This window comes from Amycolatopsis ruanii (genome assembly GCF_003385175.1).
GTDB classification, from domain to species: domain Bacteria; phylum Actinomycetota; class Actinomycetes; order Mycobacteriales; family Pseudonocardiaceae; genus Amycolatopsis_E; species Amycolatopsis_E thermalba.
Map to the genome: position 1 here is coordinate 1 of NZ_PQHY01000036.1, position 55,720 is coordinate 55,720.

At 70.2% G+C, this 55,720-nt stretch carries 55 protein-coding genes (1 of these 55 cut by a window edge); 38 read left to right on the top strand and 17 right to left on the bottom strand.

The features are described from left to right. Positions 1-98: 98 nt before the first annotated feature. The 5 genes from D0D28_RS19840 to D0D28_RS19860 all read left to right on the top strand — a co-directional run bounded on the left by D0D28_RS19840 (position 99) and on the right by D0D28_RS19860 (position 5,277). A complete protein-coding gene (locus D0D28_RS19840) occupies positions 99-1,691 on the top strand; it encodes an ABC transporter substrate-binding protein (RefSeq protein ID WP_094009225.1) in 1,593 nt (530 codons plus the stop codon). Between the two features lie 28 nt (positions 1,692-1,719). Beyond that, complete coding sequence (locus tag D0D28_RS19845) at positions 1,720-2,646, top strand: ABC transporter permease (protein ID WP_162831125.1); 927 nt, start codon at positions 1,720-1,722, stop codon at positions 2,644-2,646. Beyond that, positions 2,643-3,500, top strand: coding sequence for an ABC transporter permease (locus D0D28_RS19850; RefSeq protein WP_094009223.1), 858 nt, complete (start codon positions 2,643-2,645; stop codon positions 3,498-3,500). The genes D0D28_RS19845 and D0D28_RS19850 overlap by 4 nt, the downstream gene beginning before the upstream one ends. Further along, complete coding sequence (locus D0D28_RS19855) at positions 3,497-4,477, top strand: ABC transporter ATP-binding protein (protein WP_116111575.1); 981 nt, start codon at positions 3,497-3,499, stop codon at positions 4,475-4,477. Before D0D28_RS19850 ends, D0D28_RS19855 begins: the two co-directional genes overlap by 4 nt. A gap of 95 nt (positions 4,478-4,572) precedes the next feature. After that, positions 4,573-5,277, top strand: a complete 705-nt coding sequence (locus D0D28_RS19860) for an ABC transporter ATP-binding protein (RefSeq protein ID WP_158224488.1) — start codon at positions 4,573-4,575, stop codon at positions 5,275-5,277. A gap of 47 nt (positions 5,278-5,324) precedes the next feature. Here D0D28_RS19860 and D0D28_RS19865 read toward each other — a convergent pair whose 3' ends face one another. Beyond that, a complete protein-coding gene (locus tag D0D28_RS19865; RefSeq protein ID WP_162831126.1) occupies positions 5,325-6,389 on the bottom strand; it encodes an NAD-dependent epimerase/dehydratase family protein in 1,065 nt (354 codons plus the stop codon). Positions 6,390-6,642: 253 nt separating this feature from the next. On the opposite strand from D0D28_RS19865, the gene D0D28_RS19870 reads away from it, so the two are divergent. From D0D28_RS19870 to D0D28_RS19880, 3 genes are all read left to right on the top strand, one after another. Then, positions 6,643-7,482, top strand: a complete 840-nt coding sequence (locus D0D28_RS19870) for an SDR family NAD(P)-dependent oxidoreductase (protein WP_158224391.1) — start codon at positions 6,643-6,645, stop codon at positions 7,480-7,482. 189 nt (positions 7,483-7,671) lie between these two features. After that, a complete protein-coding gene (locus tag D0D28_RS19875; RefSeq protein ID WP_233157077.1) occupies positions 7,672-9,705 on the top strand; it encodes a glycoside hydrolase family 20 zincin-like fold domain-containing protein in 2,034 nt (677 codons plus the stop codon). A gap of 10 nt (positions 9,706-9,715) precedes the next feature. Next, a complete protein-coding gene (locus D0D28_RS19880; protein ID WP_162831127.1) occupies positions 9,716-11,305 on the top strand; it encodes an N-acyl-D-amino-acid deacylase family protein in 1,590 nt (529 codons plus the stop codon). A gap of 18 nt (positions 11,306-11,323) precedes the next feature. On the opposite strand, the gene D0D28_RS19885 is transcribed toward D0D28_RS19880, so the two are convergent. Further along, entirely contained in the window at positions 11,324-12,151 is an 828-nt protein-coding gene (locus D0D28_RS19885; protein ID WP_233157071.1) for an IclR family transcriptional regulator, read from the bottom strand. A 233-nt stretch (positions 12,152-12,384) separates the two neighbouring features. Between D0D28_RS19885 and D0D28_RS19890 the strand changes: the two genes are divergently transcribed. The 9 genes from D0D28_RS19890 to D0D28_RS19930 all read left to right on the top strand — a co-directional run bounded on the left by D0D28_RS19890 (position 12,385) and on the right by D0D28_RS19930 (position 22,172). Further along, positions 12,385-13,665, top strand: a complete 1,281-nt coding sequence (locus D0D28_RS19890; RefSeq protein WP_094003640.1) for an aspartate aminotransferase family protein — start codon at positions 12,385-12,387, stop codon at positions 13,663-13,665. Further along, positions 13,662-14,033 carry a RidA family protein gene (locus tag D0D28_RS19895; protein ID WP_094003641.1) on the top strand — a complete coding sequence of 124 codons (372 nt, stop codon included), beginning with the start codon at positions 13,662-13,664 and terminating at the stop codon, positions 14,031-14,033. Before D0D28_RS19890 ends, D0D28_RS19895 begins: the two co-directional genes overlap by 4 nt. Continuing rightward, positions 14,030-15,514: a M81 family metallopeptidase gene (locus tag D0D28_RS19900; protein ID WP_116111578.1), complete on the top strand. Its 1,485-nt coding sequence runs from the start codon at positions 14,030-14,032 to the stop codon at positions 15,512-15,514. The genes D0D28_RS19895 and D0D28_RS19900 overlap by 4 nt, the downstream gene beginning before the upstream one ends. 4 nt (positions 15,515-15,518) lie before the next feature. Continuing rightward, entirely contained in the window at positions 15,519-16,367 is an 849-nt protein-coding gene (locus D0D28_RS19905; protein WP_116111579.1) for a fumarylacetoacetate hydrolase family protein, read from the top strand. Further along, positions 16,367-17,749, top strand: coding sequence for an FAD-binding oxidoreductase (locus D0D28_RS19910; protein ID WP_116111580.1), 1,383 nt, complete (start codon positions 16,367-16,369; stop codon positions 17,747-17,749). Before D0D28_RS19905 ends, D0D28_RS19910 begins: the two co-directional genes overlap by 1 nt. Beyond that, positions 17,746-18,795: a (Fe-S)-binding protein gene (locus D0D28_RS19915; RefSeq protein ID WP_094003645.1), complete on the top strand. Its 1,050-nt coding sequence runs from the start codon at positions 17,746-17,748 to the stop codon at positions 18,793-18,795. Before D0D28_RS19910 ends, D0D28_RS19915 begins: the two co-directional genes overlap by 4 nt. Before the next feature lie 148 nt (positions 18,796-18,943). Next, the gene (locus tag D0D28_RS19920) at positions 18,944-19,918 is read left to right on the top strand and encodes an AraC family transcriptional regulator (RefSeq protein ID WP_094003646.1); all 975 of its coding nucleotides are present in this window, start codon (positions 18,944-18,946) and stop codon (positions 19,916-19,918) included. 37 nt (positions 19,919-19,955) lie between these two features. Beyond that, positions 19,956-20,906, top strand: a complete 951-nt coding sequence (locus D0D28_RS19925) for an AraC family transcriptional regulator (RefSeq protein WP_158224393.1) — start codon at positions 19,956-19,958, stop codon at positions 20,904-20,906. Between the two features lie 81 nt (positions 20,907-20,987). Next, positions 20,988-22,172: an alanine racemase gene (locus D0D28_RS19930; RefSeq protein ID WP_116111581.1), complete on the top strand. Its 1,185-nt coding sequence runs from the start codon at positions 20,988-20,990 to the stop codon at positions 22,170-22,172. Positions 22,173-22,177: 5 nt separating this feature from the next. On the opposite strand, the gene D0D28_RS19935 is transcribed toward D0D28_RS19930, so the two are convergent. From D0D28_RS19935 to D0D28_RS19945, 3 genes are all read right to left on the bottom strand, one after another. After that, positions 22,178-22,828: a hypothetical protein gene (locus tag D0D28_RS19935; RefSeq protein WP_094003649.1), complete on the bottom strand. Its 651-nt coding sequence runs from the start codon at positions 22,826-22,828 to the stop codon at positions 22,178-22,180. A 150-nt stretch (positions 22,829-22,978) separates the two neighbouring features. Continuing rightward, positions 22,979-23,251 carry a winged helix-turn-helix domain-containing protein gene (locus D0D28_RS19940; RefSeq protein WP_233157072.1) on the bottom strand — a complete coding sequence of 91 codons (273 nt, stop codon included), beginning with the start codon at positions 23,249-23,251 and terminating at the stop codon, positions 22,979-22,981. A gap of 199 nt (positions 23,252-23,450) precedes the next feature. Then, positions 23,451-25,145, bottom strand: a complete 1,695-nt coding sequence (locus tag D0D28_RS19945) for a GGDEF domain-containing protein (protein WP_116111582.1) — start codon at positions 25,143-25,145, stop codon at positions 23,451-23,453. 155 nt (positions 25,146-25,300) lie between these two features. Here D0D28_RS19945 and D0D28_RS19950 point away from each other — a divergent pair, with 155 nt between their 5' ends. From D0D28_RS19950 to tsrT, 4 genes are all read left to right on the top strand, one after another. Further along, positions 25,301-26,671, top strand: coding sequence for a tryptophanase (locus tag D0D28_RS19950; protein ID WP_116111603.1), 1,371 nt, complete (start codon positions 25,301-25,303; stop codon positions 26,669-26,671). A gap of 164 nt (positions 26,672-26,835) precedes the next feature. After that, positions 26,836-27,834, top strand: coding sequence for an AraC family transcriptional regulator (locus tag D0D28_RS19955; protein ID WP_233157074.1), 999 nt, complete (start codon positions 26,836-26,838; stop codon positions 27,832-27,834). 79 nt (positions 27,835-27,913) lie between these two features. Beyond that, entirely contained in the window at positions 27,914-28,198 is a 285-nt protein-coding gene (locus tag D0D28_RS19960) for a helix-turn-helix domain-containing protein (RefSeq protein ID WP_094003652.1), read from the top strand. Positions 28,199-28,282: 84 nt separating this feature from the next. Beyond that, on the top strand, positions 28,283-29,941 hold the full coding sequence (tsrT, locus tag D0D28_RS19965; RefSeq protein ID WP_158224394.1) for a tryptophan 2-C-methyltransferase: 1,659 nt from the start codon (positions 28,283-28,285) through the stop codon (positions 29,939-29,941). Between the two features lie 142 nt (positions 29,942-30,083). Here tsrT and D0D28_RS19970 read toward each other — a convergent pair whose 3' ends face one another. After that, complete coding sequence (locus D0D28_RS19970) at positions 30,084-31,247, bottom strand: glycoside hydrolase family 3 N-terminal domain-containing protein (RefSeq protein ID WP_116111583.1); 1,164 nt, start codon at positions 31,245-31,247, stop codon at positions 30,084-30,086. 138 nt (positions 31,248-31,385) lie between these two features. Between D0D28_RS19970 and D0D28_RS19975 the strand changes: the two genes are divergently transcribed. The 3 genes from D0D28_RS19975 to D0D28_RS19985 are packed head-to-tail and all read left to right on the top strand — an operon-like array spanning position 31,386 to position 32,960. Next, positions 31,386-31,673 (top strand): DUF6343 family protein, encoded by a 288-nt coding sequence (locus D0D28_RS19975; protein ID WP_094003654.1) that lies wholly within the window; start codon positions 31,386-31,388, stop codon positions 31,671-31,673. Between the two features lie 28 nt (positions 31,674-31,701). Then, complete coding sequence (locus D0D28_RS19980) at positions 31,702-32,343, top strand: phosphoribosyltransferase (RefSeq protein WP_116111584.1); 642 nt, start codon at positions 31,702-31,704, stop codon at positions 32,341-32,343. Continuing rightward, positions 32,340-32,960 carry a dienelactone hydrolase family protein gene (locus tag D0D28_RS19985; protein ID WP_116111585.1) on the top strand — a complete coding sequence of 207 codons (621 nt, stop codon included), beginning with the start codon at positions 32,340-32,342 and terminating at the stop codon, positions 32,958-32,960. Before D0D28_RS19980 ends, D0D28_RS19985 begins: the two co-directional genes overlap by 4 nt. Positions 32,961-33,054: 94 nt before the next feature. Here the strand turns inward: D0D28_RS19985 and D0D28_RS19990 are convergent, their stop codons facing one another. Beyond that, a complete protein-coding gene (locus D0D28_RS19990; RefSeq protein ID WP_094003657.1) occupies positions 33,055-33,897 on the bottom strand; it encodes an SAM-dependent methyltransferase in 843 nt (280 codons plus the stop codon). 30 nt (positions 33,898-33,927) lie between these two features. Continuing rightward, the gene (locus tag D0D28_RS19995) at positions 33,928-34,608 is read right to left on the bottom strand and encodes a TetR/AcrR family transcriptional regulator (RefSeq protein WP_116111586.1); all 681 of its coding nucleotides are present in this window, start codon (positions 34,606-34,608) and stop codon (positions 33,928-33,930) included. Between the two features lie 126 nt (positions 34,609-34,734). Here D0D28_RS19995 and D0D28_RS20000 point away from each other — a divergent pair, with 126 nt between their 5' ends. Beyond that, the gene (locus tag D0D28_RS20000) at positions 34,735-35,178 is read left to right on the top strand and encodes a nitroreductase family deazaflavin-dependent oxidoreductase (RefSeq protein WP_116111587.1); all 444 of its coding nucleotides are present in this window, start codon (positions 34,735-34,737) and stop codon (positions 35,176-35,178) included. Here D0D28_RS20000 and D0D28_RS20005 read toward each other — a convergent pair. Next, positions 35,162-35,998 (bottom strand): alpha/beta fold hydrolase, encoded by an 837-nt coding sequence (locus D0D28_RS20005; RefSeq protein ID WP_094003660.1) that lies wholly within the window; start codon positions 35,996-35,998, stop codon positions 35,162-35,164. The genes D0D28_RS20000 and D0D28_RS20005 overlap by 17 nt on opposite strands. A gap of 44 nt (positions 35,999-36,042) precedes the next feature. On the opposite strand from D0D28_RS20005, the gene D0D28_RS20010 reads away from it, so the two are divergent. Beyond that, positions 36,043-36,588, top strand: a complete 546-nt coding sequence (locus D0D28_RS20010; RefSeq protein ID WP_116111588.1) for a CGNR zinc finger domain-containing protein — start codon at positions 36,043-36,045, stop codon at positions 36,586-36,588. Between the two features lie 58 nt (positions 36,589-36,646). Next, complete coding sequence (locus tag D0D28_RS20015) at positions 36,647-37,399, top strand: SDR family NAD(P)-dependent oxidoreductase (protein WP_094003662.1); 753 nt, start codon at positions 36,647-36,649, stop codon at positions 37,397-37,399. Positions 37,400-37,450: 51 nt separating this feature from the next. Here the strand turns inward: D0D28_RS20015 and D0D28_RS20020 are convergent, their stop codons facing one another. The 3 genes from D0D28_RS20020 to D0D28_RS20030 all read right to left on the bottom strand — a co-directional run bounded on the left by D0D28_RS20020 (position 37,451) and on the right by D0D28_RS20030 (position 40,840). After that, the gene (locus D0D28_RS20020; RefSeq protein ID WP_116111589.1) at positions 37,451-39,310 is read right to left on the bottom strand and encodes a multicopper oxidase family protein; all 1,860 of its coding nucleotides are present in this window, start codon (positions 39,308-39,310) and stop codon (positions 37,451-37,453) included. A gap of 76 nt (positions 39,311-39,386) precedes the next feature. Then, complete coding sequence (locus D0D28_RS20025) at positions 39,387-39,968, bottom strand: DUF998 domain-containing protein (RefSeq protein WP_240323274.1); 582 nt, start codon at positions 39,966-39,968, stop codon at positions 39,387-39,389. Positions 39,969-40,087: 119 nt separating this feature from the next. After that, entirely contained in the window at positions 40,088-40,840 is a 753-nt protein-coding gene (locus tag D0D28_RS20030) for a PP2C family serine/threonine-protein phosphatase (protein WP_116111591.1), read from the bottom strand. A gap of 62 nt (positions 40,841-40,902) precedes the next feature. Between D0D28_RS20030 and D0D28_RS20035 the strand changes: the two genes are divergently transcribed. Continuing rightward, a complete protein-coding gene (locus D0D28_RS20035) occupies positions 40,903-41,112 on the top strand; it encodes a helix-turn-helix domain-containing protein (protein WP_094003666.1) in 210 nt (69 codons plus the stop codon). After that, positions 41,112-41,639, top strand: a complete 528-nt coding sequence (locus D0D28_RS20040) for a Clp protease N-terminal domain-containing protein (protein WP_116111592.1) — start codon at positions 41,112-41,114, stop codon at positions 41,637-41,639. Before D0D28_RS20035 ends, D0D28_RS20040 begins: the two co-directional genes overlap by 1 nt. Here D0D28_RS20040 and D0D28_RS20045 read toward each other — a convergent pair. Continuing rightward, the gene (locus D0D28_RS20045) at positions 41,631-42,254 is read right to left on the bottom strand and encodes a YczE/YyaS/YitT family protein (protein WP_162830578.1); all 624 of its coding nucleotides are present in this window, start codon (positions 42,252-42,254) and stop codon (positions 41,631-41,633) included. The two genes, D0D28_RS20040 and D0D28_RS20045, sit on opposite strands and share 9 nt — an antisense overlap. Before the next feature lie 62 nt (positions 42,255-42,316). Between D0D28_RS20045 and D0D28_RS20050 the strand changes: the two genes are divergently transcribed. Next, a complete protein-coding gene (locus D0D28_RS20050; protein WP_094003669.1) occupies positions 42,317-43,744 on the top strand; it encodes a PLP-dependent aminotransferase family protein in 1,428 nt (475 codons plus the stop codon). Positions 43,745-44,132: 388 nt separating this feature from the next. On the opposite strand, the gene D0D28_RS20055 is transcribed toward D0D28_RS20050, so the two are convergent. Continuing rightward, the gene (locus D0D28_RS20055; RefSeq protein ID WP_240323275.1) at positions 44,133-44,930 is read right to left on the bottom strand and encodes a hypothetical protein; all 798 of its coding nucleotides are present in this window, start codon (positions 44,928-44,930) and stop codon (positions 44,133-44,135) included. 288 nt (positions 44,931-45,218) lie between these two features. Between D0D28_RS20055 and D0D28_RS20060 the strand changes: the two genes are divergently transcribed. Further along, the gene (locus D0D28_RS20060) at positions 45,219-45,764 is read left to right on the top strand and encodes an RNA polymerase sigma factor (protein WP_094003671.1); all 546 of its coding nucleotides are present in this window, start codon (positions 45,219-45,221) and stop codon (positions 45,762-45,764) included. 484 nt (positions 45,765-46,248) lie between these two features. Here the strand turns inward: D0D28_RS20060 and D0D28_RS20065 are convergent, their stop codons facing one another. Then, positions 46,249-47,415, bottom strand: a complete 1,167-nt coding sequence (locus D0D28_RS20065) for a pyridoxal phosphate-dependent aminotransferase (RefSeq protein ID WP_116111594.1) — start codon at positions 47,413-47,415, stop codon at positions 46,249-46,251. A 29-nt stretch (positions 47,416-47,444) separates the two neighbouring features. Here D0D28_RS20065 and D0D28_RS20070 point away from each other — a divergent pair, with 29 nt between their 5' ends. Next, positions 47,445-48,731, top strand: a complete 1,287-nt coding sequence (locus D0D28_RS20070; protein WP_116111595.1) for a DUF445 domain-containing protein — start codon at positions 47,445-47,447, stop codon at positions 48,729-48,731. Between the two features lie 987 nt (positions 48,732-49,718). Here the strand turns inward: D0D28_RS20070 and D0D28_RS20075 are convergent. Continuing rightward, positions 49,719-50,174, bottom strand: a complete 456-nt coding sequence (locus tag D0D28_RS20075; protein ID WP_116111596.1) for a CGNR zinc finger domain-containing protein — start codon at positions 50,172-50,174, stop codon at positions 49,719-49,721. Positions 50,175-50,267: 93 nt separating this feature from the next. Here D0D28_RS20075 and D0D28_RS20080 point away from each other — a divergent pair, with 93 nt between their 5' ends. The 6 genes from D0D28_RS20080 (at position 50,268) to D0D28_RS20105 (ending at position 55,297) form a co-directional block, all read left to right on the top strand. Further along, positions 50,268-50,630 (top strand): VOC family protein, encoded by a 363-nt coding sequence (locus D0D28_RS20080; RefSeq protein ID WP_116111597.1) that lies wholly within the window; start codon positions 50,268-50,270, stop codon positions 50,628-50,630. Positions 50,631-50,779: 149 nt separating this feature from the next. Further along, positions 50,780-51,304, top strand: a complete 525-nt coding sequence (locus D0D28_RS20085; protein WP_094003676.1) for a PadR family transcriptional regulator — start codon at positions 50,780-50,782, stop codon at positions 51,302-51,304. Continuing rightward, positions 51,301-51,975, top strand: coding sequence for an ABC transporter ATP-binding protein (locus tag D0D28_RS20090; RefSeq protein ID WP_094003677.1), 675 nt, complete (start codon positions 51,301-51,303; stop codon positions 51,973-51,975). Before D0D28_RS20085 ends, D0D28_RS20090 begins: the two co-directional genes overlap by 4 nt. Further along, a complete protein-coding gene (locus D0D28_RS20095) occupies positions 51,972-54,206 on the top strand; it encodes an FtsX-like permease family protein (RefSeq protein WP_116111598.1) in 2,235 nt (744 codons plus the stop codon). Before D0D28_RS20090 ends, D0D28_RS20095 begins: the two co-directional genes overlap by 4 nt. Positions 54,207-54,255: 49 nt before the next feature. Continuing rightward, positions 54,256-54,657: a zf-TFIIB domain-containing protein gene (locus tag D0D28_RS20100; protein ID WP_094003679.1), complete on the top strand. Its 402-nt coding sequence runs from the start codon at positions 54,256-54,258 to the stop codon at positions 54,655-54,657. Between the two features lie 16 nt (positions 54,658-54,673). Beyond that, complete coding sequence (locus D0D28_RS20105) at positions 54,674-55,297, top strand: AAA family ATPase (RefSeq protein WP_205413310.1); 624 nt, start codon at positions 54,674-54,676, stop codon at positions 55,295-55,297. Between the two features lie 290 nt (positions 55,298-55,587). On the opposite strand, the gene tgmC is transcribed toward D0D28_RS20105, so the two are convergent. Further along, on the bottom strand, positions 55,588-55,720 hold the 3' portion of the coding sequence (tgmC, locus tag D0D28_RS20110) for an ATP-grasp peptide maturase system methyltransferase (RefSeq protein WP_116111600.1). 1,001 nt of this gene lie beyond the right edge of the window; only the last 133 of its 1,134 coding nucleotides appear in the window; the start codon falls outside the window, past its right edge; the stop codon is at positions 55,588-55,590.

Consider the following 55,720-nt stretch of genomic DNA (forward strand, 5'->3'; position numbering starts at 1 on the left):
CCCCCAACCCCGACTACACCCCCGTCACCCAAGGCTGGATCCCCACAAGCGACGCAACCCCCGCGGACGCCTGATCCCCTCGACGAACAGGTCTCACCATGTCCAAGGAACGCACGACCACGACCCGTTACTTGACCCGGCGCGAAACACTCCGGTACGCCGCCGCGACCGCTCTCGGACTGTCCGCCGGCGTCCCACTACTGGGCGGGTGTTCCGTCGGATCGCAAGGGCCCGCCGCGAACGGTGGCCAGCCTCCGACGCAGCCGACCGGAACCCTCCGTGTCGCCCACCTCGGGGATCCGACGAGTCTCGACCCGTCCCTCGCGGGAAACGCGGTCTCACTCCCGATCATCTCGCACAACATCTACGAGAGCTTGCTCGGCTTCAACGGCGACACATCGGAACTGGTCGGCGTGCTGGCCGACCGCTGGGAGTCCTCTCCCGACGGTCGGCAGTGGACGTTCTACCTCAAGGACGGCATCACGTTCCACGACGGGGCGCCCCTCACGTCGTCGGCGGTGAAGAAGACGTTCCAGTACTACTCGAGGTCCGGCGCACAATGGGCGGTCCTGCTCCCGCCCAACGCCACGTACGACGACACTGATCCACGCGTGATCCGCATCAGCAGCCCGGCGAGCTTCCCGGACATGGGCCGAAACGCGACGCTGATCCGCATGATCTCGCCGAACCTCGTCGACCGCGGGCCCGAAGCGGTGAACAAGACCCCGACCGGGACCGGACCGTTCCGGTTCGAGAGTTACACGACGGCGAAGAGCATCGTGCTGACCGCCAACCGCCAGTACCGCGGTCCCGGACCGTATCTGGAAGGTCTGCAATTCCAGATCATCCCCGACGCATCCGCCCGTGTCGCGGCACTCCGATCCGGGAGCGTGGATCTGGTGTACAACGTTCCACCGAGCGACGCCGGCGCCCTGCGTACGGCCTCCAACCTCACCGTCACCGAAAAGCCGTTGTGGCGGGTGGGGCAGCTGATCATCTTCACCAAGCACCAACCCGTGGACAACGTGGCGCTGCGCCGCGCGATAGCGCACGCCATCGACAAGGAAGCGATCGTGAAGTCGATCCTCCGCGGAGTCGGAAAACGGCAGGACAACATCCTGCCGGAAGGCGTTTACGGTTACCGGCAGCCGACCACCCAGTACCCCTACGACCTGGACAAGGCCCGGCAGCTCCTCGCTCAGAGCGGTCTGCCGGCTCCGGTCGAGCTCGAGGCGGTGTGGTCCCCCGAACTGGGCGAGAACATCGGCCGGGTCGAGCAGGCGATCAGTGGCATGCTGTCCCAGATCGGCGTGAACATGAAGGCAACGCAGATTCCTTTCGCCGAGGTCACCAAGGTCATCGTTGACCCGAAGCAGAAGCCCTACCACGCTGTGGCCGGCGAACTCGGGTGGTTGACGGGCGGCCCCCTCTTCTTCGCGACGAAGTACTTCCAGCGAACCTCCGAGTTCGACGCGATGAACGACCTCAACACGAGGATGCTGACCACGCCGGACGGGCCCGAACGTCTTCAGCTCCTCGCCGACATGCAGGAACTGTTCGCGCAACAGCTGCCCGCCATCCCGCTCTACAACTCGATCCAGGTCGATGCGTACTCCAGCGCGGTTCAGGGCTACAGCGCGCCGAAGGACGGCTTCCAGCCCAGGTTCGGCCAGGTCTTCCTCAGCCAGTAACCGTCGACAGCGAAGGGAAGCGGGCCCTGTGATCACCCGATTCATCATCAACCGGTTGCTGCAGAGCATCGTCGTCGTATTTGGTGCGGTTGTCATCAGCTTCCTACTGACCAACACCATCGGCCGGCCGGCGGATGTCATCGGTGGGCCGCAGATGACCGCTGAGGCACGTGCCGCGCTCAACGCCGAGCTCGGCTACGACAAACCTCTACTCACGCGATTCCTGCATTACCTGGGCGGAATTTTTCAAGGCGACTTCGGAACATCGTACCGAACCAGTTCCGACGCGATGGGCGAGGTGGTCACGGCCTTCCCGAACACCTTGATACTGGTGGTCCTGGCCATCCTGCTCGCCGCCATCCTGGCGCTCATGTTGACCATTTTCAGCGCGCGTCATCGCGAGTCGTGGGCAGACCGCTTCATCCGGCGCACGATCGGGGCTCTGCAGGGCATGCCCGAATTCTGGCTCGGGCTGATGCTCATCCTCGTGTTCTCGGCGAATCTTCAGCTGCTGCCGAGTTTTGGTTTCTACAATGTCTCATCGATCGTCCTGCCGGTGGTGACCCTCGCATTGCCCACAGTTCCGACGCTGTACCGCGTGTTCCGCGGGCAGATGCTCGACGTCCTCGGAAACGACTTCGTGGAGGCCATGCGGGCGCGCGGTTTGGGTGAACGCGTGATCGTCTACCGCCACGCGCTCCGGAACATGCTCGGCCCCAGCGTGAACTTCACCGCGCTCCAGCTGGGTTACCTGATCTCGGCGTGCGTCATCGTCGAGACGATCTTCTCCTGGCCGGGAATCGGCAACCTGATGATTTCGGCCGTCCTCACTCGCGACTTCGCGGTGGTCCAGGCGACCATCATCATGGTCGCGGCCTTCTACGTGCTGCTCAACCTGATCTCGGACATCTTCATCCTCATCAGTGATCCTCGCGTCCGGATGGTGAAAGCATGAACCTGCTCACGGGCAAACCGGCCACCCGGCGCCGTGCACGTCCCGGTGGTGCTTCGTTGCGGGCCGGTGCGACGCTCCTCGGCGCGCTCGCCTTCGGCGCTGTCGTCGCACGTGTCCTGCCGATCGACCCCAATGCGCAGAACCTCGCGGAGTCCTACCTTCCGCCGATGTCGGGAGGTCACGTTCTGGGCACGGACGTCCTCGGACGCGATTTGCTGGCTTGGTGCGCGTACGGCGTGGCGACCTCGCTGACCGTCGCGCTCATGGTGGTCCTGATCAGTGCGTTCGTCGGCGTCTTGATCGGTGCCTACGCCGCGTACATGGGCGGGTGGGTGGACGCCGTCCTGATGCGACTGGTCGACCTGCAACTCGCCGTCCCTCCGCTACTGATATTCCTGGCCGCATCGATGTTCATCCAGCCGAGCTACGCCACGATGGTCGTCCTGCTTTCGTCGGTCGGGTGGGTGCCCTACGCACGACTGGTCAGGGCGAATGTGCTCGTCGACCGGGAGCGGGGGTACGTCGCCGCCGCTCGCTTGGCCGGGACCCGGCGGATCGGCATTCTCTTCGGACACCTGATCCCCGCCGCAGCGACCCCCATCATCGTCTACGCGTCCCTGCACATCGGGTTCGTCGTACTGTCGGAAAGCGCACTGTCCTTCCTCGGACTCGGCTTCCAACCCCCCACCGCCAGCCTCGGTTACATGATCTCGCAGGGCAGGGACCAACTGGTCGGTTCCTGGTGGATCGCCACCGTGCCCGGTCTCGTGATCATTCTGCTCGTCGTCTCGGCCAACCTGATCGGTGACGGACTACGGGACCGGTTCCACCTCGACTCCGGAGGCCTCGAATGACCGCACCCGCACTTCAGGTCCAAGACCTCGAGATACTCGCTCCGAGCGGAACGAAACTGGTCTCGGGCGTGAGTTTCCAGGTGTTCCCCGGGCACCTGCTCGGTCTTCTCGGGGAGACCGGAGCAGGCAAGACCCTCACAGCACGAGCGGTTCTGGGGCTGCTGCCGAAGACGCTCCGGGCCAGCGGCAAGGTCAGTTTCGACGGGCACACCTGGTACTCGCTGGGAGAGCCCGACCAGATCGCGCAACATCTCGGCACCTCGACCGGCCTCATGTTGCAGAACCCCGCCGCGGCCTTCGACCCGATGCAACGCATCGGACGGCAACTCGTCGAATCGGTGGTGCACAAGCGGCTGATGACTCGCCAGGAGGGCACGCACCGTGCGCGTGAACTCTGCGAGTACCTGGGCCTGTCGGACACCGACGAGCTGTTCCAGCTCTACCCGCACGAACTGTCGGGAGGTATGGCGCAGCGGCTCGCGCTGGCGCTGACGCTCATGCCGAGACCGCGCCTCCTGGTGGTGGACGAGCCTACCTCGGCGCTGGACGCGAACCTGCGGATCGAGGCACTGAAACTGCTTCGGTCGATCTCCGAGGAGGCCGGGATGGCGGCGCTCCTCGTCTCCCACGACCTCGGTCTGGTGAGCAGCTTCTGCGACAGCGTGGCGATCATCTACGCTGGCAGGTTCGTCGAGTACGGCCCGATGACCACGGTCATCGACCGTCCCGCGCACCCGTACACGGCGACATTGCTGAGCTGCGAACTCACGCTCGACCGGCCTTCCAGGAGCCGCCTGCCCGTGATCCTGGGCGAGCCGCCGTCGCCGGGAAACTGGCCCCGCGGGTGTTCCTTCCACCCCCGGTGCCCGGACGCCCAGGAGCGCTGCGCGATCGAACGTCCCCTGTTCACCAACGAACCCGACGGTGGCTACGCGTGCCACTATCCGCGACGGGAGGGCCGGACGTGCAACATCTGACCGCCAGGAACACCAAGGCCGCCGCGATACACGTGAGCACGTTGTCCAAGGACTTCCGGAACCGCAAGGGCGTGGTCCGCCACGCCCTCGACTCGGTGGAGTTCACCGTCGACCCTGGCAGGACCACCGCGGTGATCGGGGAAAGCGGTGCCGGCAAATCGACCCTCATCCGGTGCGTCGCCGGTCTGGAGAAACCGACCAAGGGAGCGGTCCTGGTCGGCGGCGTCGAGGTCACGGCACCCAAGCACGGCACCACCAGTCCGGTGCAGATGGTCTTCCAGAACCCGACCGACGCGTTGAATCCGGTGCGCAGCGTCGGGTGGAGCGTCGCGGAACCGCTCCGGAACCTCGGCAAGCGCGACCGCCGTGCCCGCGTGGCCGAACTGATGACCTCGGTGGGAATCGATCCGGCGCGGTACAAGGAAAGGCCCAAGGCGTTCTCGGGCGGTCAGCTCCAGCGGATCGTCATCGCTCGCGCCTTGGCGTCGTCGCCCGACGTGCTGCTGTGCGACGAACCCACTTCCGCGCTGGACGTCTCGGTACAGGCGCAGATCATCAACCTCCTACTCGACCTGCAGGAGAAGTACCAGTTCGCGTGCATCGTCGTCACCCACGACCTCGCCGTGGCGAGGGCACTCGCGGACGATGTGGTCGTGCTGAGGCACGGGTCCATGCTGTTCTCCGGGTCCCTCAGCGAGATGATCGGTGACGCTGCGGATCTCGATCCCTACGTTCGACAGCTGGTTCGTTCGTCGCACGAGATGGAGATCAAGAAGGTGGAACACGAACAGGTCACATGATCTGCACCCGGTGGAAGCGGCTCGCAGCCGGAACGCCCGTGGGCAGTTCACTGGCGTTCCGGCTTTCGCTCGCTTGTGGGGATCCAGCCTTGGGTGACGGGGGTGTAGTCGGGGTTGGGGGTGGGGTTGAGTGCGGTGGTGATGGTGGAGTCGAAGTCGTGTTGGGGGTGGTAGTCGAGGAGTTGGGTGGCTTTGTGGGTGGAGAGTTCGAAGGCGAGGGTGGCGGGCATGTGGGCGGTGAGCAGGTCGAGGTTGTAGTGCTTGGCGATGACGGTGGCGCCTTCGGTGAAGGTGGTGGTGTGGGGTCCGACGATGTTGAAGTCCTGGTTGAGGGCGTTGGGGTGGTTGATGGCGGTCAGGGTTCCGGCGACGGTGTCGCGCACGTCGGAGGTGTGGATGGCCCAGGGGCGGCCGTCGGGGCCGGTGAGGGCGAGTGCGGGGTTGTCGTCGCGGTGGCCGATCTGGTCGTCCAGGGCGCCGAGGAAGTCGTGCCCGCCGGCCAGTAGTTGCCACAGGTTGCTGCGGCGGCCGGCCGCGGTGTGGGTGGCCAGGAACCCGCGGACCCAGTCCAGGCGGAACAGCGCGACGGCTTCGTTGGGTGCCAGCACGGATCCGTAGCGCAGGATGGTGTAGTCGAGCCCGTGCAGCTTGTGGTAGTTGCGCACGAGCTGCTCGCACAGCACCTTGGAGGTTCCGTAGTAGTCACCCGGGTACTGCGGGTGGTCCTCGGTGATCGGTTCCCGTGGTGCGTGCGCCGGGTCGTAGGTGTTGTCGGTGCTGGCGTAGACGAACTGGCGCACCGGAACCGGCTGCGCCACCGCGGCCTCCAGCAACCGCAACGTGCCCAACACGTTGATGTCGTAGTACCGCTCCACCGACGTCTCACCCAGCACCATCTGCGCCGCCAGATGCACCACCACATCCACACCCGACACCGCCCGCGCCAACGCCGCCGCATCGGTCAACGACGCCTCCACCACCTCCACACCCGACACCGAAAAACACTCGTCGGGCATGACCATCCCCCGGACGCTGAACCCCCGCGTGAGGGCCGCCTTCGCGAGCGTCGAACCGACCCGGCCGGATGCGCCGGTGATGAGAATCTTTGTCACGAGCCACCTCGTCAAAAAGTTGTCTGATGGTTACCTGGCCGAGACAGTGGCCACGAACCCGCGGAATCCGCGGCTCCCGGACCCGGTAGGAGCGGATATGAAATGCCAGTGCCGTCTGATGGAACACAGGGTGAATCGTGTGGAAGGTGCTGTCAAGTGCCGCGGGCGGCGCGGGGAACCCCGCCGCTGGGCAACCCTGCGAGGGTGGTCTGTGCATCGATGGTTCCACGGTTCGCCTTGTGAAGAAGCTAGTTTGTCTGTTGAAATGACCGTGAGTGGCGAGACCGGAGTGGCGGAGGTGTTCCGGATGGACGGTCCGAGGCCGGGGTGGGCGACACCCGCGCGGGAGCCGGTCGCTCTCGTGACGGGAGCCTCGCGGGGGATCGGGGCAGCCACCGCGCGCAGGCTGGCCGCCGATGGGATGGCGGTGGTCGTGAACAGTTTCCCCAGTGAGCCGATGATCAGGCTGGCGAAACAGGTCGCCGAAGAAATCCATGAAGCCGGTGGACGGGCCCTGGTCCTGCCGGCCGACGTCGCCGACCCCGCACAGGTCGAAGCCATGTTCGACGAATGCGAGGGCGAGTTCGGCGCTGTCACGACGCTGGTCCTGAACGCTGCGACCACCGTCCGGCACGCGTGGACGGAGATCAGTGTCGGGGAGTGGAACGAGATCCTCGCGGTCAACCTGACCGCGGGCTTCCTGTGCTGCCGGCGGGCCTTCCGCGAGCGCGGTGCGCCCGGTAGCAGTGTGGTCGTCGTGAGTAGTGTCCTCGCGCAGACTGGCGCGCCCAACGCGCTGCACTACGGCACCACGAAGGCAGGCCTGCTCGGATTCACCCGATCGCTCGCGCGGGAACTGGGCCCCTCGGGTGTTCGGGTCAACTGCGTACTGCCCGGCGCCATCAAGACCGAGGAGGAGCAGGAGTCGTTCGACGAGCAGGATCTCGATCGCACAGTGCTCGCGCACCAGATTTTGCAGCGGCGCGGATCGCCGGAAGATGTCGCGAACGTCGTGGGTTTCCTGGCCGGTGCGGACAGTGCTTTCCTCACGGGGCAAGCGATCCGCGTTGACGGCGGCTGGACGATGGTGTGAATTCCGCTTTGCGTGCCCGGGGTGAAAACCGCTGCCTTCGACACGTCGTCGCGATCACTTGTAATGTCACGCTCCGACACCCATAATTCAGCACGCCTGGCGGGAACGAGTGGCAGTGGGAAGTGCTCGGGTGTCCTGGTTGCTGTGCACCGACCCGTCGACGTGTTTTCGCGACGAGGATTCCAATTTATGCCAGGTCAAATTGATGTCGCTGCCGGACCCGTTCCCGAACTCATTCCGCGACCGCGGAAACTGACCGCCGCGAATGGGCGGCCCACCTTCCCCTGTTCTGCCTTCGGCGGATTGGAGATCCCGGTCGCGCTTGCTCCGTGGGCGGAGCACGTGCAGGGCGTCCTCGGAACAACGGAAGTGGCGGATGGCTTCCCGCCGCGCATTTCCTTCGAGCCGGCGGCGTTGCCCGCCGAGAATTACCGTCTTGCGATCCGAGCAGATTCGGTTCGGGTGGAGTTCGCGGATCCGCGAGGTGCGCTGCACGCCGTGCGAACCCTGCTCGACCTGTGGGACGGATATCAGCGTACCGCCTTGCCGGTCCTCGACATCGAGGACGGGCCGGACCTTCCTACGCGGGGCGTCTTCATCGAGTCGTTCACGGGTACCGACCGCATGGATCTGCCCGACTGGCGGGACCTCATCGACCGTTTGGCCCAGCTCAAGCTGAACACGATCGGGCTGTCGATCTACGGCTGCTGGGACATCCGGCACGGGCAACGGCCCGCCGAGTACATGTTCACCCCCTTGACCGGCTTTCCGGAGTTGGCGTCGAGTACTCGGATCACCACCTGGGACGCCGAGAAGGGCGCTGAGGTTGAACTGGAATACGTCCCGGTGATCTTCGAGAAGGACCTGTTCTCGGAAATCTGCGCCTATGCTGCGGAACGCGGCGTCGAGTTGATCCCGCACCTCGGCGGCCCCGGCCATTCCACGTTGATCCCTCGGGTCGTGCGCGTGCTGTCGGCCGTGGACTCGGATGGTACGCCGACCGGCTACGGGTACTGCGTCTCCCGGCCGGAGGCACGCAACGCGCTGGCGCGCCTGGTCCGCAATTTGGTCGACCAACACCTGCGCCCCAACGGACTTCGCCGACTCCATGTCGCCGGGGACGAGTACTATCCGATCCGCAACGTCGACCCGCGCGATCGGCAGCGGTTGGTCAGTCCGTACTGCGCATGCGAGGGTTGCCGCGACCTTTCTCCCGGACACCTCTTGATCGAGTACCTGATGCTCGTCGGAACTGTCCTCGCGGACGACGGTATCGAAATGGTCCACTGGCAGGACACGCTCGTCAGGGAAGGGGTGCTGGACGAGTACCTCGATCGAGTCGCCGAACGCGGTCTGCCCGAACCGGTGATCGTTTGGTGGAAGTACAACGATCCGGTGCCGGAGCCGCGCGCGGAGCGCACCGAGACGTGGGTGGCACCGACCACCGGGCTCTTTCCGCACCTGTTCGGACAGGATTTCACGGAGAACATCTCCACCGCGATTCGGAAAGGCGCACTCGCCGGTGCGACAGGCGTTCTCGCGTACTGGATCCCAGACCCGGCTGACCACCAGAACGTGGCTTGCCTGGCCGATCTGGCGTGGAACTCGTCGGGCTCGGCCGGCGCAGCCGGGTTCCGCCCTAGGTGGGCCAGGTATGTGTCGCCGTGCTCGTCCGCCGAAGCGGAGCAGGCTTTCTCCTTGGCGGGCACCATTACGGCTTCGTATCCATCCATGATGTACGTGGTCGACCAAGTACTTCCCTATTTCGCGGATTCCGGAGTACCGGGATCCCGGTACCCGGATGACCAGCTTCGCGCGTTTTCAGTGACGCAGCCGCCGCTCGCCGAGGCGTTGCGCCAGATCGCGGCCACGCTGCGCGAGGCGATCACCCTCATGCCGTCGGGAAGAGAGGTCAGGTTCTGGCCGAACCCGGTCCAACAGTGGCGTGACGAGACACACCGGACTGCGGCATCCCTCGAACTCTTCCTCGATGTGCTGGCTCTCACGTATCACCACGGGGACGACCGGGAAGAAACGGCGGAGGTGACCCGGAAAGCGCATGCGCTGTTGAGACACGTGAGCCGTTCGAAGCCCGCCTACCTGGCTCCGGCGGCGTTGCGCGAGCACTGGCTCTTCGTGAAGGAGATAGGGCCGTCCGTGCGGCGGCTCCGAGAGGCCCCTGGTGTCGGACCGCGTGGATCCTGGCACCCCTGGATCGTGTGAGGGTGAGGCTGTGCCGAGTGAAGGCGTCGTCTGGCTACGGGGTGGCCTGGTAGTCGACGGTACTGGTGGACCGCCGGTCGAAGGGGATGTTGGCATTCGAGCCGACCGCATCCTCGAGGTGGTTCCCGGTGGTGTTCCTCCCGGCACCGCAGGGGACGAAGTCGACTGCCGGGGCATGGTGATCACTCCTGGCTTCATCGACATCCACACCCACTCGGACGCCAGCTTCCTCCTGCACCACCAGGCGCCCAGCAAGGTCATGCAGGGTGTGACCACGGAGGTGGTCGGCAACTGCGGGTTCTCGGCATTCCCGGTTCATCCCGGCCGACGGAGCTTGCTGGAGGAGTTCCTCAAGGGCCTGGGCATACCTCGGCTGGAGACGGCGTGGGTCGATTTCGCGGGGTACGCCCGCGCTCTGGAGGACGCAGGTCCCGTCATGAACATCGCCGCGTTGGTCGGGCACGGGGCTCTGCGAATAGCCGCGATGGGGATGGGAAACACCCCTTCGACCGCGGAGGCGCGCGACACCATGTCCGTCTTGTTACGCACCGCGCTGGACCAGGGGGCATTCGGTCTGTCGACCGGGCTCACCTACGTTCCCTCCGCGTTCGCCGCGCCCGACGAACTCCACACACTCGGACGGGTGATCGCCGAGGCAGGTGCCCTCTACGCCACACATGCCCGGGTGACTGACGGGTTCGGTGCATTCGAGGAGGCGTTCGAGTTCGGCCGGCGGACAGGGGCGCGCGTGCAGTTCTCCCACATTTCCCTCAACGACCCCCGGAGCTGGGGCCGCGCTGACGACGTTCTCACGCGGTTCGAGGAGGTTGCGGGCGAAGGTGTCGACATCATGTTCGACATCTACCCCTACGACGCTTCGGCATCATCGTTGACCCAGTACTTGCCCGCCTGGCTACAAGCGGACGGGGAAGAGGCGATAGCTGTCCACTTGCGCGATGCGGCACGCCGCGAGCGTGCGCGCGCAGAACTTTCGACAGGATTGTTCGGAAGCATTCCCTGGGAATGGAGCCGGGTCCTGCTGTCGCTCACGGGGCCGGGGGATGAGGACCTGGAGGGGCTGACGGTCGAGGAGGCGGCGGACAGGGAGTCCGTGACCCCGGAGGATCTGTGCCTGCGGTTGTGCGGGCGGCACGGCAACCGCGTACAGGTGGTCCTGTTCTACCGGAGCGAAGACGACGTTCGGGCGTTCCTGCGCCACCGGATGGCTCTCATCGGGAGTGACGGTAGTGCCCTTCCGGAGTCCGCGCCTGGGCGGCCGCATCCCCGCAACTTCGGCGCTCATGCGAGATTGCTGCAGAAGTACGTGGTCGACAACCGGATGTTGAGCCTGCCGGAGGCGGTTCACAAGAGCACGCTGGCCGTTGCCGAGCGGCTCGGCCTGTCCGGCAGGGGGCGCCTGGCGTCTGGGGCGATGGCCGACATCACGGTGCTCGATCTGCCGAAGACGCGGGAAATCGCAACCTGGACGGATCCGTGTCGGGTGGCGCGCGGTGTGCGGGACGTTTGGATCAACGGAAGCAAGGTCGTCTCGGACGGTGTGCTCACCGGCGCCTGCCCGGGCCGAGTGCTGAGGCGATGAGGCGGCGGCCCCGCGGAATCAGTCCGCCGCCTCCTGGGGTTGCGGGTTGGTCGCGATGCCGGCGGCCACCTCGATCAGCGTCTTGGCCACCCGCTTCACGTCCTGCATCGTGAAGCGGGATGCCGGGCCGCTTACGCTGATCGCCGCGGGGAGGTGCGTCGCCAGCAGCGGGGCGGCCACGCAGCGGCCGTCCTCCTCGTTCTCGCCGTTGTCCACCGCGTAGCCGAGCCTGCGGACCTTCGCGAGCTCGTCCAGGTAGTCGTCGAGCGAGGTGATCGTGTTCGCCGTGCGCGGGGGCAGCCCGGTGGACTCGAGGAGGTTCCGGACGCGGTCCGCGGGGAGGTGAGCCGCGATCGCCTTGCCCAGCGCCGTCGAGTGCAGCGGGTCGCGGTCGCCGCGGGACGCCGCGAGCCGGACGCCGCGCCGGCTCTCCACGATCTCGATGTAGATGATGTGGTCGCCGTCCAGCAGACCGAGGTTCGCGGTCTCGCCGAACTCGTCGCGCAGCGACTCGAGCGACGGCCTGGCGCGTTCGCGCAGGATCTCCAGGTGCCGGGACTGCATGCCGACGAACCCGAGCCCCAGCCGGAACAGGCCGCGCTCGTCGTCGCGCTCGACGTACCGGTGGTTCTCCAGTGTCCAGAGGTAGCGGAACGCCGACGACTTGGGCAGTCCGGTGGTCTGGGCGACCTCGTTCAGGGTGATGCCATCGACCGATTCCTGCAGCAGGTTGAGGATCAGGCAGACCCGTTCGACCGCGCGCACCGAATAGTCGCGCTCCTCCTCCGCCGAGCCGTTGTCCGACGGGTTGATGTCTTCCGGGTCCTGCTTACGGCGCCGTGCCACGGCTCCTCCTCGTTTCGGTCGGCAAGTTCGGTGTTTCAGATCCTAGTCCCGCGCGGAGAAGGGTGTCAGGGGGCCAAGACGCAGGTCGTGGGCCGAACGCGACCCCTTGACGGTGCGGTCACCACGGTCGTACCGTGAGTCGCATCTTAGACTCGTAGTTTCACTAGATGAAACTAATCGAAAGGCTCGGCAACGTCGGCCCTGGCCGCTGCCGGGCTGTGGGAGGGATCTGCATGCCCAACGATTCGACCCGGCTCGGCCCGCGGTCGGCGGAGCTCAGGCGGCGGGCTGCCGCCCGGACCCCGGGCGGGGTCCACTCGAACGTCCGCCTCACCGGCGCACAGGAGTTCATCGAGCGCGCCAAGGGAGCCTGGCTGTACAGCGTCGACGGGCGGGACTACGTCGACTACCTGCTGGGGCAGGGGCCGAACTTCCTCGGGCACGCACCCGACCACGTCGTCGACGCGGTCTCCGATGCCTGCCGGCGTGGCGTCATCTTCGGCGGCCAGCACGAGCTCGAGGTCCAGGCGTCGGAACTGGTGTGCCGCGCGGTCGGCTGGGCGGACATGATCCGGTTCGGCGTGTCCGGCACCGAGGTCGTGCAGGGCGCGCTACGGCTGGCGCGGGCCGCGACCGGCCGCACCAAGGTGATCCGGTTCGAAGGGCATTACCACGGCTGGCTCGACAACGTGCTGACCGCGGCGCGGGACGGCCACTGGGGCGTGGCCACGAAGGGGCAGGTCGCCCGCCATCTCGACGATTTCATCGTGCTGCCCTGGAACGACGCCGAGCAGGTCGCCGACGCGCTCGACCGGCACGGTGAGCAGGTCGCCGCGGTGATCATGGAACCGGTGATGATCAACGCCGGGGTCATCGAACCACTGCCCGGGTACCTCGAGGCCGTCCGGCGGTTGTGCGATCGGCACGGGGTCGTGCTGATCTTCGACGAAGTGATCTCGGGCTTCCGGCTCGGCCTCGGCGGTGGCGCGGAACGCTACGGGGTCCCCCCGGACCTCGCGACGTACGGGAAGGCCATCGCCGGCGGGTTCCCGGTGGCCGCGCTCGTCGGCCGCGCCGAGCTGATGTCCCGGTTCGGCACCGGGGAGGTCAACCACTCCGGGACCTTCAACGGCTCGGTGATGGCGACCGCCGCGGTGGCCGCGACGGTGACGAGCCTGCTGGAGGATCCGCCCTACGAGCGGGTCGCCAAGCACGGCAGGACGCTGATGGTGGGACTGCGGGATCTCGGTATCGAGCACGGCCTGCCCCTGCGGGTCGAAGGTCTCCCGGCGGCGTTCCACGTCTCGTTCGGCGACGCCGAGGTCCGGGACTACCGGACGTTGCAACGACTCGACCTGGCGCGGTACGAACGTCTGTCACGGGTGCTCGTCGAGCACGGCCTGTGGGTGACCGGCCGTGGTGTCTGGTACGTCTCCGCCTGCCACGGCGAGGAGGAGCTCGACGCCGCGCTCACGCGGTTCGAGAAGGCGCTGCGCGACGGGGCGGGACGATGACCGGCACGGTGAGCCGGGACGGCAACACGTCGAAGTTCTCGTCGTTCGTGCGGGCGGGCGATCTGGTCTTCGTCTCCGGCCAGGCGTCGGTGGACGAGAACGGGTCCATCGTCCCGGGAACCTTCGCCGAGGAGATGCGCCGGTCGTTCGCCAACATCATCCGGGTGCTGGCGGACGCCGGACTCGAACTGTCCGATGTGGTCAAGGTCGGCGCCTACCTCCGGGACGCGGGGGATCTCCCCGAGTTCAACCGGCTGTACACCGAGTACTTCACGGATCCGTTGCCCGCGCGGACCACGATCACCGGCTGCCTGCCGGAGAGCATCCGGTTCGAGGTCGACGTCGTCGCCCACGCGGGAGACAGATGATGCGCTTCGCGACGCTCGGGCTCTACCACGAGGCGAACACGTTCTCACCGCTGAAGGCCGACCGGCGACTGTTCGGCAACGGCGGCGTGGTGCGTGACGGGGAGATCGTCCGCGACTACGCGGAATCGGCGACGACCCTCGGCGGATACTTCTCCGCGGCGCGGCGGATGGGCATCGAGATCGAACCGATCCTCTTCGCGTTCGTGACACCGATCGGTGCGATCACCGAGGACGCGTTCGAGTGGCTGGTGGGCGAGATGCTCGCCGAACTACAGGCTCGCGGGCCCTGGGACGGCGTGCTCCTGAACCTGCACGGGGCGGCCGTGGCCGAGCACCTGCACGACGCCGATGGTGAGATCGCCACGCGCGTGCGGCGGGTGGTCGGTCCGGACGTACCCGTCGGAGCGGTGCTGGACCTGCACGCGAACGTGTCCAAGCGGCTGGTCGACGCGCTCACGGTGACGCTCGTATACCAGACCAACCCGCACGTGGACGCGAAGGAACGCGGCATCGACTGCACGAGGCTGGTCGCGGCCGCGGCACGCGGTGAGATCCGGCCCGTGCAGGCGCTCGTCCCGCTGCCGCTCGTGGTGAACATCGCGCGGCAGGACACCGCCGAGGAACCGATGGCGGGCCTGGTGGCCAAGGCGCGGGAGGTGGCAGGCTGGCCGGGTATGCTCTCCGCGAGCGTCGTCGAAGGATTCCCGTACGCCGACGTCCCGCAGATGGGGATGTCGTGCATCGCCATCCACGACGGCGACGAGTTCGAGGCGACCGTGGCGGCGCAGGAACTGGCCAACCAGGTCTGGAAACGGCGCTCCGGTCTGCAGGCGCAGGGGCTCGCGGTGAGCGAAGCGCTCGACATCGCGGTGCGTGAACCGGACGGACCCGTGGTCCTGCTGGATGCCGGGGACAACATCGGCGGTGGGGCGCCCGGTGATTCGACCGTGATCCTGCAGGCGGCTCTCGACCGCGGGGTGCCGCCGCTGGTGCAGACGCTCTGGGATCCGCACTCGGCGCGGCAGTGCATCGAGGCTGGGGAGGGTAGCGAGGTGCACCTTCGCGTGGGGGCGAAGCACGTGCACTCCGCCGGGCGGCCGGTTCCGGTGCACGGGACGGTTCGCGCGGTGTCCGACGGCCGGTTCGAGGAGCCGGCCGCCACGCACGGCGGGTTCCGCTTCTTCGACCAGGGTCCGACGGCCGTCCTGGACACCGCCGAGGGACACACGCTGGTCATCGGCTCCAAGGCCGTCATGAACTCGAGCCTGCAACAGCTGCTCAGCGTCGGCGTCGACCCGGCGCGCTACCACATCGTGGTGGCCAAGGGCGTCAACTCGCCCCGCGCGGCGTACGGCGCCATCGCGCGGCGGATGGTCGTCGTCGACACCGAGGGCATCACCGCGATGAACCTCGGCCGCTTCACCTACCGGCACCGGCGCAAGCCGTTGTACCCCTTCGAAGCAGCGGAATTCCCGGAGTAGACGGATGAAACTGATGCAGGTGGGCGCGCCCGGCCGGGAGCGCCCCGTGGTGCTGGAGGACGGCCGCCACTACGACCTGTCCCCGTTGACGCCCGCCGTCGACGGCGCCTTCCTGGAGCGGGGCGGCCTGCGCCCGGCGGCGGAGGCGCTCGACGACGGCGTGCTGGCCGAGATCGACATCGTCGGGCTGCGGATCGGGGCTCCCATCGCGCGGCCGGGTGCGGTGCTGTGCATCGGGCAGAACTACGCGGCCCATGCGGCCGAGACCGGCGATCCGCCACCCGCCGAGCCGATCCTGTTCCACAAGTCGCCGAACACCGTGGTCGGGCCGTACGACGAGGTGCTGATCCCGCGCGGTTCGGAGCGCACCGACTGGGAGGTGGAACTCGGCGTGGTCATCGGGAAGCGCGCGCGGTACCTCGAATCGCTCGGCGACGCGCGGGACTGCATCGCCGGGTACGTCACCTCCAACGACGTGTCGGAACGCGCCTTCCAGCTCGGCAGGCCGGGCGGGCAGTGGTCCAAGGGCAAGTCGTGCGAGACGTTCAACCCGCTCGGGCCGTGGCTCGTCCCCGCCGACGAGGTGCCGGATCCCCAGGTGCTCGAACTCCGCTCCTGGGTCAACGGCGAACCGCGCCAGGACTCGAAGACCTCGGACATGATCTTCACCGTCGACGAGATCATCTGGCACCTCTCGCAGTTCCTGGTGCTCGAACCCGGCGACCTGGTGAACACCGGCACGCCCGAGGGGGTCGCCCTGTCCGGGCGGTTCGGCTACCTGCGGGCGGGCGACGTCGTCGAAACCGAGGTGGCCGGACTCGGCCGTCAACGCAACGTGTGCGGGCAGGCCTGATGACCCTCGACCGCGATTTCGCCGCCGCCCTGGCCGACGTGGTCGGGGCCGATCACGTCCGTCAGGCGCCCGGCGATCTCGCGGTCTACGCGCACGACGCCACGCCGCTGTTCCACCACCCGCCGGACGCGGTGGTCTTCCCGGCCACCACCGAGCAGGTCGCCCGCGTCCTGAGGCTGGCCACCGAACACCGCGTGCCGGTGGTGCCGCGCGGCTCCGGCTCGAACCTCTGCGCGGCGACCGTCCCGCTGCGCGGCGGGATCATCCTCGCGCTGACGCGGATGACGCAGATCCTGGAGATCAGCTCCGAGGAGCTGCTGGCGCGGGTGCAGCCGGGGGTGACCACGGCCCGGCTCGCGGACGCCGCCGCGGCGCGGAACCTGTTGTACGCGCCCGATCCGGGCAGCCGGACGACCGCCACGATCGGCGGCAACATCGCCACCTGCGCCGGCGGCCTGCGTGGCCTGAAGTACGGCGTGACGCGCAACTACGTGCTCGGGCTGGAGGCGGTGCTGCCGACGGGCGAAATCGTCCGGACCGGTGGCCGGTTGTGGAAGGACGTCGCGGGCTACGACCTGACGCGGCTGCTCACCGGGTCCGAGGGCACGCTCGCGGTGATCACCGAGGCCACGGTGGCGCTGTTGCCCGCACCGGCCGAGAGCAACACGGGCGTGGCCTACTTCGAATCGCTCGCGGACGCCTCGCGGGCGGTCGGCGCGATCCTCACGTCCGGAATCGTACCGGCCACTTTGGAGTTCCTGGACCGCAAATGCGTCGCCGTCGTGGAGGAGTACGCCGGGCTCGGATTGCGGCTGGACGCCGGTGCGCTGCTGCTGTTCGGTGAGGACGGTCCGATCGAGGTCGTCGCCGGGAACATGGTGCGGATGCGCAAGATCTGCGCCGAGGCCGGGGCGCTCGAGGTCACGGTGGCGGAGGACGTCGCGCGTGCCGAGGCGCTGCTGACCGCGCGCCGGTGCTCGCTGCCGGCGCTGTCGCGGCTCGGCTCGCTGACGATCCTGGAGGACGTCACGGTCCCGCGGCCGCGGATGCCGGAGATGGTCGAGCGGATCGACGAGATCGCCGAGCGGTTCGACCTGCAGATCGCGACGTTCGGGCACGCCGGGGACGGCAACCTGCACCCGACGTGCGTGCTGGACCCGGACGACGAGGATGCGGTGGGACGGGCGCACAAGGCGTTCGCCGAGATCTTCCGCACGGCGATCCGGCTGGACGGCACGATCACCGGCGAACACGGTGTGGGCGCGGCGAAACTGCCGTTCCTCGCCGACCGGCTCGGGACCGTCCAGCTCGGGTTGCTGCGCCGGATCAAGACCGCGTTCGACCCGGCCGGCGTGCTCAACCCCGGGAAGCTGGGTTCATGATCTTCGCGAAACCGCTGCTGGACCGGTGCATCTCCTGCGGCTACTGCCTGCCGGCCTGCCCGACGTACGCGATGACGGGGGAGGAGGCGTCGTCGCCACGGGGGCGGATCTCGCTGATGCGCGCGCTGGAAACGGGGCAGCTGCCGGAGGACGACGGCACGCTGGCCGAGCAGGCGTCGTTCTGCCTCGGGTGCCGGGCGTGCGAACCGGTGTGCCCGGCGGGGGTGGAATACGGGAACCTGCTGGAGCAGTGGCGGGACCACCAGTGGCGTGGCAGGCGGGGGCCGCTGCGCGCCCGGCTGCTGATGGCCGCCGTCGCGCGCCCGTGGCTGCTCCGGGTGCCGGGCCTGGTGCGCCGGCACGCGCGGACGGCCGCGCGCGCGAGTGGGCCGTCGCTGATGCTCGGGTGCGCCGAACGTGCCTTGTTCCCACGGGTTTCGCGCGCGGCGCGGAAGCTGGCGCCCGAGTTGGCGGCGCCGCCGCGGCAGGGGTGCTGCGGGGCGTTGCACGCGCACAACGGGGATTCCGCGGCGGGTGCGCGAATGGCGAAGGAACTCGGCGAGGTCCTCCCCGGCACGATCGTGACGACCTCCGGGGGCTGCGCGACGCACCTGGCCGCCCACCTCGGCCGGCCACGAGTCCGCGAACTGAGCGAATTCGTCGTGGAGACCGACGTTCTGCCCGCCGTGCCGTTGCTCGTCGACGGCCGTCCGGCGCGGGTCGCGCTGCAGGACTCCTGCCACCTGCGCAACGGGCTCGGGGTGTGGCGCCAGCCGCGGGAGCTGATCCGGGCGGTGGCGGAGTACGTCGAGCTGCCGTCGGCGGCCACCTGCTGCGGCGCGGCGGGCACCTATTCGATCTTGCGGCCGCGGGACAGCGCGAAAATACTGGCGGTGAAAATCGCCGAGATCGAGGCAGCCGGGGTCGACTTCGTGGTCGCGGTGAACCCGGGGTGCCTCCGGCAACTGCGTTCTGGCCTGCGGAAACGGGGTTCGTCGGTGCGGGCGGTCCACCTGGCGGAACTGCTCGAGATCGCCTCGAAATAGGCGGGACCAGATCTCCAGACAGACTTGTCTGGAAGCTGCTTCTGAGTACTATAGGCGTCCTGAAACGTGAGTTTCAGTTTACGACACTCGGATGACCCGACTGGTCCGGGGTGTCGAACATCTTGCCAACGGCGACGAAACGTAGACCATGTTGACGCGACCCCTGGAGCAGTACGAACTATTTCATTCCTACGACATCGACCAAACCCGCGACCTGATGTCCCGGGTGCTGTGCGAGCACTACCTCGATGTGCTCGACCCGGCCGCACAACTCGACGCGCGAATGAATTCTACATGTCTGAGCGAGGTTCTCCTCAATTATGTGGAATACGGCGCGCCGGTGTTCGTGGATCCGGGCCGCACGCGTCAGTTCTTCGTGGTACAGGCGCACCTGCGGGGAAGCGGCGTCGTGCGCTCCGGCCGCGAGCAGGTCGCCGCGAGCCGGAAGCGCATCGTGGTGACTTCCCCGGAGGAGGCGCTGCGGATGTCGCTGACCGGCGACACCGAACTCGTCCTCGTCAAGATCGGGACGAACCTGGTCGAACGGGTCCTGTGCGACCTGCTGGGTGCCGAACCCGGCCTCCCGATCAAGTTCGAGCTGGGGATGGACGTGGCAGGGGGACGACCGCAACGGTGGTACCAGACGCTGGTCCGGGAGATCGTTTCCCTGGGCCGCCCGGGCCAGTGGACCGCGAGCCGGTGGTCCGCGAGGTTCGAGGAGTGGCTGGTCACCCACCTGCTGGTGCTGCAGCACAACAACTACTCGGAGCGGCTCGCCCGGATCGCCGCGTACCCCGCACCCGCTCGCCTGGTGACCCGGGCGACCGAGCTGGTGCGCGCCGATCCGCAGGCGGAGTGGACGCTGTGCTCCCTGGGGGGTGCACTGGGCGTGGAGCCGGGCCGGCTGGATTCCGGCTTCCGCCGGCACCGGGGCCTGGCGGTGCCGGAGTTCCTCGGCCGCGAGCGCCTGCGTGCCGTCTACCACCTGCTGCGGAACGGCAATCCCGACGAGATCCGGCTGAGCGAAGTGGCCCGGTGCTGGGGCTTCCATGACCACTACCGCTTCGCCAGCAGGTACACCGCGACGTTCGGAGAGACCCCCGACCGGACTCTCCGCCGATGAACACCCGCCGCTTGACCCCGAACGGAGATCCCGAGCAATGAGCGGCTTCCACTTCGCCTACATCCGCACCGCCGACCCCGTTCTCGCCGTGCAGGCCGCCGAGCCGGTCCTCGGACCGCACGAACTCCTGCCGGAGGGCTTTCCGAAGGAGATGGATCTACGAATGCATCGTCACGAGGGCGACCATCTGAGCTCGGCCATCGTCACCTACGGCCGGGACGTCGTGGTCCGACTCGGTGTTCCGCGCACCGCGTACACGACCGGCATCGTGGTGAATGGCCGGTGCGTATTCCGGGTCGGATCGACCTACCTCGAGGCCGTTACCGGAGACGTCGTCACCGCCTCGCCCGGGGACGCCTTCGGCTTCCAGGCCGGGGCGAACTGCTACCTCAAACTCGTGCGCGTCGAGCAGCGGGCGATGCACGTCCGGCTCGCTCGGATCACCGGCAGCTGGCCGGCCCGGCCGATCCGCTTCCACCCCACCATCACCCGGCTCACTGGCCGCGGTCAGCCGCTTATCACCAGTGCCGAACGGTTCTTCGGCCGGTCGAAATCCCGGTTCGCGCGCCACTCCGACGAGATCTTCGTCAACTGGCTGCTGCGTCACCAGCCGCACGAGTACAGCGAGCTGATCGGTCCACGGGCGGCCGAGGTCGGCCCGCTCGTCAGCGACTTCGGCAAGGTGCTCCTGCAGGCCGCGGACCCGGACAAGGAGGTGAGCGTGACCGAACTCGCCCGCGACGCGGGAGTCTCCGAAGCGGAGTTCGTGCGGATCTTCCGCCACTACGAGGGGTGCCTGCCGGAGGACTTCCGCCAGGGGATGCGCTTGGAACAAGCCCGGCGGATCCTGGTGGTGGGCCGTGAGCCGCTGGTCACGGTCGAGTACGCGGCTCGGCGGTCCGGATTCGGGGACCGGGAGGAGTTCTGGATCCGCTACACGCAGCGCTTCGGCGAGACCCCACTGGAAACCCTCGACCGATTGGAGTGACTGTTGCGGCCGCTTCGGGTGCCCGATGTCGTCATCGCCCACCACCACAAGGGATTTCCGCCGGCCTCGCCAGGGGTGGGGGTGAGGGGCCTGCGTGGGCTCGACGTGCTCGCCGGCGACTTCCTCACCCCGCTGCTCGTGCTCCGGAAACCTGAGCTCGACCACAACCTCGCGGCGATGCAGCGGTTCTGTGAGCAGCACGGGCTTTCCCTCGCCCCGCACGTGAAGACCACGATGTCCCCGGAGATCGCGCAGGCGCAGATCGAGCACGGCGCCTGGGCGCTCACCCTCGCCACGCCCACCCAGCTGGCCGCGTTCCGCCGGCTGGGCGCGGACCGGCTGCTGCTGGCCAACGAGTTGTGCGATCCGGTGGCGATCGAGTGGCTCGGCGGCGAGCTGGACGACGACCCCACGTTCACCTGCTACTGCTACGTCGATTCGATCGACAGCGTGGAGGTGCTCGAGAAGGAGCTCGCCCGTGGGGTACGCGCACGCAGGTTGCCGGTGATCGTCGAACTGGGGGTGCCGGGTGGGCGGACCGGCGCACGCGGTGTGCCCGCGGCCTGGCGAGTCGCCGAGCGGGTCCTGGCCTCGTCTTGGCTCGAGCTTGCGGGTGTCGGGGGGTTCGAAGGTGTGGTCCCCGGTGCCTTGGGCGCGCACCTGCTCGATGACGTGCGTGCCTGGCTCCGCGGGCTGACAGAACTGGCGGATCGCGTTCTCGCGGAGCATCCCGCGTCCGGCGAGTTCGTCGTGACGGCCGGCGGGACCCAGTACATCGAACTCGTCGCGGCTGAGCTGGGGCCGGGCTGGCGGAACGGCCGTCCGATCCGGGTCGTTCTGCGCAGCGGGTGCTACGTCACGCACGACTCGCTGGGCTACGAGCAGTACCGGAAGCTGCTGGCGACCGAGTACCCGCTGATGCCGTTGCGTTCGAGCCTCGAACTGTGGTCGCGCGTGTTGTCCCGGCCGGAAGCGGACCTGGCCATTGTGGACTTCGGCAAACGGGACACCGGCATGGACTCCGGCTTCCCGGTGCCGTTGCACCGGATCCGCCGCGGCACAACCGGTCTGGCGAAGGCGCCACCTGGTGAGGTGGTGGCGATGAACGACCAGCACGCTTACTTCCGCGGTGCGAACGACCTGGAAGTCGGCGACCGCATCGGGTTCGGCATCTCGCATCCGTGCACGACCTGGGACAAATGGCGGGTGGTGCCGATCGTCGATGACCAGTACGTGCTGACCGGCCTCGCACAGACCTTGTTCTAGGCCGGTCAATCCACTTCCTGGCCGGGCCACCACTGGTCCAGCAGCTCCATGCGCGCGTCGACCAGGGCGGGGTTTCTCAGGTCGACCAGGTGGACTCCCCGCCAGCGTTGGAAGCCGATGCGCTCCAGCATCGCGCCGGCGCGCAGGCTGCACAGTTCCGCGGTGATGCGGTCCGCGCCGGGGAGGGTGAAGTCGAGCGGCGAGACCCGGCACGCCGCCAGGCGCGCGTTCGGCGACAGGATCCGGAGCGCGCTCGCGATCAGTGCGGCACCCAGACCGTGCCCGCGCCACGGCTCGGTCAGTTCGACGCGCCGCAGGACCACCATGCGCGGCGGTCCCTGGCTGATGCGCGCGTCCAGTTCGGGGTGCAGCTTGCCCTGGTCCGGATCGATCACCGTCTCGGCGATGAACTCCAGCGCCCACTCCCCGAGCACGACCGAATCCAGCAGGTTCCGTTCCTTGGTCAGATCGGCGATGACGAGGGCGATGTCGCCGACGTGCCGGAGCTCCTCGGGGCAGACGTCCAGCTCCGAGACGTCCGCCGAGACGTCCCATTGTTCCGGTTGCTCGTCCTCGTCGTCGATCTGCCACCAGAATCGGCGGTGGGTCAGCTCGAGTTCGATCGACAGAGGGTTCGCAGGCAGATCAGGAACCACGAGCCCTCCTCAGCGTCGCGCGAATGCAGATGCACGTGCATCCGCACTCTAGATGACGGCGGCGGGAAATGCCGCTTGGGCGGGAGGAGCTGTCGCGGTCCTTTTCCGGCGCGGTTCGCAATTCCGCCCGGAAGAACGAGTGAAAAGAGTTCACGAATCCCCCGAAGCCGCTCTTCTGCGGCCCTCGTCGGCGATGAAGGTGCCCTTTGAGCGGATGGTGAACACCAGGCCGCGCTCGCGGAGGATGTGGGTTGCGTGGCGGGCCGTGCCGAGTGACACGCCGTACTCCGCCGCCAGCCGTCGTTCCGCGGGGAGTGGCGTGTTGGGGCGCAGCTCACCGGCCTCGATGCGGGCCGCGAGGTGGTCAGCCATCATCTCGTAGATGTAGCCCGGAGCGTCTGGATCGAAGTCTGGGACGGTCACGGGAGGAAGGTAGAACGGCGTTAAAAGGCGGGGATTTCACGGTTGCTCCAAGATGCGCCTGTGCGCGCTATGACGGGGTTGATCACGGGAGGACGCGCACTGTCACCCTACCGGGCGGGGAAATGCGAAACGGGTGCCGAATTCGTCAGTTGTTCACTGACGTCACCCAGCTGGGTTAGCCAAAATGGGCGCACATTTCTCACCGGACTTGATTCGGCGCCCGCAACGGGTCATGGCCCTGTCCGCGCAGGATCTCGAAACGGTCGGTGCCCGGCCAGCTGTTCACCCAGCTCGACCCGGGCACGTCCTTCGCGCGCTTCTTCAGCGGCGCCAGCAGCCGCGAGACCTCGCGGTAGGACTTCGCCGCCGTGCCCGCGCACACGACCGTCGCCAGTGACACCGTGACCGACAGGTGCTCGGCGGTCCACGGGGTGCCCAGCAGGGTGTCCGCGACGGCCGGGATCTCGTCGATGTCGCACGCGATCAGGAAGTCGTCGCCGCCGACGTGGCTCACCGTGACGCTGCGCAGCTTCGCCGCGAGGTCCGTCAACGCCCGCCCCAGCGCGCGGATCAGGTCGTCGCCCGCCGCGAAGCCCACCGTGTCGTTGATGCGCTTGAACGAGTCGACGTCCAGCCACGCCACGACCAGCGGGCGGCCCGCGGCGATCCGCCGGTCGACCTCGCGGGCGACCGTGTCGCTGCCGGGCAGCCGGGTCAGCGGGTTCAGCGCGGCCGCCTCCTCGATCTTCGCCTCGGCCATCGCGCGCACGATCTCGGTCACGAACACCACGCCGAGGCACTCGCCGTCCGGGCCGACCACGATGATGTCGTCCCCGCTGCGGGTCAGGCCGGCGTCGGCGACCAGGTCGAGCAGCTCCAGCGCGCCCGCGCCGGTGCGGATCGTGCGCGGCGGGTCGGCCAGCCGCGCGGCCGCCTTGTTCGCGTGCAGCGCGTGCCCGAACGGGCCGGTCAGGTCCAGCAGGAACCGGGCCCGGTCGATCGACCAGCGCGGCCGCCCGGCACGGTCCAGCCCGACGATCCCGCTCGGCGCGTCCTGGTCGAGCAGCACCCGCCGGACGTCGTCGCACGTCGCGTCCTCGGGCAGGGTGGTCGCGGGGTGCCGGAAGTCGTCCACGCGCGGCGCCGTCGTCGGGGTCAGCGGCACCGGCAGCGCCGGCTCCGGGGGAGCCGTGACCAGTCCGGCGGGCATCGCGCCGGCACGGGCCGGGGCGAACAGGTTGCCCTGCACGATCCGCACGCCCAGCCGGCGCACGGTGGCGAGCTGCTCCTCGGCCTCGATGCCGGTCGCCGCCAGCCGGATGCCGGTCCGCGAGGTGAAGTGCACGAGCGATTCGACCAGCGCGACCGTCGCGTCCTCGCCGGGCAGCCGGCGCAACGCCGTGCGGTCGAGCTTGACCAGGTCGACGCGTGCCTCGGCGAGCAGGTTCAGCGGCAGGTCGCCCGCGCCGAGCCCGTCGAAGGCCAGCCGGAACCCCAGCTCGCCGAACCGCTGCATCCCGGCCAGCAGCGCCTTCGGCGACACCCCGTGGAACGGCGCGCCGATCTCCAGGACGATCTCGCGCGGGCGGCGCCCGGTGTGCCCGAGCGACTCCAGCAGCGGGTCCAGCACCAGCTGCGGCGCCGCGGCCGACAACGCGGTCAGGTTCAGGTGCAGGGGCAGCAGCGTCTCGTGAGCCGCCTCGGCGCGCACCGCCTGCGCGGCCAGACCGGCGTCGACGGGGACCAGCCGGCCGCGGCGCTGGGCGGCCCGCAGCAGGTCGTGGACGCGCCCGGCGGCCGGCCGGGCGAGGGCTTCCACACCGACGACGCCGCCGGTGTTCAGGCTGTAGAGCGGTTGGAAGGCGAAGCCCACGTCGTCGGCCGCTGCTGGCACACCGTGAATCCTCCGCCGCCGCGGGGCCGGCTCGGCCGGATCGCGCGCCGATTGTGGCCCAGCTCACCACGGGAGGCGAACTGGCCCCTACCGTCGCGGCCCGCGATCGCACCAGGCTGGTCTGGTTGTCCGAATTGACCAGCGAGGAGCTGCCCGTGCCGCCCTTCATGGAGCCGTTCCGCATCAAGGCCGTCGAACCGATCCCGTTCCCCACCGCGGCGGAACGCCGGGACGCGCTCGTGTCGGCCGGCTGGAACCTCTTCCGCGTCCCGGCCCGTGCGATCACGATCGACCTGCTGACCGATTCCGGCACGGCGGCGATGTCAGCCGCGCAGTGGTCCGCGCTCATGCTGGGCGACGAGTCCTACGCGGGCGCCCGCTCGTTCGAGCGGTTCGAGGCCGTCGTGCGCGACCTGACCGGCTACGCCGAGATCCTGCCGGTCCACCAGGGGCGGGCGGCCGAGCGGATCCTGCTCGGCCTGCTGCTGCGTCCCGGTGACATCTCGGTGAGCAACACGCACTTCGACAGCACGCGCGCGGCCGTGGAAGCCGCCGGCGCGCAGGCCGTCGACCTGCCGGTGCCGGTCGGGCCGGGCGAGCTGAACCCGTTCGGCGGGGACCTGGACACCGGCCGGTTGCGGGGCGCGCCCAGCCGCTCGGCCGACCGGGTGAAGTGCGTCGTCCTCACCATCACGAACAACGCCGGCGGCGGGCAGCCGGTCTCGGTGCGCAACGTGAAGGCCGTCCGCCAGCTCTGCGACGCCCACGGCATCCCGCTGTACCTGGACGCGTCGCGGTTCGCGGAGAACGCGTACCTGATCACCGAGCGCGAGGACGGCTACGCGCACCTGACGCCGCGCGAGGTCGCCCGCGTGGTCTTCGAACTCGCGGACGGCTGCTGGGCCAGCCTCAAGAAGGACGGGATGGCCAACATCGGGGGGCTCGTCGCGTTGCGCGACGCCGGTCTGGCCGCCCGGGCCCGCGAGCAGCTCATCGCGTTCGAGGGTTTCCCGACCTACGGCGGGCTCGCCGGGCGTGATCTGGAAGCGCTTGCGCAGGGGCTGCTGGAGGTCACCGAGCCGGACTACCTGCGCTACCGCGCCGAGTGCGCGCGCTGGTTCGGCGAGCAGCTGGGCCTGGCCGGCCTGCCGGTGCTGCAGCCGACCGGCTGCCACGCGGTCTACGTGGACGCGGGCGCGATGCTGCCGCACATCGCGCCGCAGCAGCTGCCGGCCACCGCCGTCGCCAACGAGCTCTACCTGGCCGGCGGGGTGCGGGTCACCGAGCTGGGCACGCTGGTCTTCGGCCACCGGGACCCCGACGGCGGGCCGGACGTGCCCGCGCCGCGCGAGCTGGTGCGGTTCACGTTGCCGCGCCGGGTCTACACGCTCAGCCACCTGGAATACGTCGTCGACGTCGCCGAGACCGTCTGGTCGAAGGCGGACCAGTTGACCGGTTACCACATCGTGGAGCAGGGAGGTGCGCTACGACAGTTCACGGCGGTCCTGCGACCGGCCGCCGAGTAGTAAAACCCCTGATCAACGGGGTGCGACGCGACGGATGCAAATTGCAGTCAGCAAATTCGCCCGTTCGTCGGTAGCAATTGAACGGCCAACAACGGAGAGTGGTGCAGTGGAGGTGTATGGGAGTCGGCGCCACCGTACGTTGATCTTTTTCGACTGCCCGGGACATGACAGTACTGCCGTTGGACAAGTACCGGCTCTTCCACTCGCGCGATGTCGACGACACCCGCGAGCGGGTGGGCCGCATATTCTGCCCGCACTCGATGAACACCGTCGGCCGCAACCCGCGGCTGAACACCAGGGTCAACTGCCGCCGTCTGGAGAACGTGGCGATCGCGGTGGTCGCCTACGGCACCGACGTGCGCGTCGAGCCGGGCGAGCTCGGCTCCTTCTTCGTCGTCCTGGCTCCGGTGATCGGCCGGGGCATGGTCCAGTGCGGGCGGGAGCAGACCAGCACCGCACCGGACACGGCCGGCGTGGTGGGCGCGGACGATCCGCTGCGGATGCGGTTGTCCGGTGACTGCGCCCAGTTCGTCATCCGGATCGAGCGGCCGGCGCTGGAGGCGCGCCTGGCCGAGCTGATCGGCGGCTCGGTGCCGGAACCGGTGCGGTTCCGGCTGGGCATGGACATCACCCGCGGCTACGGCCGCAGCTGGTACCGGGAGCTGGCCTACGGCGTGTCGGAGCTGGACCAGCCGGACACGATGCTCACCCACCCGGCCGCCGTGGCGCAGTTCGAGCGCAACCTGATCACCGGGCTGCTGCTCGCGCAGCCGCACAACTACACCGCGATGATCGAGGGCCGGGACCGTCCGCTGCCCTCGCGCTCGTTGCGGGAGGCGCTCGATCTGATCCACAGCCGCCCGGAGGCCCCGCACACCCCGGCGAGCCTGGCGCACGAGGCCGGGGTGAGCGTGCGGGCGCTGCAGAAGGCCTTCCGGGAGCAGCTGGGCAGTTCGCCCAGCGAGTACCTGCGCGGGGTGCGGCTGCAGCGGGTGCACGACGAGTTGTCGGCCGCTCAGGTGGAGGTCACGACAGTCGGGGAAGTCGCGAGCAAGTACGGGCTGATGCACCACGGCCGCTTCGCGGCGGCCTACCGGGACCGGTTCGGTGAGTCACCCAACGCGACGCTGCACAGACGGCCTGGCCGTCCGACTCGAGTGTGAAGGGGCGAATCGTGTGTGATTTCGAGACTGCGCGCCGGACGGGCCGGGCCGGCCGGATGGCGCGCCGAGTTTCCGTGTCATGAGCGGCGAGATTGCCGTGGCTGCCCGCGACTCGATGCCGATCGGCCGGCTGATCCGGTCCGCCCGGCACGAGCGCGGGCTCACCCAGTACCAGCTCGCGGACGAGCTCGTCACGGTCTCGGGCAACGAAAGCCTGGGCCGTGGCGAGGTCTCGCGCTGGGAACGGGGCAAGCGGGTACCCGGCCCGTACTGGCAGCGCCACCTGAGCCGGGTGCTCGACGTGCCTCCGGACGAGTTGCGGGCGGCGGCGCGAACGGCGAAACAGTGGCGACGGCTCCAGTGAAACACAACCCCTGATTTCCCGATCCCGCTTTTGCCATTTTTGCAGCGACCGTTTCGCTGTTCTGGTGCAGGAGTGGGAGTCGCCATGGGAAAGTCGTTGGTCACGCTGGTCAACCCGAATCTCGTCCATCCCCCGATCACGCCGTACGCATTGGACATCCTGACCACCTCCCTGGAGGCCGACGGGTTCGATGTGGACGTCGTGGACCTGACGTTCCGGCGGGACGACTGGGGGACCGTCCTGCGCGAGTACTTCGGGCGCCACCAGCCGATGCTGGTCGGCGTGACGGTGCGCAACACCGACACGATCTACGCGCAGCAGCAACGCGGTTTCCTGGCCGACCACCGGGCGATCATCGACGAGATCAAAACGCTCAGCGCGGCCCCGATCATCGCGGGCGGTGTCGGATTTTCCTCGATGCCGTTCGCGTTGGTCGACTATTTCGACATTCCGTTCGGGGTGAAGGGGCCGGGGGAAGGAATCATCGTCGGTCTGGCGAACGCGTTGCTGTCCGGGAATTCGCCGGACACCGTGCCCGGGCTGCTGGTCAACCGCGGCGGCGGGCGCGTGGAGAAGATCGTGCCGAAGCTCGGCCGCCGCGGCCGTCCGCTGGCCTCACCGCTCAACGCGACCACGAGCTACACCCGCCGCTCCGGCGTGCCGTGGAAGGTCGACAACCTGCGGTACTACCGCGGCGGCGGGCTGGGCAACATCCTCACCAAGAACGGCTGCGCCTACTCGTGCGCGCACTGCGTCGAGCCGGACGCGAAGGGCACGTACTTCACGCGCCGCGCGGTGGAATCCGTGGTCGACGAGATGGAAGCGCTGACCGCACAAGGTGTATACGACCTGCACACCACGGACAGCGAGTTCAACCTCGTGATCGCGCACAGCAAGAACGTGCTGCGGGAGATCATCCGGCGCAAGGACACCGATCACTCCACGCCGCTGCACAACCTGAAGCTGTGGATCTACGCGCAGCCCACGCCGTTCGACGACGAGCTGCTCGACCTGTTGGTGCGGGCCGGGTGCGCGGGTATCAACCTCGCCCCCGACCACGTGCGTGACGACGTCCTCGACGGCTGGAAGGTCTCCGGCGGCGGCCGCCGGTTCTACACCTTCGACGACGTGCGCGCGCTGTGCGCCCGGATCGCGAAGGCCGAGCTGCCGGTGATGGTCGAGGTCCTGCTCGGCATGCCGGGGGAGACGGCCGCGACGATGACCGACGCCGTCCGCCGCACCCTCGACCTGGACGTCGCGGTCGCCGGCTACAGCCTGGGCATCCGCGCGTTCCCGTACTCGCCGCTGGGGATCCGGATGGCCGAGCGGTGTGCCGGCCGGCGCACTCTGCCCGGTCTGCAGTCGGACTCGGCGGTCGAGCCGATCGTGCTCAAACCGCGGGCGATGTGCGCGTCGATCGTCGAGTACGAGCGGCAGTTCGCGTTCGACGACGCCGGGCGCTTCCGGCCGGTCTACTTCCTGTCCCCGGACCTGCCCGAGGACCCGGCGACGATCGCCGCGCCGAACGGCCGGTGGGTCAACAGCGTGCGGTTGCTGTGGGACCTCGTGCCGTCGTCGGAGTACCACCGCGTCATGCTGCCGACGCTGCCCGGCCTCACCGAGGACGACAACAACTACGCGGACAACCCGTTCCTGCTCAAGCTCATCGAGCTCGGCTACACCGGCGCGTTCTGGTCGCACTGGCCGCACCGGCACGCGATCATGTCGGGCGCGGTGGCCTGACCAGGGACTATTTCGATCCGAACACGAGACCTTGAGCTGCCGCGAAGGTTACGTAGACTTTGCCGCGGCGATACGCCCCAGATCCCGCTGCGTCGGCCGGTTCCTCAGCGTCGAGGAGCCGGCCGGCGCAGCCGCCCCGCTCTCAGCACACGTGCTTGGCGCGCAGGACCGTGGTGAGCGCGTCGGTCACCCGGTCCGCGGACAGCGTCCGGTCGGCCGCCGCCTTCTCCATCGCGTCCAGCACCGTCGACACCCGGCCGCCCGAGGACCACAGCGCCTGGTCCGCGCCGGACTGCACGGCCTTCACCACCGCCTGCGGCAGCGGGTAGCGCTGGGTCACGGCCTTCATCGCGCCCAGGTCGTCGGTCAGGACCGGGCCGTCGAAGCCGAACTCGCCACGCAGCAGCCGGTAGGCCGCCGGGGACAGCGACGCGGGTTCGCCACCGGTCAGGCCCGGCACGTCGAGGTGGCCGACCATCACGGCGGCGTCGCCGAACTCCGCCAGGTGCCGGTACGGCCGCAGGTCGTTGTCCCGCAGTTCGTCCAGCGGCGGAGTGGTCACCGCGCCCTGGTGCGAGTCGCCGGTGGCGCGTCCGTGGCCGGGGAAGTGCTTGAGCACCGGCTGGATCCCGGCGTCGGCCAGGCCGGCCGCGAAGGCCTGGGCGTAGCGCCGGGCGGTGTCCGGGTCGGCGCTGAACGAGCGGTCGCCGATGACCTCGCCGGCCGCGGCGTCGGTGAGGTCGAGGACCGGCGCGTAGTCGACGGTCACCCCGCGCGCGGCCATCGCCCGGCCGCGCTCACGGGCGAGTTGGCGGACCTCGTCGGTCGTCATGGTCGCGGCCATCTTGCGGGCGCTGGGGATCGAGCCGTCCAGGTCGTCGAGCCGCTGGACCCGGCCGCCCTCGTCGTCGATCGCGACGGAGACGGGCAGCCGCGCGGCCTGCTGGACCTGGTCGAGGGCCTTGTTCTGGAGCAGCGCGGTGGCGTTGCCGCCGAGGAAGATGCCGCCGATCTGCTCGGCGCGCACCAGGTCGGCCGCACCGCGCGGATCCGACGCGTCGACCCCGACGACCACCAGCTGCGCGAGCCGCTGGCGGGGCGTGAGCTGGCCGATCACGGTCGCGCACGCGTCCGGCCCCTCGGCCGCGGCGATGCGCGGCTGCGGTGTGGGCGGGGCGGTCGGCGCGGCGGCCGGGGGCTGCTGCTCGGCTTCGTCGCCGCTGGCGTAGACGACCACGGCGGCGAGCAGGGCCCCGGCGGCCAGGACGAGCAGCAGTCGCCGGGTCAGGGGCTGGGCCGGCCTCATCGGCTGTCGGTGTTCCTTCCTGGCGGAATGGGGTTCGCCGCCACGGTAACCCAGCGGGTGGCGGGTCAAACGGGCCGTCGCCGGACCGGGTGAGGCCGGGCACGTGTGTGCTCACCCACGCACGGGTAGCCGGGAAGCATGCGAATCCCGCGTGACCGGCCTCGCACCCGCGAGGAATACCAGCGGGGCCTGCCCGGCTACCACGATCCGACCGCCGGGTTCGGTGGCGCCGCGCCCGCCTACAGCGCGCTGACGCTGCGGATCTGGCTCGCCGCGATCGGCATCCTCCTCGCCGCCGGGGCCGCCGTCCTGTTCGCCACGATCGAGATGTGGTGGGTGACGGTGCTGATGTCCCTGGTGGCGGTGGGGCTGGTGATCGACCTGGTCTGGGTCGTGCACCGCAAGCGCCGCGGCGAGCCCGGTTGACGCGCCCGCGCCCGGGTAGACCTGTGACATGAGGCGGCGATACGAGTTCCGCGACCGCCGGGAGGCGGGCGTGCAGCTGGGCGAGCTGCTGGGCGAGCGCGAATGGCGCGATCCGCTGGTGCTGGGGCTGGCGCGGGGCGGGGTGGTCGTCGGGCACGCGGTGGCCGAGGTGCTGGGTGCGCCGCTGGACGTCGCGGTCGCCCGCAAGATCGGCGCTCCCGGCCAGCCGGAGTTCGGCGTCGGTGCGGTCACCCCGGACGGTCCGGCGTACTACGAGGAGCGGTCCCTGTCGATGCTCGGCCTGCGGCCGGCGCAACTGGTGGACATCTGCGCGGCGGAACGCGCCGAAGCTCGCCGGCGCGCGGTCGTCTACCAGCGCGGACGCCCGCCGCAGCCGCGGGCCGGACGGGACGTGCTGGTGGTCGACGACGGGCTGGCGACCGGCGTGACCGCGCGGGCGGCGCTGCGGGCGTTGCGGGCGGACCGGCCGCACAGCCTGGTCTTCGCCGCGCCGGTGTGCGCGCCGGCCGCGGCGGCGGCGCTGAAGAGCGACGCCGACGAGGTGCTGTGCCTGCTGGCGCCGCACGGTTTCCGGTCCGTCGGCCAGTGGTACGCCGACTTCCGCCAGACCGAGGACGACGAGGTCATCGAGTTGCTGGAGACGCCATGACCGTTCCGCTCACCGTCGATCCCGGGCTCGAAGGCGACCTGACGGTGCCGTCCGACGCGATCGGCGTCGTCGTGTTCGCCCACGGATCGGGCAGTTCGCGGCGCAGCGCCCGCAACATCGCGGTGGCGCGCGAACTGCAGGACAACCGGTTCGCCACGCTGCTGTTCGACCTGCTCAGCCCGGACGAGGACCACGGCGACCGGCGGTTCGACATCGAGTTGCTGACCGAACGCCTGCGCGCGGCGATGGCCGAGCTGTCCCGGCGGCCGGACACGGCGCGGTTGCCGCTGGGCCTGTTCGGCGCGAGCACCGGTGCGGCGGCCGCGCTGCGGGCCGCGGCGGCGGAACCGGAGCGCGTGCGGGCGGTCGTCTCGCGCGGCGGCCGCCCCGACCTGGCCGGCGACGCCCTGGCGCGGGTGCGGAGCCCGACGCTGGTGATCGTCGGCGCCCGCGACGGGGAGGTGCTGCGGCTGAACCAGCAGGCGGCCACCGAGCTGGGCGGCCGGTACGACATCGAGATCGTCCCGAAGGCGACGCACCTGTTCGAGGAGGAGGGCGCGCTGGAGCGGGTGGCCCAGCTGGCGGCCGCCTGGTTCAGCGACCACCTGGTCGCCTAGGGTGGCAGTGCTTCAGCCGGGGCCTTCACGCACCTGCCATCGCGTGCGCGATGTGTGCGCGGCCCATCCGGCCGGGGACTCCGCGGAAGCGCGCCTAGGGCTTGCGCGCCACCGCGGCGAGGATGCGTGACTTCGACGGCGCCTCGGCGAACAGGGCGTGCTCGTCGGGGTGCCATTCGGGTGCGTAGACCAGCCCCGGCTCCACCAGTTCGAAGTCGCCGTAGAACTTCAGGAACTCCTCCCGCGAGCGGTACTGCCCGGGGTTCGTGGTGGTCTCGTAGTAGGCCTTGAGGTCGTCCAGCGCCCGGCGCTCCTCGTCGTCGGCCGGGTTCTCGTCGGTCAGCTGGCACATGATCAGGTACGAGCCGGGCGCGAGCTGGTCGCGGTAGAAGTCCAGCGCCGGGTGCGGCCGCTGCTCGTCCTTGATGAAGTGCAGCACCGCGTTGATCACCAGCGCCACCGGCTCGTCGAAGTCGATCACGCCCGTCTCGCCGACGCGCTCCCACAGGTCGATCGGCTCCAGCAGGTCCCCGGCGATCGCCCGGTGGCGGTCCGGGTCCGCGGTGTCGGCGAGCAGCAGCTGCGAGTGCGCCAGCGCGATCGGCTCGTTGTCGATGTAGACCACGGTGGTGTCCCGCTCGGGCCGGGCCTCGTCGGCGACCTCGTGCACGTTGCCCGCCGTCGGCAGGCCCGAGCCGATGTCGACGTACTGCCTGATCCCCGCCTTCGACGCGTACCGCACGGCACGGCCCAGGAACTGGCGGCACGCCACCGCGGAGTCCGGGATCAACGGGAGCCGGGCGCGCACCTTGTCGCCGAACGCGCGGTCGATCGCGTAGTTGTGGTTCCCGCCGATGAAGTAGTCGTACACCCGCGCCGCGGACGGCCGGTCGAGGCTTCCCTCGACGGCCCGCAGCACCTCGTCATCTGCCGCCATGTGACGAGTCTGCCACAACGCGTAAAGCGTTCACGGAAGGCCGACCAGATCACCCAGTTGCCGTGCGGTGTAGGCGAAATAGGCGTCCGCGGGATCGGCCGTGCCGGCGTACTGGCCGAACAGCTCGAAGCTGATCGCGCCGAAGAGGTGGGTCCACGCGGTCGTCAACCGGACGAGATCCGCCTCCGCGAGCGACGTGCCGAGCGCGGCCCGGACCCGGCGGGCCTGCTCGGCCAGTTCGCCGGACAGCGGCGGACCGGGAATCGCCGGCGCGAGGTCGGCGGCCTCCATGACGCGGACGAGCGCCTGCGCGACCCGGCTCGCGGGCGTGATCGTGTCCTGCGGCGCCTGGTAGCCGGGCACGGGGGAGCCGTAGATGAGCGAGTACTCGTGCGGGTTCCGCTTCGCCCAGTCCCGGGTGCCGTGCCAGATGCGCAGCCAGCGGTCGCGCGGCTCGGCGGACGGGTCGTCGGCGCGCTCGGCCGCTTCGCCGATCTCGTTGTAGGCGTCGATGATCAGCTCGGTCAGCAGGTGGTCGCGGCTGGGGAAGTAGCGGTACAGCGCGGACGACACCATCCCCAGCTCGCGGGCGACGGCGCGCAGGGACAGCCCGTGCGGGCCGACCTCGGCGAGCTGGCGTCGCGCCTCGTCCTTGATCTCGCGGGTCAGTTCGGCGCGAGCCCGTTCCCGTGCGGTCTTGCTGGCTGGCATGCCGCCGAGTCTGCCACGTGGGGAGATCGCCGCACAAATTAGAGAGCGCTGCTCTTGACAGTGAGATGCGAAGGCGTGTTCACTGATCTCAACAGAGAGCGCTGCTCTCGCCGAAGGGAGATCCGAATGAACCGCTACCTGAAGCCGGGCAAGGGTGATGGCATCGCCAACGTGGTCGTCCAGTTCCTGACCAAGCTGGGCGTGAGCCTGGCCGGCAGCCGGGTGCTGCTGGTGCGCGGCCGCAAGTCCGGGGAGATCCGGTCGACGCCGGTGAACCTGCTGAAGGTCGACGGGCAGCGGTACCTCGTCGCGCCGCGCGGGCACACGCAGTGGGTGCGCAACCTGCGCGCGGCGGGCGAGGGGCAGCTGCGGGTCGGGCGCCGGGCCGAGACGTTCCGGTTCGCCGAACTGGCCGACGAGGACAAGCCGGTGATCCTGCGCGCCTACCTGAAGCGGTGGGCGTGGGAGGTCGGCCGGTTCTTCGAGGGGGTCGACCACACCTCGTCCGACGAGGTGCTGCGGAACGTCGCGCCCGGCTTCCCGGTCTTCCGGATCACAGAAAGCGCTTGAGGTGCGCGAGGACGGCCTCCGGTTGCTCCTCGGCGAGGAAGTGTCCGCACTCGGGCAGTCCCTCGCCGGTGACGTTCTCGGCGTAGTCCCGCCAGATGTCCAATGTGGGCAGTGTGCCGAGGAGCCCGGTCTGTCCCCACAGCGCGAGGACCGGCATGGTGAGCTTGCGTCCGGCGTCGGCGTCGTCGTGCTCGGCGTCGTCCGGGAAGGACGCGCGGTAGTCGTCGAACCCGGCGCGCAGGGCGCCCGGCGCGGAGAACGCCCGGACGTACTCGGCGACCGCGTCCGGGGCCAGGCCCTGCCGCTGGTAGGTCCAGCGCTCGAAGAAGTACCCCAGGTAGGCCGGGATGTCCTTGCCCGCCAGCAGTTCCGGCAGGTCCGGCTGCAGGTGGAACAGCCAGTGCCAGTAGCCGCGGGCGACGCCCGCGTCGAGCCGCCGCCACATCTCGCGGGTCGGGATGATGTCGAGCACGGCCAGCCGCTCGACCTCGTCCGGGCGGTCCAGTGCCCACCGGTGCGCGACCCGGCCGCCCCGGTCGTGCCCGACGACGCTGGCCGACGTGAAGCCGAGTTCGTGCAGCAACGCCGAGACGTCGGCGGCCATCGTGCGCTTGTCGAAGCCCGTGCGCGGCTTGTCGGTGAGCCCGTAGCCGCGCAGGTCGGGCGCGATGACGGTGTGGTCCTGCGCGAGCGCGCCGAAGATCCGGTGCCAGCAGTAGGAGGTCTGGGGCCAGCCGTGCAGCAGGACGACCGGCGGTCCCTCGCCCGCTCGCCGGTAGTGCATGCGGATGCCGTTGACCGTCGCCATGTGCGAATCCATCTCTCACCTTTCTAACCGGTTATAGGGGTTAGAGTACCCTGGTCGTGGTGAGGACGCAGTGGGTTTTCGACGGTGGCCGTCCATGCGTGGACCTGGTGAACACGCTCCGGGACCGGCACCGCGGCGGCCGTGAGCTGCTGACCTCGCCGTCCGCGCTGGTGGAGTGGCTGGTGCTGGCGGGTCTGCTGCCGCGGCCGGAGCCCGCCTCGCCCGAGGCGCTGGAGGCGGCGATCGCGCTGCGGGAAGCCGTCGACCGGGTGACCCGGCGTGCGGGGCGGCCGGCCGATGTCCTGCTGTTGAACCGGCACGCGCGCCAGGCTCCGGTGCCCCAGTTGCGCATCGACGGGGACGGTGTCCCGCGCCGGCGGCTGGACGCCCGCGATCCCGTGGAAGGCGCTCTCGGTTCCCTCGCCGTCGACGCGATCGACCTGGCGACCAGTGACGCCGACGTCCGGATCTGCGCGTACGACGACTGTGGGCTGCGGTTCGCGGACACCTCGCCGAAGCGCAACCGCCAGTGGTGCTCCATGTCGAGGTGCGGCAATCGGGCGAAGGCCCGCGCGCACTACGCCCGCACCCGCGGCCGTTGACGCTCGTCCACCCCGCCTTGTAGTTTGAAACGCACGTTTCAGAGAGGCGGTGGCGGGGATGGGTGCGCAACGGACCGCCCTGGTGACCGGCGGCGCCACGGGCATCGGCGCCGAGATCACCTCCCGGCTGGCCACCGAGAAGATGACCGTCTACGTGGTCCAGCGGACCGAAGAGGACGCCAGCGTCGGCCGGAAACTGTTCGCCGAGCACCCGTTCCACGAGCTGATCCAGGTCGGCGCGCACGACCTCGCCACCGGAACCGGTTGCCGCGACGCGGTGGCCGAGTGCGTGCGGCACTTCGGGCGGCTCGACGTCCTCGTGAACAACGCCGGCATCAGCGGCTCCGCGGCCTTCGGCCCGGTGGAAAGCGCCGCCGACGAGCTGATCGACCGGGTCATCGACACCAACCTCAAGGCGCCGCTGCGCCTGGCCCGCGAAGCGTTCACCCAGCTCGTCCTGAACCAGGGCGTGATCGTCAACATCAGCTCGATCGCCGAATTCCAGGCCCAGCGCGACGTGCCGGCGTACGTGGCGAGCAAGGCCGGGCTCGGCGGACTGACCCGCGCGCTCGCCTGCGACCTCGCCCCGCACGGGGTCCGGGTCGTCGGCATCGCGCCCGGGGACATCGCCACCGGGACCAGCCGCAGCCCGGACTACACCGCCGCTGTCGGGCCGGTGAAGGAGACGCCCCTGGGCTTCGCCGGGGAACCGGCGGACGTCGCCGATCTCGTCGCCTGGGTGATCTCGGCGCAGGCCCGCTACGTCACCGGCACGACGATCGTCGTCGACGGCGGCCGCACCGCGTACTGACGCGGCAACCGGCGGCGCCCCGCACCCAGGGACGCCGCCGGCCCGGTCACCTCAGTGACCGCCCCCATGAGAAGCCCCGGGGTGGACGTGGAACCGCGCCACCTCGGGCGGGTGCACGACGAACGGCCGCATCATGCCTTCGTCCTCGTGGTCGAGGATGTGGCAGTGGTACATGAACTCACCGGTCGCCCCGGTGTGGTGCCCGGCCACGCTGACCCACTCGCCGGCCTGCACCTGGAAGGTGTCCTTCCAGCCCTCTTCGTACTTCTCCAGCGGCCTGCCCTCGCCCGGCACCGGCAGCGGCGCGGGCGTCCCGCCGGCGACGGTGTCGAACCCGATCACGTTCCCCGCCGCGTCCAGCGGGTAGGCGCGGCGCGTCAGGACCTGGAACTCGGCCAGGTGGATGTGCATCGGGTGGGTTGGCCCGCCCAGGTTGACGAAGTTCCAGATCGCCCACCGGTCGTGGTCGATGAAGAACGTGGTGGTGTCGTCGAACAGGCTCGCGACCATCCGGAACGTCCGCACCGCGCCGTCGGCCGGGTCGGTCAGCTGGATGAACCCCTCGGCCGGGAACCGCGCGGGCATCTCCGCCGGATCGGTGACCTCCTGCAGCTCCCACATCTGCGGGTGCGCCTCGCCCGCCGTGCCGGGCGGGACGAGCGCGACGAAGACGTGGTCGTGGTCCTCCGGCACCGTCGTCCCGTGGTGCAGCCGCACGTACGACGGTGAGATCACCTCCGGCAGCGTGAACGAGTCGTGCCGCTCCCGGTTCTCGACCCGGAACTGCATGACGTCCGGCTCGGTGCGGTCCGCCAGCGTGTCCCGCAACGTCAGGTTCTGCCCCTGGTACCGGCTGAAGTCGATCAGCACGTCCGCGCGCTCGGCGGGCGCCAGCACCAGGCCGTCCGCCGGGAACGCGGCCGGCGCGGGCAGCAGACCGCCGTCGGTGCCGATGATCCGCACCCCGTCGTTGTTGACGGTGCCGGTCTCGTCGATGAGGTTGAGCCGGTAGAACCGCGAGTTCGACGCGTTCAGCACGCGGAAGCGGTACCAGCGCGCGTCGACTTCGAGGTGCGGCCAGATGACGCCGTTGACCAGCGTGAACGGCCCGGTGAACGGGATCGGCACCTTAGGCCCGTCCGGTCCGGCCGGCGTGATGAACGGGATCTTGAACAGCAGCTGCCCGGTCAGCGCGCCGGTGGCGGGGTCGGTGTCGAGGTTGCGGTCGGTGATGATCAGCGGGATCTCCCGGTCCCCGGCGGGCAGGCCGAGCGCGTCCTCCTCGGCGTCGCGGATCAGGTACATCCCGGTGAGCCCGGCGAAGACGTTGAACCGGGTCACCGCCATCGCGTGGTCGTGGTACCAGAGCGTCGCCGAGGGCTGCCCGTTCGGGTACTCGGCGAGCTGGGCGGCCTGGCGCAGCACGCCGTTGTGCGCCCAGCCGTCGTTGCCACCGCCGGTGCGCGCGCCGTGCAGGTGCACCGCGGTCCACGCGGGCAGCGCGGACACCCCGTCGATGATCTCGGCGCCGGGCAGCGGTGAGCCGTCCGGGTTGCGCCAGCCGGGCGTGCGCACCGGCGCGGTAATGTCGGTGAGTTCGGCGTGCTGCTGGACGGCGACCACCGGGATGGTGCCGTCGATGCCGTTGCTCCAGTTGACGCGCAGTTGCTTGCCGCTGCGCACTTCGATGGTCGGGCCGGGGAACTGGCCCTCGTAGGCCCACACCTCGGTTTCCGGCAGCTGGCTGTGCAGCCGGACGCGCGCGCGGACCATGTCGATGGTGATTTCGTCCTGGTGCCACCACGAGTGCGGCCGGATCAGCGGCGGCACCCGCAGCGGGTCGGCGAACTTGGTGAGGCCGAAGTCCGGCCCGGTGACGGTCGTTGCTGGTTGCGTGATGACGTCGGTCATGAAGTCTTTCCCCCCAGAAAGCCCCCGGTGTCGGCCGGGTCATCCCGGCCCTTGCTGACACAGAGGGCGCCGGGGGTCAGCTGGATACACGCTCCCGCGGTTTCGCGGGAAACGGCGCCGGAATCGCGACCGCGCGGGCGATCGTGATCAGCAGGCCGATGTCCGCGGCGAGCGCGAGCCGCTGGGCCAGGCCGACGGGCAGCACGCCGGGCACCAGGTAGCTCACGCCGAACAGGAGCACGCCGCCGAGCGTCAGCAGCGTGAGCCGGGTGATCGCCGGGTGGGTCCGCAGCCGGGCGGGCAGGGTCCAGCCGAGTGCGGCCAGGCTCAGGAACGCGATGGCGCAGGCGTATTCGTGGATCTGCCCGCTGACCGGGTCGAACCGCTCCGGGTAGCTGGCGGGGAACAACGCGGCCGCGACGAGCCCGGTCGACCAGGCCCAGAACAGCACCTGGGTGGTCCGGCTGAGCCGGTGGCCGGCGGCCTTGACGGCGGTCAGCAACGCGACCGACCCGACGGCGATCGCGATCATGCTCGCGCCGAGCAGGCCGACCCCACCCTCCGCGAGCGCGTAGCTGGACAGCGTGTCCCACACCGGGTTGCGACCGCTGACCACGTGCAGGATGACGGCGGTGAACAGTCCCCAGCCGATCGCCACGTTCGCAACGAGCAGCCAGGGCCGGGCTCTTTCGCCCGGTGAAGCTCCGGAAATCCCCATGTGAACAGCTTTCCGCCGCGCGGGCCGCGGAAGATCCGGAGAAGTCCCCGATCTTTCCCCTAGGGCCGCCCGAACTCGACGAGCACCAGCGCCTGGTCGTCGTGGCGCTTGGCCCGCGGCCACCGCGCCCCGTCCGGATCGTCGTCCTCGGCCGCGCGGACGCCGTCGAGCACCGCGTCCACGCCGTGGGTGCGCGCCAGGTGCAAGGCTTCGGGCCAGGTGAACAGGCCGTAGTCGTCGACGCCGCAGGACACGCCGTCGCTGGCGAGCAGGACGGCGTCCAGTTCGGCGCGCGGCCAGCTGCGGGTCAGTGCGTGGGCGGCGGCCGTGGGATCGGCTTCGGCGACCCAGAACCCGCCGGGCTGGTTGCGCAGCGCTCGCACGGCTTCCTGCGTCCGCAACCGTCCGGTCCTCCGGAGCGTGTCCAGCCGCTCGTCGGCGAGCACGTCGACGGACCGTCCAAAGGCGACGATCGGACTGTCGGCCAGCACCAGGGCGTCCACGCGCTCGGTGTCCCAGCGCAGCATCGCGACCGTGCTCGACGGAGCCGATCCGGGGCGCAGGTCGTGTTTCCGCGTGACACCGGTGATCGCTCTGCGCAGAGCCGCGCGCAGGTCGCCGTCGCCGGTCAGTTCGTGGGCGAGTTCGGCCGCCAGGTGCTCGGAGTACCAGCCACCGGAGGGCTGGTCCGGATCGGCCGAGGTGGCGCCGTCGAGCACCGCGACGGCGTGGCCGAGCACGACCACGCGGTCCTCCGTGGGGCGGGGCCGGCCGTCGAGGCCGACGCCGGGCCGCTCGGCGACGTGGATCACCCGCCCGACCCTAGCTGTCAACTTGGGTTGACGACATCCGGATGTCAACGTAGGTTGACATCATGACGAAGGCAACCGACCTGGCCGCCCGCGCCGGCGACCGCGATCCGCGGGTCGGCCTGCGTGCCGTGGCCGCGCTGCGGCGGCTGCTCGAACAGCTCGAGGCCGTCCAGGTGCGCAGCGCGCGGGCGCAGGGCTGGTCGTGGCAGGACATCGCGGCGGAGCTGGGCGTGAGCAGGCAGGCCGTGCACAAGAAGTACGGGAGGCAGTGATGTTCGAGAAGTTCACCGCGGACGCCCGCGAGGTGGTCGTCGAGGCGCAGCAGGACGCGATCCGCCTGGATTCGCCGCGGATCGATCCGCTGCACCTGCTGGTCGCGCTGCTGCGCTTCCCGGACAGCGGGGCCGGCCGGCTGCTGACCCGGTTCGGCGTGGCGCTCGACGACGTCGCCGCCGAAACCGCGCGGGTGCGGCGCCGGGGCGGTATCACCGAGGCCGACGCCGAGGCGCTCGGCGAGTTCGGCATCGACGTGGACGCGATCCTCGACCGCGTCGAGCAGGCGCACGGCCCGCACGCGCTCGCCGGCCGCACCGGCGGGCGGAAACGGCGGCACATCCCGTTCGCCGACGAGTCGAAGAAGGTGCTGCAGGTGTGCCTGAAGGAGGTGATTTCCTTGGGCGGCAAGGAACTCGGGTCCGAGCACATCCTGCTCGCCCTCACCGCGCTGCGCGGACCCGCCGCCGACGTGCTCGCCCGGTTCGACGTGGACGCGCGGCGGGTCCGGCAGGCGTTAGCGTGACTCGCGCCAGGTGACGTGGCGGAGCAGGGCCTGGGTGAGCGGCCCGATGGCGAGCGCGTAGAGCACGGTTCCGGCGCCGACCGTGCCGCCGAAGAACCAGCCGGCCGCCAGCACGGTGAGTTCGATGCAGGTGCGCACCGCCCGGACGGACCACAGGTTGCGGGCGGCCACCCCGGTCATCAAGCCGTCGCGCGGGCCGGGGCCGAGCCGGGCACCCACGTACACCGCGGTCGCCACGGCGTTGAGCACGACGCCGCTGACCAGCAGCGCGATGCGCCAGCCGAGCGCGTGCTGGTCGGGCAGGACGGCGCGCACCAGGTCCACGGCCACCGCGACGACCAGCACGTTCGCCACCGTGCCCAGCCCGGGGCGCTGGCGGAGCGGGATCCACAGGGCGAGCACGCCGACCGACGTGAGCGCGACGACGGTGCCGAAGGTGAGGCCGGTGCGCTGCGCGAGGCCCTCGTGCAGGACGTCCCACGGGGACAGGCCGAGCCCGGCGCGCGTCATCATCGCCATGCTCGTGCCGTAGAGGGCGAGGCCGGCCATCAGCTGGGTGAGCCGGCGCGCGGGGCTGACCGAGACGCGCACCGGCCGTAGATCGATTGCAGTCACGGCGTCCACTTTGCGGGCCAGTGGACTGGATAACCAGAGCCAATCTGCAATAATTGGATTTCATGGACCCTATCGGCCGCATCTCGGCTCGTAGATTGGCTCTCGTCCTCGGGGCTTGGCGGCGCAACGGCTCACGCCAGGGCGCGGCGGACCTGGCGGCGGCGATCGAGCTGGGAGTCCTCGACGGCCAGCTGCCCGTCGGCACCCGGTTGCCGGCGGAACGGGAACTCGCCGAGGCACTGGACGTCAGCCGCACGCTCGTCGCGGCCGCTCTGGACCGCCTGCGCGAGGCGGGGCTGGTCGCCAGCAGGCGGGGCGCGGGGTCGTGGATCACCGCGCCCCGCGGGCGGGTGCTCGACCCCGCGCCGCCCGACAGCCCGCAGGCGATCGACCTGGTCCGCGCGGCGACGCCGGCCGTCCCGGGCGTGATGGCGGCGGTCGACCGGGCGCGGCTGCTGCTGGTCGACGAACTCGGCGGGCACGGCTACACCGGCCGCGGCCTCCCGCTGCTGCGCGAGCGCATCGCCGACCGGTACACCGCGCGCGGCCTGCCCACGTCACCGGCGCAGATCATGATCACCAACGGGGCGCACCACGCGTTCGTCCTCGTGCTGCGGATGCTGACCCACCCCGGCGACCGGGTCCTGGTGGAACAGCCGACGTACCCGAACGCCCTGGAGGCGATCCGCGCCGCGCACACCACGCCGGTGCCGGTCGCGCTGGGCGAGCACGGGTGGGACCTGGCCGGGCTGGAGGCCGCGGTGCGCCAGACCGCGCCCCGGATGGCGCACCTCATCGTCGACTTCCACAACCCGACGGGCGCCCGGCTCGACGCGGCCGGCCGGGAGGGGCTGGGGGCGCTGCTGGCGCGCACGCAAACGCATGCGGTGGTCGACGAGACGTTCGCCGAGCTGGACCTGGACGGCGATCCGCTCGACGGTCCGCCGCCGCTGGCCACGTTCGCCGGCGACTGGGCGATCACCGTGGGGACGGCGTCCAAATCGCACTGGGGCGGGCTGCGGATCGGCTGGATCCGGGCGTCGGAGGACCTGGTGACGCGGCTGTCCTCGTCCCGGTTCGCGTCGGACCTCGGGTCGCCGGTGTTCGAGCAGCTGGTGGTGGCGGAACTGCTGGACGCGGGCGACTCCGTGCTGACGTTGCGCCGTGCCGACCTGCGTGCCCAGCGGGAGGCGCTGGCCGAGGCCGTGCGGCGGGACCTGCCGGACTGGCGGTTCCGCGTGCCGGCCGGCGGGTTGTCGCTGTGGTGCCGCCTCCCGGAGCCGATGAGCACGCGCCTGGCGGTCGCCGCGGCCAACCACGGGGTCCAGGTGGCGCCCGCGTCCCGGTTCAGCGCCCAGGGCGGGCTCGAACACTGGCTGCGGCTGCCGTACGCCCAGCCGGCGGAGCGCCTGACCGAGGCCGTCACGCGGCTGGCGCTGGCCGCCGCTTCGGTGCGCGGCGCCCCGGCCGACGATCTGCCGGTGGCCTGAAACAGCCGGTGCGCTGGTCGTCTGCCTGCCGTCCCAGGGAAAGTACGGCTGACGACGTCCAGCGCACCGGCTGCGGGGCACCCGGCCCGGATCGCTCCGGGCCGGGCTCCACGGTGACCCGCCGGCACCGCCCCTCGACGTGCCGGCGGGTCATCGCGGCTAGGCACGCATCCGGCTTCCGCTCGGCGCGGTGAGCGGAAGCTCCGGACACGTGCCCGGTTGGGGCCCCGGCGTCGCGGGGGCATCGCGACGCCGGGACCAGCACCCGACCGGCCAGGCGCGGTTGGCCGGTCGGGAAGTCTGAAGTGGCCGTCGAACGGCGCTTCGGAACGGGCGCGCTAGTTGATCTTGTTGTGGACGCGGGTCGCCTGTGTGAACGTGTCTCGCGTCAGTCGGGCGAGGTGGGCGGCAGGCCCGCTTCCGTGCCCATACCCACAAAACCGCTGGTCAGCGCTCCCACGATCGGCTGAACCGGCTCGGCGGCGGTGCGCGGGCCGAGAACGGCCATCAGGTCGCGGCCGCCGTTGCCCGAGTCGTGGGAGACGGTGATGACGACGCCGGGGTCGCCCGGGTCGGTGGGTGCCGGGGACGGCGGGCCGTTGTCCGCCCGCACCGGGACCGGGAGGTCCAGGTGCCGAGGTGGCGCCGGCGCGTCGGCGTGCTTGACGGCCGGGGCGTGGTGGGCGACGGCGTGCATCGGTTCCGCGGGAGTTGGTTCCGCGGGAGCCGGCGGCGCGGATTTCGGGGCGGCCGCCGCCGGCTGGGTGATCACCGGTTCGGCCTCGGTTTTCGCCACCGGTTCCGGCTCGACCGGTTCGGACGGTGCGTCCGGAGCGACGGTCTGAACGGTCTGGCCGACGATTTCGACGATCGGGTGCGTGGCCTGATCCGCCGTTTCGGTGACGGTCGTCAGTGTTGTTTCAGCCGTTTCGGTGACGGCCGAAAGTGTCGTGCCGACCGTGCCGGTGACCTCGCCGACGAGTCCGGTCACCGCGCCGAGCAGGTTCGGCTGCTGCTGGGCCGCGACGGTGTCCGGTTCGGACGGCGCCTCGTCGGCCGCGGCCGGCGGTGCACCGAGGACCGTGGTGAGCAGCCAGCCGGCGAGCACGAATCCGCCCGCGAGCAGCAGTTTGAGTTCGACCGGAAGTGGCCGCGCGGAGTGGCGCACGCGGATCGCGTCGCGCATCGCCACCACCACCGTCCACGAACGACTACGGGAAGTTTGTTCCGGCCTGGTCATCGGGTGTGCTGATCCCGGCCTGATTTCTCCTGCCGGTGGCGAGTGTTTCACCTCGAAAGCGATCGATCCAGCCCCGTACGGCGGAACCCTGGTTCCGCCTTCCGTGTGGCTGTTCGTTAGTTGATCACGGTGCGTGTGCGTAGTTTTACTCAACTTCTCGCCTACCAGCGGTTTTCGGGAGCTGTCCGCGTGGCGGTGCCATCTGAGTCGGGACCGGTGATCACGAGGGGTTCCATGACCGAAATCGAACTGATCGACTTGCTGGCGCGCGCGTGGCGTGGTGACCAGGGCGCGTGGTCCGCGTTGGTGCGGGGCCTGTCGGTGGTGGTCCTGCGGGTGGCGCGGGCGCACCGCCTGGGGGAGGCCGATGTGTCCGACGTCTGCCAGAACACGTGGGTGTCCCTGGCGCAGCTGCGGGAGCTGCGCGACCCGGCCCGCCTCCCCGGCTGGCTGGCGACGACCGCCCGGCGGCAGGCGTTGCGGGTGCTGGAGTCGCGGCGTCAGGAGGTGCCCGCGGAGTGCGACCGGGCGGACGAGGGCCTCGCCCCGGAGCGCCAGGTACTGACCGCCGAACGGGACGCGGTGTTGCGCCAGGGGGTGGCCGCGCTGCCCGGCCCGCAGAGGCGCCTGGTGGAGCTCCTGCTGCAAGACCCACCCGCGACGCACGCCGAAATCGCGGCCGAGCTGGGCGTCGCGGTGGGCAGCGTGGGTCCGCTGAGGCGCCGAGCGCTGGACCGCCTACGCCGATACCTGGAGGCACGCGGCTACGACCACCCGTGATGGGGTTTGGGTCACGTGGACGTGGTCGGGTGGTGCTCGTCGCGGCCACCGCGCGGGCACCACCCACCGCGGCTCTTGCGTCGCTGTGTGCGCGCTTGGCGCGGTGGCCGGGGTTGGTGGTGGGGCTGTGTGGGCGTTGCCGGTGGAGTTCGCCGGAGCGGTTTCGCGCACCACCCACCCCGGCTCTTGCGTCGCTGTCGAAGCGCGCGCTTTGGCGCAGTGGCCGGGCGCGCGGCGGGGGCGTCCTGAGCGTGTTCCGGTGGGCTTCACCGAGCCGTCGCCCACCACCCGCCGAGGCCGCCGTGGCGCTGTCGAAGCCGCGCTCTTCGCCCCGCGGGCCGTCGCGCCTCATGGCCCACCTGGGCGCGGCTCGATGGTGCTCGTCGAGCCGGGAGAGAAGCGCACCCTCGGCCGTGTCCACACGACCACCCCCGAGGGTGCGCCTCCCCCGCCGCCCGTCGCCGCTCGCTGGTCAGGTCCGGGGTCAAGCCAGCTTGTGCAGCCGCTCGATCGCCTCGTCCAGCACCTTGTCCCGCTTGCAGAACGCGAACCGCAGCACGTGGCGCCACTCCGCCGGGTGGTCGGTGAACACGCTGACAGGCACGGCCGCCACCCCGACCCGCTCCGGCAGCTGCCAGGCCAGCTCGGCGGCGTCCGTGAAGCCCAGCGGCCGCACGTCGGCGCACACGAAGTACGTCCCGAGGCTCGGCCGCACCGCGAAGCCCGCCGCCGCCAGTCCCGCCGACAGCCGGTCGCGCTTGGCCGCCAGTGACGTCCGCAACGACTCCACCCACGGCAGCTCGTGGTCGAGCGCGTGCGCGACCGCCGGTTGCAACGGCCCGCCCGACACGAACGTCATGAACTGCTTCGCCGCCCGCACCGCCGCCACGAGCTCGGGGCTGCTGCACACCCAGCCGATCTTCCAGCCCGTGCAGTTGAACGTCTTGCCCGCGCTGGAGATCGACACCGTCCGATCGCGCATCCCGGGGAACGCGGCCAGCGGCACGTGCTCGGCGTCGTCGAAGACCAGGTGCTCGTACACCTCGTCGGTCACCGCGATGAGGTCCCGCTCGCAGCACAACTCCGCGATCGCCGAGAGTTCCTCGCGCGTGAAAACGGTTCCGGTGGGGTTGTGCGGCGAGTTCACCAGGATCGCCCGGGTCGCCGGGGTGACCGCGGCCCGCAGCGCGGCGAGGTCGAGCGCGAACCGCCCGTCGGCGCCCTCGACCAGCGACACCACCCGCCGGGTCGCGCCCGCCATCGCGACCGCGGCCGCGTACGAGTCGTAGTACGGCTCGATCACCACGACCTCGTCGCCGGGCTCGGTCAGCGCGAGCAGCGCGGCGGAAATGGCCTCCGTGGCTCCCGCGGTGACGAGGATCTCGCTGTCCGGGTCGTAGGCCAACCCGTAGCGCGTCCGGTGCCGCGCGATCGCCGCGCGCAGCTCCGGCCGGCCGGGGCCCGGCGGGTACTGGTTCGCGCCGCCGAAGAGCGCGTTCTTCGCGGCGTCGAGCATTCCGGACGGTCCGTCGGTGTCCGGGAAGCCCTGGCCGAGGTTGACCGCTCCGGTTCGCACCGCGAGTGCGGTCATCTCCGCGAAGATGGTCGACGTGAACGGCCGCAGCCGGGGGACGAGAGCTGGTTCGCGCATAATGGCCGATCCTCACGGACAATGGGGTCGTGGAGCAACTGACCCCCGCTGACGTCAGCCTTCCCCCGGTCCCGGACCAGGAGGGCAAGCGGCGGGCGCTGCGCCGGATGAAGCTGGTGGCGCTCGCCTTCCTGCTCGGCGCGACCGTGATCTTCCTGCTGGCCACGTGGGCCCAGTCGGCCGGCTGGCCGGGCTGGGTCGGGTACGTGCGCGCCGCCGCCGAGGCCGGGATGGTCGGCGCGCTGGCGGACTGGTTCGCCGTGACCGCGCTGTTCCGGCGGCCGCTGGGTCTGCCGATCCCGCACACGGCGATCATCCCCAGCAAGAAGAACATGATCGGCAGCAGCCTCGGCGAGTTCGTCGGCACGAACTTCCTGTCCGAGCACGTGGTCCGCGACAAGCTGCAGCGCGTCCAGGTCTCCCGGCGGTTCGGGGAGTGGCTGGCCAAGCCGGAGAACGCCGAGCGGGTCACCTCCGAGCTCGCCACCGTCGTGCGCGGCGTGGTGACCGTGCTCAAGGACGAGGACGTGCAGGCCGTCATGGAGCAGGCGGTCGTGCGGCGGGTCGTCGAGCAGCCGTGGGGCCCGCCGCTGGGCAAGCTGCTGCAGCAGGTCTTCGCCGACGGCGCGCACTACAAGCTCGTGGACCTGATGTGCGACCGCGCGTACGAGTGGGTGCGCGACAACCACGCGACCGTGCTCCGCGTGGTCTCCGACCGCGCGCCGAGCTGGTCGCCCAAGTTCGTCGACGCCATGCTGGCCGACAAGGTCTACGGCGAGGTCCTCTCGTTCGCGTGGGCGGTGAAGACCGACGTGAACCACCCGATGCGCCTGGCCCTGGACAAGTTCCTCGGCGAGTTCGCGCAGGACCTGCAGAACGACCCGGAGACCATGGCCCGCGCCGAGCAGGTCAAGCAGCAGATCCTCGACCACCCCGACGTGCAGAAGCTGATCGGTTCGGCGTGGAGCACCGCGAAGGGCATGCTGCTCACCGCGGCGGAGGACCCGTCCAGCGAGCTGCGCCGGCGCGTCCGCGAGGGCCTGCGGACCCTGGGCGAGCGCCTGGTGTCCGACGAGGGCCTCGGCGGCAAGGTGGACGGATGGGTCCAGGGCGCCGCTGCCTACGTCGTGCGCAACTACTCGACCGAGATCACCACGATCATCACCGACACCGTCGAGCGCTGGGACGCCGAGGAAACCTCGCGCAAGGTCGAGCTACAGGTCGGCCGGGACCTCCAGTTCATCCGGATCAACGGCACCGTCGTCGGCGCGCTCGCCGGCCTGGTGATCTACACCGTGGCGCAGCTGCTGTTCTGACCAGCAGCCTGGTGGTCCCCCGCCTGCTGTCCCGCCCGGCCTGGTGTTCCGCCCGGCCTGGTGTTCCGCCCGGCCTGGTGTTCCGCCCGGCCTGGTGTTCCGCCCGGCCTGCTGTCCCGCTCGGCCTGGTGTCCCGCTCGGCCTGGTGTTCCGCCCGGCCTGCTGTTCCCACCCAGCCTGGTGTTCCGCCCATCCACGGTCGCGCCCAGCCGGGTTGCTGCGCCGGCCAGGGTTGTGCCCAGGCGGGTAGCGGCGTGCGGGGCGGCGTGCCGGGCTTGTGGCCGGCCGGCGTTGTAGTCGCCGGGGTAGGGGCCAGCCGGGGCTAGGTAGCGACGCGATGGGCTCGCGGCCGGCCGGGGCTGCGCCGAGCCGGGGTTGCGGCTCGCCGCGGTTACGCCGAGTCGGAGTTGCGCAGAGCGGCGTTACCTCCGGTCGGCGTTGCGCCCAGCTGGGTTGCGTCGAGCCGGGGTTGCCTTCGGGCGGTGTGGCACCCAGCCGCGGTTGCGCGGGTTGACGTGGCGCTGGTCCGCATGGCGCTGGTCGGCGTTGCGCTGAGCCGACGTTGAGCCCGGTCGGTGTGGCGCCCGGCCAGGATTGCGCTGCCCCACCGGCGTTGCGCCCCGCTGGCGTTGTGCCCGCCGGGGTTGCGTCGAGCCGACGTTTGCGTCACAGTCGGTGTGGCGCCCGGCCAGTGCGGCGCCCAGCCGGCCGTTTCGCCGGCCTGCTGCCACGCGGCCCCGCCGGTGTTGCAACCAGCCCGCCGTTGTGTCAAGCAGCCTGTTCTGTCAGCCCGCTGTTGTGCCCATGGGTGCGCCCCGTCAGTTGTCGCGAGCAGCCCGCCCCCGTTGCGATCAGTCGGTCCCTGTTCTGAACCGCCCGGTGCCAGACCATCCGCGACTGGCGCGGAGTTCTGCCCAGCCCTGCCCCGGTTGTCCACAGGTGGATGAGTTGTCCACAGGTGCGCTGTGGGCAACTCGACCGAGCAATTCAGGCCTGACGTTGCCGCCAGCTGCGCGCCTTCTCCCGGTTGCCGCACACCCGCATCGAGCACCAGGTGCGCGACCGGTTGCGGGACTCGTCGTAGAACGCCCAGCGACAGTCGTCCGCCGGGCAGATCTTCACGCGTGACCACTGACCGAGCACGGCCAGGCGGGCGGCAGCGGCCATCACCGCCCCGACGGCGTCGCGCGCGACCAGAGCCGGGCCGTCGGGAGCCAGTTGGACCGTGACCGGAACCGTCAGCGGCGACGGCCTCAGGGGGTCACCTACCGCGGCGCGCAGGGCCGCGCGGGCGGACCGCGCCGCGGACACCGGACCTGCTTCCAGTCCGCGTTCGTGGCTCCATCCGCGCCAGCCGGCCGCGTTCGTGAGCACATCAGTGTCGTCCTCCACGTCGAGGGTATTGAGGAAATCCACCACGAGGGACACGTCCGCCGAGCTCACGTGACCAGTGTAAGCCGAACGGTGGTTGCGGACGTATCGCGTAACTCTCATACTCCTTTCACTGGTTATCCGACATCTCTGGGAGGATCCGTCATGAGTGCGGTGACGAAGCTGGGTGCGATCGTTCTCGACTGTCCGGATCCCGTGGCGCTGGCCGGGTTCTACGCGCGCCTGCTCGACCTGCCCGAGCCGAAGGTGGACGACGACGGCAGCTGGGTGGTTCTGGAGGACCCGAGCGGGGTTCGGATCTCCTTCCAGCGGGTGGAGTCGTACCGGGCGCCGAAGTGGCCGGGGCAGGACGTCCCGCAGCAACTGCATCTCGATCTGGACGTCACAGATCTCGAAGCGGCGCACGAGCACGCGGTGTCGCTCGGCGCGGAACTGCTCGACGACGCGAAACGCTTCCGCGTCTACGCCGATCCGGCCGGTCATCCGTTCTGTCTTTGTGCCTGTTGACCTCCTGGAGCGAGTAACTGGGGCGTGATGGCGGCCGGGTGGCCGATCTGCCGGCTCGGCCACCCGAACCACCTCTGTTCACCCCGGCGGCTGTTGCTATACACGGGGTGTATAGACAACGACTATACATCGTGTGTATAGTCGTGTCCATGGCGATCGGACAAACACTTCTCGGTCTGCTCGAGGCGGGTCCTCGACACGGCTACGAGCTCAAACGCGCCTACGACGAGCGCTTCGGGCACGACCGGCCGCTCCACTACGGGCAGGTGTACGCCACCCTGGCGCGCCTGCTCCGCAACGGGCTGGTCACCGAGAGCGGAGTCGAACCGGGTGGCGGGCCGGAACGCAAGAGCTACGCGATCACCGATGCCGGGATCACCGACGTCGAGCGGTGGCTCGCGACCCCGGAAAAGCCGGAGGTGTACCTGCAGAACACGCTGTACACCAAGGTCGTTCTCGCACTGCTGTCCGGCCGGGACGCCGCGACGGTGCTCGACACCCAGCGCGCGGCGCACCTGAAGGTGATGCGCGAGCTGACCCGGCGCAAGGCCGAGGGCGATCTGGCGGACACGCTCATCTGCGACCACGCCCTGTTCCACCTGGAAGCGGACCTGCGCTGGCTCGAACTGACCGCCGCCCGCCTCGACGAACTCGCCAAGCAGGTGGGGGCATGACTCTGCTCAGGGCCACCGGCCTGCGCAAATCCTTCGGGCCCACGGAAGCGTTGCGGGGCGCCGACTTCGAGATCGAAGCGGGCGAAGTCGTCGCCGTCATGGGGCCGTCCGGGTCCGGCAAGTCCACGTTGCTCCACTGCCTCGCCGGGATCGTCCCGCCGGACGAAGGCTCGGTCGTCTACCGGGAGCGTGACCTCGCGAGCATGTCCGACGCGGACCGGTCTTCGTTGCGCCGCAGCGAGTTCGGATTCGTCTTCCAGTTCGGTCAGCTGGTTCCGGAACTGTCGTGCCTGGAGAACGTCGCGCTACCGCTGCGCCTGGGCGGGATGAGGCGCAAACCCGCCGAGGCGTCGGCCCGGCAGGCGCTCGACCGGTTCGAACTCGGCGACCTCGCCGCCAAGCGGCCCGGCGAGGTGTCGGGCGGTCAGGGGCAGCGGGTGGCGATCGCGCGAGCCCTCATCACCACGCCGAAGGTCGTCTTCGCCGACGAGCCGACCGGTGCGCTCGACTCGCTCAACGGCGAGCACGTCATGCGTCTGCTCGTGGCCACGGCGAAGGAGTCGGGCGCCGCGGTCGTGCTGGTCACGCACGACCTCCGGGTGGCGGCTCACTCGGACCGAGAGGTCATCGTCCGCGACGGCCGGACGCCGCAGCGGGTGGCGGTCCCGTGAGCCTGCTCAACGACTTCGCGCTGGGCTTCCGGCTGGCCGTCGGGGGTGGCCGGACCTTCCGGGCCAATCTGCCCCGGATGGTGCTGACGACGGTCGGCATCGGATTGTCGGTGGCGATGCTCCTGCTGCTCGCGAGCGCGACCCACGCGCTCAGCGAGCGGAGCGACCGCATCGACGGACGGGAACCGGTGACCGTGGGCGGGCCCGCGTCGTTGTACGTGTCCTCGCAGACCACACCGGACGGTGATCGGACGTTGACGGCCACCTGGCTGGAGGCCGCCGGTCCGGATGCGCCGGTCCCACCCGGGCTGGCCGTGATCCCACAGCCAGGGGAAATGGTGGTGTCACCGGCGCTGGCCGAGCGGATCGCGGACCCGCTGCTGCGGGAGAGGTTTCCCGAGCGGGTGGTCGGCACCATCGCACCGGACGGGCTCGACGGTCCGGACGAACTGTTCGCCTATGTGGGAGCCACCGGTATCCGTGCCGCGAGCTGGGGGTTCGCGGTCAGCGGTTTCGGCGCGGGCGCGGCGACGGACAGCGCTTCACCACAGTTGATCTTCCTGCTGGTCGTCGGCGTCGTCGTGCTGCTCATCCCGATGCTCGTGTTGCTGAGCGCAGCGAGCCGGATCGGTGGTGCGGAGCGGGAGCGGCGGCTGTCCACCCTCCGCCTCGCGGGGGCGCGTCGTGGGCAGGTGCACCGCATCGCGGCCGGCGAGTCACTGGCCGGTGCCCTGGCTGGGGGAGGGCTGGGCCTCGCTCTCTACCTCGCCGTGCGCCCAGTGGCGATGGAGCTGGAGTTCGACGGGATCACCGTCTTCCACTCCGACTTCGTCCCGGGCTGGCCACTGGGGGTGGCGGCGGCCCTGCTCGTTCCGGTGCTCGCGATCGGGCCGGCGTGGTTGGGGCTACGGCGGCTCGTCGTCGAACCGCTCGCGGTGCTGCGCAACGCGAAGTCGGAGCGGAGGCGGCTGTGGTGGCGGCTGGTCCTGCTCGCGCTCGGTGTCGTGCTGTTGCTGCCGGACAAGCTCCTGGGGGTGTCGGCCAGCCCGGGCAGCACCCTGCCGTTCCTGCTCGCCGGGTCGACCTTCCTGCTGATCGGCGTCCCCGCGGTCATGCCGTGGTTCACGGAGTTCGTGGTCCGGCGGATCCGGGGCGGAAGCCCGGCGTGGCAGCTGGCCGTTCGTCGACTGCAGCTGGACAGCGGCACGCCGAACCGGGTCGTGGCGGGCGTGGTGGTCGTGCTCGCCGGGGTGATCACACTGCAGACGATGATCGGCTCTACCGCCGCGCACGCGAACCGTGCACAGATCGCCACGGGCATCGCGTACCTCAACGTCACCGAGTCCGCCGAGGCGGAGGCGGTGCGCCTGGTCGACGGGACGCCAGGGGTGACCGGTGCGTATCGCGTCCAGAGGCTGTCGGCGAGCCTCGAGAGCGGGAGGCCGGTCGAGTTGCTGGTCGCCCCGTGCCCCGTGCTGACGCACCTCTTCGGCGTGTCCGGGTGCGCGGACGGCGACGCCTACGTGGTGGCCGGCTCGGATGTTCAGGCGGGCGCGCCAGCGACGGTGGACGGGGTGCGGTTCGTGGTCCCGGCGAACGCGGCTTCGGTGGCCCCTGGGAACGCCGTTCTCGCCAACGGCGCTGGGGTGGCGGTCACGCCGGAAGTCGCCAGGGCACAGCAACTGCCGGACGGCGGACGGATGATCGAACTCCTGGTGACCCCCGGCGATCACGGCGCGTTGGATCGAGCCCGGGCCGCGCTGGGGCCGTTCGGGTGGCAGGTGGCCGTCCACAGCGAGGACGAGTACCTCGGCGGTGGGAGCGACGACTTCCTGTCGGCGGTCAACAGCCTGCTCTACACCGGCGGCCTGCTGGGACTCGTCATCGCGGCGATCAGCCTGCTGGTGCTGCTGGCGGGGCAGCTCAGCGAACGCCGGAGGGCCTTCGCGGCGATGCACGCCTCCGGTGTGCCGCTGCCGGTCCTGGGACGTTCGCTGCTCTGGCAGAACGCGATCCCGCTGGTGGTCGGCGTCGCGGTCGCCGTGGGGGTGGCGATCGGCACGGGCGCCCTCATCGTGCGGCTGCTGAGCCCACACATGGTGCTGCACGTGGACGCGGGCTTCATCGGCATCGCCGCGGTGGTGGCCGTGGCCCTGGTGTTCGCGGTGACCGGCGCGGCGTTGCCCGCGCTCCGGGGGGTCACCAGAGTGGAGGCGCTACGGGCCGAGTGACACGTTCTGGGCAGGAAACCGGCGGACACCACTCCCGGCAGGCCGGATCATGCGTAGGGTGGCATACGTGATTTGTCCGAAGTGTCAAAACGTGATGCGCACCGTCAACAAGAACGGCATCCACATCGAGCAGTGTGAAGGCTGCCGGGGCATCTTCCTGGACCGCGGCGAGCTGGAGCAGATCGTGGGCGCGGAGAGCGCTTACTACGGCGGGCCCGCCGCAGCTCCGCCGTACCCAGGAGCCGGGCACACCGCGGCTTACCGGGATTCGCCGCGGCCGTACGGCGGTCACGGCCACGGCGACTCGCCGCGTCCCTACCGAGGTGGGCACGGGTACTCCGACTCGCCCCGGCCGTACCAGGGGGGCGGCCACTACTCCGATTCGCCGCGGCCGTACGGCGGCCACCGAGGGCACCGCAAGCGGGGCTTCCTCGAGCAGCTCTTCGACTGACGCGGTGCCGGAAGCGATGCTGGATCCCCGCATCTGCCCTCGATGCGGGGACCTGGCTGAGGTCCCGGCCGTGGAGGGCAACACGCGGTTGTGCCACCAGTGCGGTCACCGCTGGCCCTTCCGCCGGTTGCCGCTGTTCGCGTTGACCGGGCCGAGCGGGGCGGGTAAGTCGACCGTCGGTCCGGCCCTGGTCGAGCGGCTCGGCGGGCGGGTCACCGTGCTGGAGCAGGACGTGCTGTGGGTGGCGGGCCTGCGCGACGACGTGAACGGGCACCCGACGTTCCGCGGCACCTGGCTGCGGATGGCCGCGATGGTTCACCAAAACGGCCGCCCGGTCGTGCTGTGCGGCACCGTCGTGCCCCCGGAGTTCGAGGCCCTGCCCGAGCGTGCCCTGTTCAGCGAGAGCCACTACCTCGCGCTCGTCGCCGACGGTGAAGTGCTCGCCAGGCGCCTCCGGGCCCGCCCGGCCTGGCGCGGCTGGGACGAGCCGCGCATCGCCGAGATGCTCGAGTTCAACGAGTGGCTGCAGAAGAACGCCGACACCCTCGACCCACCGGTCACCCTCTTCGACACGACGAGCGCAACTTTCGAAGAGAGCGTCGAGCACGCGGCGGAGTGGGTCGAAAGCCACCTGCCTTGACCCAGCTGCGCGGGCTGCTCCACCGTCGACGCGTGGGCCTGCCGTGGGATGGTCGGGGGCCGCGCGCCAGGCTTTCCGGGAGGATCGCGAATCGCGTGCGGTGGTCTGGCTGCCAATCGCAGGAGCGGAAGGGGCTGCGTGGCCGTCCGGCCTCCCCTCCCGCGGCGCGGGGATCGTGCGGCGGTTGGCCGTCCTGCTGCTGGTATCCGAGGCAGGTAGGGGGCGCCGCCACCACGTTGCGTCGTTGCCGTCGGTTCACCGGCGGCGTCGCGGCGAGCCGCACCCCCGCGTCAGGTCAGCGGCCACCGGTGGTCGCCATCCGGATCGTCGAGCCAGATTTCCTGCTGCTGGGGCGTCACCGTCAGCCCGAACCGCTCACGGCCGGGCTTGCCGAGCGACTTCCACAGCCGGTGGGCCCCCTCC

Excerpts from the sequence above, each read along its gene's own strand:
- D0D28_RS19955 (WP_233157074.1), top strand. The coding sequence starts at position 26,836 with ATGACAGTACTGCCGTTGGACAAGTACCGGCTCTTCCACTCGCGCGAT.
- D0D28_RS19920 (WP_094003646.1), top strand. The coding sequence starts at position 18,944 with ATGTTGACGCGACCCCTGGAGCAGTACGAACTATTTCATTCCTACGAC.
- D0D28_RS19925 (WP_158224393.1), top strand. The coding sequence starts at position 19,956 with ATGAGCGGCTTCCACTTCGCCTACATCCGCACCGCCGACCCCGTTCTC.
- D0D28_RS20100 (WP_094003679.1), top strand. The coding sequence starts at position 54,256 with ATGCGTAGGGTGGCATACGTGATTTGTCCGAAGTGTCAAAACGTGATG.
- D0D28_RS20040 (WP_116111592.1), top strand. The coding sequence starts at position 41,112 with ATGTTCGAGAAGTTCACCGCGGACGCCCGCGAGGTGGTCGTCGAGGCG.
- D0D28_RS19975 (WP_094003654.1), top strand. The coding sequence starts at position 31,386 with ATGCGAATCCCGCGTGACCGGCCTCGCACCCGCGAGGAATACCAGCGG.
- D0D28_RS19985 (WP_116111585.1), top strand. The coding sequence starts at position 32,340 with ATGACCGTTCCGCTCACCGTCGATCCCGGGCTCGAAGGCGACCTGACG.
- D0D28_RS19990 (WP_094003657.1), bottom strand. The coding sequence starts at position 33,897 with ATGGCGGCAGATGACGAGGTGCTGCGGGCCGTCGAGGGAAGCCTCGAC.
- D0D28_RS20065 (WP_116111594.1), bottom strand. The coding sequence starts at position 47,415 with ATGCGCGAACCAGCTCTCGTCCCCCGGCTGCGGCCGTTCACGTCGACC.
- tsrT (WP_158224394.1), top strand. The coding sequence starts at position 28,283 with ATGGGAAAGTCGTTGGTCACGCTGGTCAACCCGAATCTCGTCCATCCC.
- D0D28_RS19915 (WP_094003645.1), top strand. The coding sequence starts at position 17,746 with ATGATCTTCGCGAAACCGCTGCTGGACCGGTGCATCTCCTGCGGCTAC.
- D0D28_RS20090 (WP_094003677.1), top strand. The coding sequence starts at position 51,301 with ATGACTCTGCTCAGGGCCACCGGCCTGCGCAAATCCTTCGGGCCCACG.
- D0D28_RS20020 (WP_116111589.1), bottom strand. The coding sequence starts at position 39,310 with ATGACCGACGTCATCACGCAACCAGCAACGACCGTCACCGGGCCGGAC.
- D0D28_RS19910 (WP_116111580.1), top strand. The coding sequence starts at position 16,367 with ATGACCCTCGACCGCGATTTCGCCGCCGCCCTGGCCGACGTGGTCGGG.
- D0D28_RS20000 (WP_116111587.1), top strand. The coding sequence starts at position 34,735 with ATGAACCGCTACCTGAAGCCGGGCAAGGGTGATGGCATCGCCAACGTG.
- D0D28_RS19855 (WP_116111575.1), top strand. The coding sequence starts at position 3,497 with ATGACCGCACCCGCACTTCAGGTCCAAGACCTCGAGATACTCGCTCCG.
- D0D28_RS19890 (WP_094003640.1), top strand. The coding sequence starts at position 12,385 with ATGCCCAACGATTCGACCCGGCTCGGCCCGCGGTCGGCGGAGCTCAGG.
- D0D28_RS20005 (WP_094003660.1), bottom strand. The coding sequence starts at position 35,998 with ATGGATTCGCACATGGCGACGGTCAACGGCATCCGCATGCACTACCGG.
- D0D28_RS19960 (WP_094003652.1), top strand. The coding sequence starts at position 27,914 with ATGAGCGGCGAGATTGCCGTGGCTGCCCGCGACTCGATGCCGATCGGC.
- D0D28_RS20060 (WP_094003671.1), top strand. The coding sequence starts at position 45,219 with ATGACCGAAATCGAACTGATCGACTTGCTGGCGCGCGCGTGGCGTGGT.
- D0D28_RS20015 (WP_094003662.1), top strand. The coding sequence starts at position 36,647 with ATGGGTGCGCAACGGACCGCCCTGGTGACCGGCGGCGCCACGGGCATC.
- D0D28_RS19895 (WP_094003641.1), top strand. The coding sequence starts at position 13,662 with ATGACCGGCACGGTGAGCCGGGACGGCAACACGTCGAAGTTCTCGTCG.
- D0D28_RS19875 (WP_233157077.1), top strand. The coding sequence starts at position 7,672 with ATGCCAGGTCAAATTGATGTCGCTGCCGGACCCGTTCCCGAACTCATT.
- D0D28_RS19905 (WP_116111579.1), top strand. The coding sequence starts at position 15,519 with ATGAAACTGATGCAGGTGGGCGCGCCCGGCCGGGAGCGCCCCGTGGTG.
- D0D28_RS19850 (WP_094009223.1), top strand. The coding sequence starts at position 2,643 with ATGAACCTGCTCACGGGCAAACCGGCCACCCGGCGCCGTGCACGTCCC.
- D0D28_RS20085 (WP_094003676.1), top strand. The coding sequence starts at position 50,780 with ATGGCGATCGGACAAACACTTCTCGGTCTGCTCGAGGCGGGTCCTCGA.
- D0D28_RS20035 (WP_094003666.1), top strand. The coding sequence starts at position 40,903 with ATGACGAAGGCAACCGACCTGGCCGCCCGCGCCGGCGACCGCGATCCG.
- D0D28_RS20055 (WP_240323275.1), bottom strand. The coding sequence starts at position 44,930 with ATGCGCGACGCGATCCGCGTGCGCCACTCCGCGCGGCCACTTCCGGTC.
- D0D28_RS20105 (WP_205413310.1), top strand. The coding sequence starts at position 54,674 with ATGCTGGATCCCCGCATCTGCCCTCGATGCGGGGACCTGGCTGAGGTC.
- D0D28_RS20080 (WP_116111597.1), top strand. The coding sequence starts at position 50,268 with ATGAGTGCGGTGACGAAGCTGGGTGCGATCGTTCTCGACTGTCCGGAT.
- D0D28_RS19970 (WP_116111583.1), bottom strand. The coding sequence starts at position 31,247 with ATGAGGCCGGCCCAGCCCCTGACCCGGCGACTGCTGCTCGTCCTGGCC.
- D0D28_RS19840 (WP_094009225.1), top strand. The coding sequence starts at position 99 with ATGTCCAAGGAACGCACGACCACGACCCGTTACTTGACCCGGCGCGAA.
- D0D28_RS20050 (WP_094003669.1), top strand. The coding sequence starts at position 42,317 with ATGGACCCTATCGGCCGCATCTCGGCTCGTAGATTGGCTCTCGTCCTC.
- D0D28_RS19900 (WP_116111578.1), top strand. The coding sequence starts at position 14,030 with ATGATGCGCTTCGCGACGCTCGGGCTCTACCACGAGGCGAACACGTTC.
- D0D28_RS19995 (WP_116111586.1), bottom strand. The coding sequence starts at position 34,608 with ATGCCAGCCAGCAAGACCGCACGGGAACGGGCTCGCGCCGAACTGACC.
- D0D28_RS19980 (WP_116111584.1), top strand. The coding sequence starts at position 31,702 with ATGAGGCGGCGATACGAGTTCCGCGACCGCCGGGAGGCGGGCGTGCAG.